This window comes from Ferrimonas sediminicola (genome assembly GCF_005116715.1).
GTDB lineage: Bacteria > Pseudomonadota > Gammaproteobacteria > Enterobacterales > Shewanellaceae > Ferrimonas > Ferrimonas sediminicola.
Map to the genome: position 1 here is coordinate 228295 of NZ_SWCI01000003.1, position 55864 is coordinate 284158.

General features: G+C 61.3%; 53 protein-coding genes, 1 pseudogene and 1 riboswitch (2 of these 55 running past the window's edge). Of the genes and pseudogenes, 25 read left to right on the forward strand and 29 right to left on the reverse strand.

The genetic code is table 11. The annotated features are described in order from the left end of the window. Nucleotides 1–290, forward strand: partial view of a YjjW family glycine radical enzyme activase gene (locus tag FCL40_RS06890; RefSeq protein ID WP_205729104.1) — the 3' portion only. It extends 610 nt beyond the left edge of the window; only the last 290 of its 900 coding nucleotides appear in the window; its start codon lies beyond the left edge, outside the window; its stop codon occupies nt 288–290. 71 nt (nt 291–361) lie between these two features. Continuing rightward, a complete protein-coding gene (locus FCL40_RS06895) occupies nt 362–991 on the forward strand; it encodes a 3'-5' exonuclease (protein ID WP_136852423.1) in 630 nt (209 codons plus the stop codon). 30 nt (nt 992–1021) lie between these two features. Here FCL40_RS06895 and FCL40_RS06900 read toward each other — a convergent pair whose 3' ends face one another. After that, a complete protein-coding gene (locus tag FCL40_RS06900) occupies nt 1022–1756 on the reverse strand; it encodes a GTP pyrophosphokinase (protein ID WP_205729105.1) in 735 nt (244 codons plus the stop codon). A 78-nt stretch (nt 1757–1834) separates the two neighbouring features. Further along, nucleotides 1835–3547 carry a hydrogenase maturation protein gene (locus FCL40_RS06905; RefSeq protein WP_136852425.1) on the reverse strand — a complete coding sequence of 571 codons (1713 nt, stop codon included), beginning with the start codon at nt 3545–3547 and terminating at the stop codon, nt 1835–1837. 329 nt (nt 3548–3876) lie between these two features. Between FCL40_RS06905 and FCL40_RS06910 the strand changes: the two genes are divergently transcribed. After that, the gene (locus FCL40_RS06910; protein ID WP_136852426.1) at nt 3877–4572 is read left to right on the forward strand and encodes a tellurite resistance TerB family protein; all 696 of its coding nucleotides are present in this window, start codon (nt 3877–3879) and stop codon (nt 4570–4572) included. A 39-nt stretch (nt 4573–4611) separates the two neighbouring features. On the opposite strand, the gene FCL40_RS06915 is transcribed toward FCL40_RS06910, so the two are convergent. Continuing rightward, the gene (locus tag FCL40_RS06915) at nt 4612–7761 is read right to left on the reverse strand and encodes an efflux RND transporter permease subunit (protein WP_136852427.1); all 3150 of its coding nucleotides are present in this window, start codon (nt 7759–7761) and stop codon (nt 4612–4614) included. 12 nt (nt 7762–7773) lie between these two features. Continuing rightward, a complete protein-coding gene (locus FCL40_RS06920) occupies nt 7774–8919 on the reverse strand; it encodes an efflux RND transporter periplasmic adaptor subunit (RefSeq protein ID WP_136852428.1) in 1146 nt (381 codons plus the stop codon). 537 nt (nt 8920–9456) lie between these two features. Between FCL40_RS06920 and FCL40_RS06925 the strand changes: the two genes are divergently transcribed. The 3 genes from FCL40_RS06925 to FCL40_RS06935 all read left to right on the forward strand — a co-directional run bounded on the left by FCL40_RS06925 (nt 9457) and on the right by FCL40_RS06935 (nt 10976). After that, entirely contained in the window at nt 9457–9702 is a 246-nt protein-coding gene (locus FCL40_RS06925; RefSeq protein ID WP_136852429.1) for a hypothetical protein, read from the forward strand. Nucleotides 9703–9928: 226 nt separating this feature from the next. Next, on the forward strand, nt 9929–10672 hold the full coding sequence (locus FCL40_RS06930) for an outer membrane protein OmpK (RefSeq protein ID WP_136852430.1): 744 nt from the start codon (nt 9929–9931) through the stop codon (nt 10670–10672). A gap of 88 nt (nt 10673–10760) precedes the next feature. Then, nucleotides 10761–10976 carry a DUF7661 family protein gene (locus FCL40_RS06935; RefSeq protein ID WP_136852431.1) on the forward strand — a complete coding sequence of 72 codons (216 nt, stop codon included), beginning with the start codon at nt 10761–10763 and terminating at the stop codon, nt 10974–10976. 26 nt (nt 10977–11002) lie between these two features. Here the strand turns inward: FCL40_RS06935 and FCL40_RS06940 are convergent, their stop codons facing one another. Together FCL40_RS06940 and FCL40_RS06945 are read right to left on the reverse strand one after the other, a co-directional pair. After that, complete coding sequence (locus tag FCL40_RS06940; RefSeq protein ID WP_136852432.1) at nt 11003–12277, reverse strand: O-acetylhomoserine aminocarboxypropyltransferase/cysteine synthase family protein; 1275 nt, start codon at nt 12275–12277, stop codon at nt 11003–11005. A 298-nt stretch (nt 12278–12575) separates the two neighbouring features. Then, nucleotides 12576–13481, reverse strand: coding sequence for a manganese-dependent inorganic pyrophosphatase (locus tag FCL40_RS06945; protein ID WP_136852433.1), 906 nt, complete (start codon nt 13479–13481; stop codon nt 12576–12578). 304 nt (nt 13482–13785) lie between these two features. Here FCL40_RS06945 and FCL40_RS18565 point away from each other — a divergent pair, with 304 nt between their 5' ends. Continuing rightward, the gene (locus tag FCL40_RS18565) at nt 13786–13938 is read left to right on the forward strand and encodes a hypothetical protein (RefSeq protein ID WP_169307029.1); all 153 of its coding nucleotides are present in this window, start codon (nt 13786–13788) and stop codon (nt 13936–13938) included. On the opposite strand, the gene FCL40_RS06950 is transcribed toward FCL40_RS18565, so the two are convergent. Next, on the reverse strand, nt 13915–14856 hold the full coding sequence (locus tag FCL40_RS06950; RefSeq protein ID WP_136852434.1) for a YeiH family protein: 942 nt from the start codon (nt 14854–14856) through the stop codon (nt 13915–13917). The two genes, FCL40_RS18565 and FCL40_RS06950, sit on opposite strands and share 24 nt — an antisense overlap. Before the next feature lie 268 nt (nt 14857–15124). Continuing rightward, nucleotides 15125–15323: riboswitch (Lysine riboswitch) on the forward strand. 86 nt (nt 15324–15409) lie between these two features. Here FCL40_RS06950 and FCL40_RS06955 point away from each other — a divergent pair. Further along, complete coding sequence (locus FCL40_RS06955) at nt 15410–16996, forward strand: Na+/H+ antiporter NhaC family protein (RefSeq protein ID WP_136852435.1); 1587 nt, start codon at nt 15410–15412, stop codon at nt 16994–16996. 1 nt (nt 16997) lies between these two features. Then, on the forward strand, nt 16998–18245 hold the full coding sequence (gene lysA, locus FCL40_RS06960; protein ID WP_136852436.1) for a diaminopimelate decarboxylase: 1248 nt from the start codon (nt 16998–17000) through the stop codon (nt 18243–18245). A gap of 393 nt (nt 18246–18638) precedes the next feature. Here lysA and FCL40_RS06965 read toward each other — a convergent pair. The 3 genes and pseudogenes from FCL40_RS06965 to FCL40_RS06975 all read right to left on the reverse strand — a co-directional run bounded on the left by FCL40_RS06965 (nt 18639) and on the right by FCL40_RS06975 (nt 21849). Next, nucleotides 18639–19422: pseudogene (locus FCL40_RS06965) on the reverse strand (IS110 family RNA-guided transposase). A gap of 439 nt (nt 19423–19861) precedes the next feature. Continuing rightward, nucleotides 19862–20692, reverse strand: coding sequence for an ammonia-dependent NAD(+) synthetase (nadE, locus tag FCL40_RS06970; RefSeq protein ID WP_136852437.1), 831 nt, complete (start codon nt 20690–20692; stop codon nt 19862–19864). A 251-nt stretch (nt 20693–20943) separates the two neighbouring features. Continuing rightward, nucleotides 20944–21849 (reverse strand): LysR substrate-binding domain-containing protein, encoded by a 906-nt coding sequence (locus FCL40_RS06975; protein ID WP_136852438.1) that lies wholly within the window; start codon nt 21847–21849, stop codon nt 20944–20946. Between the two features lie 220 nt (nt 21850–22069). On the opposite strand from FCL40_RS06975, the gene FCL40_RS06980 reads away from it, so the two are divergent. Next, a complete protein-coding gene (locus tag FCL40_RS06980; RefSeq protein WP_136852439.1) occupies nt 22070–22573 on the forward strand; it encodes a CBS domain-containing protein in 504 nt (167 codons plus the stop codon). Between the two features lie 10 nt (nt 22574–22583). On the opposite strand, the gene FCL40_RS06985 is transcribed toward FCL40_RS06980, so the two are convergent. From FCL40_RS06985 to FCL40_RS07010, 6 genes are all read right to left on the reverse strand, one after another. Beyond that, complete coding sequence (locus FCL40_RS06985) at nt 22584–22913, reverse strand: NGG1p interacting factor NIF3 (protein ID WP_229360284.1); 330 nt, start codon at nt 22911–22913, stop codon at nt 22584–22586. A gap of 286 nt (nt 22914–23199) precedes the next feature. Then, nucleotides 23200–24147, reverse strand: a complete 948-nt coding sequence (gene nrfD, locus FCL40_RS06990) for an NrfD/PsrC family molybdoenzyme membrane anchor subunit (RefSeq protein ID WP_136852440.1) — start codon at nt 24145–24147, stop codon at nt 23200–23202. Beyond that, nucleotides 24144–24716: a 4Fe-4S dicluster domain-containing protein gene (locus FCL40_RS06995; RefSeq protein ID WP_136852441.1), complete on the reverse strand. Its 573-nt coding sequence runs from the start codon at nt 24714–24716 to the stop codon at nt 24144–24146. Before FCL40_RS06995 ends, nrfD begins: the two co-directional genes overlap by 4 nt. Nucleotides 24717–24728: 12 nt before the next feature. Then, the gene (phsA, locus tag FCL40_RS07000) at nt 24729–27008 is read right to left on the reverse strand and encodes a thiosulfate reductase PhsA (RefSeq protein ID WP_136852442.1); all 2280 of its coding nucleotides are present in this window, start codon (nt 27006–27008) and stop codon (nt 24729–24731) included. 298 nt (nt 27009–27306) lie between these two features. Next, nucleotides 27307–27600: a DUF3144 domain-containing protein gene (locus FCL40_RS07005; RefSeq protein ID WP_136852443.1), complete on the reverse strand. Its 294-nt coding sequence runs from the start codon at nt 27598–27600 to the stop codon at nt 27307–27309. Between the two features lie 82 nt (nt 27601–27682). After that, nucleotides 27683–29482, reverse strand: a complete 1800-nt coding sequence (locus FCL40_RS07010; protein WP_136852444.1) for a sensor histidine kinase — start codon at nt 29480–29482, stop codon at nt 27683–27685. Between the two features lie 130 nt (nt 29483–29612). Here FCL40_RS07010 and FCL40_RS07015 point away from each other — a divergent pair, with 130 nt between their 5' ends. Continuing rightward, nucleotides 29613–30224 (forward strand): response regulator transcription factor, encoded by a 612-nt coding sequence (locus tag FCL40_RS07015; protein ID WP_136852445.1) that lies wholly within the window; start codon nt 29613–29615, stop codon nt 30222–30224. Nucleotides 30225–30280: 56 nt separating this feature from the next. Here the strand turns inward: FCL40_RS07015 and FCL40_RS07020 are convergent, their stop codons facing one another. Together FCL40_RS07020 and FCL40_RS07025 are read right to left on the reverse strand one after the other, a co-directional pair. Next, the gene (locus tag FCL40_RS07020) at nt 30281–30892 is read right to left on the reverse strand and encodes a chromophore lyase CpcT/CpeT (RefSeq protein WP_136852446.1); all 612 of its coding nucleotides are present in this window, start codon (nt 30890–30892) and stop codon (nt 30281–30283) included. Between the two features lie 496 nt (nt 30893–31388). After that, complete coding sequence (locus tag FCL40_RS07025) at nt 31389–31805, reverse strand: PACE efflux transporter (RefSeq protein ID WP_136852447.1); 417 nt, start codon at nt 31803–31805, stop codon at nt 31389–31391. 82 nt (nt 31806–31887) lie between these two features. Here FCL40_RS07025 and FCL40_RS07030 point away from each other — a divergent pair, with 82 nt between their 5' ends. Beyond that, on the forward strand, nt 31888–32769 hold the full coding sequence (locus tag FCL40_RS07030; RefSeq protein WP_169307030.1) for a LysR family transcriptional regulator: 882 nt from the start codon (nt 31888–31890) through the stop codon (nt 32767–32769). 46 nt (nt 32770–32815) lie between these two features. Here the strand turns inward: FCL40_RS07030 and FCL40_RS07035 are convergent, their stop codons facing one another. Further along, complete coding sequence (locus FCL40_RS07035; RefSeq protein WP_136852449.1) at nt 32816–34408, reverse strand: ABC-F family ATPase; 1593 nt, start codon at nt 34406–34408, stop codon at nt 32816–32818. Between the two features lie 231 nt (nt 34409–34639). Between FCL40_RS07035 and FCL40_RS07040 the strand changes: the two genes are divergently transcribed. From FCL40_RS07040 to acuI, 5 genes are all read left to right on the forward strand, one after another. Further along, on the forward strand, nt 34640–35440 hold the full coding sequence (locus FCL40_RS07040; protein ID WP_136852450.1) for a hypothetical protein: 801 nt from the start codon (nt 34640–34642) through the stop codon (nt 35438–35440). A gap of 103 nt (nt 35441–35543) precedes the next feature. Beyond that, the gene (locus FCL40_RS07045) at nt 35544–36665 is read left to right on the forward strand and encodes an endonuclease/exonuclease/phosphatase family protein (protein WP_136852563.1); all 1122 of its coding nucleotides are present in this window, start codon (nt 35544–35546) and stop codon (nt 36663–36665) included. 205 nt (nt 36666–36870) lie between these two features. Then, nucleotides 36871–37065: a hypothetical protein gene (locus FCL40_RS07050; protein WP_136852451.1), complete on the forward strand. Its 195-nt coding sequence runs from the start codon at nt 36871–36873 to the stop codon at nt 37063–37065. A gap of 7 nt (nt 37066–37072) precedes the next feature. After that, a complete protein-coding gene (locus FCL40_RS07055) occupies nt 37073–38284 on the forward strand; it encodes an MFS transporter (protein ID WP_136852452.1) in 1212 nt (403 codons plus the stop codon). A gap of 372 nt (nt 38285–38656) precedes the next feature. After that, nucleotides 38657–39637 (forward strand): acrylyl-CoA reductase (NADPH), encoded by a 981-nt coding sequence (gene acuI, locus FCL40_RS07060; protein WP_136852453.1) that lies wholly within the window; start codon nt 38657–38659, stop codon nt 39635–39637. A gap of 81 nt (nt 39638–39718) precedes the next feature. Here the strand turns inward: acuI and FCL40_RS07065 are convergent, their stop codons facing one another. Next, nucleotides 39719–40645 carry a LysR family transcriptional regulator gene (locus FCL40_RS07065; RefSeq protein WP_136852454.1) on the reverse strand — a complete coding sequence of 309 codons (927 nt, stop codon included), beginning with the start codon at nt 40643–40645 and terminating at the stop codon, nt 39719–39721. 272 nt (nt 40646–40917) lie between these two features. On the opposite strand from FCL40_RS07065, the gene FCL40_RS07070 reads away from it, so the two are divergent. The 5 genes from FCL40_RS07070 to FCL40_RS07090 all read left to right on the forward strand — a co-directional run bounded on the left by FCL40_RS07070 (nt 40918) and on the right by FCL40_RS07090 (nt 46463). After that, complete coding sequence (locus FCL40_RS07070; protein ID WP_136852455.1) at nt 40918–42441, forward strand: flavocytochrome c; 1524 nt, start codon at nt 40918–40920, stop codon at nt 42439–42441. Nucleotides 42442–42468: 27 nt separating this feature from the next. Further along, nucleotides 42469–42870: a cytochrome c3 family protein gene (locus FCL40_RS07075; RefSeq protein WP_324614067.1), complete on the forward strand. Its 402-nt coding sequence runs from the start codon at nt 42469–42471 to the stop codon at nt 42868–42870. A 130-nt stretch (nt 42871–43000) separates the two neighbouring features. Next, the gene (locus tag FCL40_RS07080; protein ID WP_136852456.1) at nt 43001–44257 is read left to right on the forward strand and encodes a cupin domain-containing protein; all 1257 of its coding nucleotides are present in this window, start codon (nt 43001–43003) and stop codon (nt 44255–44257) included. A gap of 136 nt (nt 44258–44393) precedes the next feature. After that, entirely contained in the window at nt 44394–45509 is a 1116-nt protein-coding gene (locus FCL40_RS07085; protein ID WP_136852457.1) for a hypothetical protein, read from the forward strand. Between the two features lie 327 nt (nt 45510–45836). After that, nucleotides 45837–46463, forward strand: a complete 627-nt coding sequence (locus FCL40_RS07090) for a hypothetical protein (RefSeq protein WP_136852458.1) — start codon at nt 45837–45839, stop codon at nt 46461–46463. A 72-nt stretch (nt 46464–46535) separates the two neighbouring features. Here the strand turns inward: FCL40_RS07090 and FCL40_RS07095 are convergent, their stop codons facing one another. Then, complete coding sequence (locus FCL40_RS07095) at nt 46536–47396, reverse strand: LysR family transcriptional regulator (protein WP_136852459.1); 861 nt, start codon at nt 47394–47396, stop codon at nt 46536–46538. Nucleotides 47397–47506: 110 nt separating this feature from the next. On the opposite strand from FCL40_RS07095, the gene FCL40_RS07100 reads away from it, so the two are divergent. Next, a complete protein-coding gene (locus tag FCL40_RS07100) occupies nt 47507–48145 on the forward strand; it encodes a TetR/AcrR family transcriptional regulator (RefSeq protein ID WP_136852460.1) in 639 nt (212 codons plus the stop codon). A 46-nt stretch (nt 48146–48191) separates the two neighbouring features. Here the strand turns inward: FCL40_RS07100 and FCL40_RS07105 are convergent, their stop codons facing one another. The 6 genes from FCL40_RS07105 to FCL40_RS07130 all read right to left on the reverse strand — a co-directional run bounded on the left by FCL40_RS07105 (nt 48192) and on the right by FCL40_RS07130 (nt 52733). Beyond that, nucleotides 48192–48791, reverse strand: a complete 600-nt coding sequence (locus tag FCL40_RS07105; RefSeq protein WP_136852461.1) for a DUF3501 family protein — start codon at nt 48789–48791, stop codon at nt 48192–48194. 8 nt (nt 48792–48799) lie between these two features. Continuing rightward, nucleotides 48800–50128 carry a heterodisulfide reductase-related iron-sulfur binding cluster gene (locus tag FCL40_RS07110; protein WP_136852462.1) on the reverse strand — a complete coding sequence of 443 codons (1329 nt, stop codon included), beginning with the start codon at nt 50126–50128 and terminating at the stop codon, nt 48800–48802. A gap of 14 nt (nt 50129–50142) precedes the next feature. Further along, nucleotides 50143–50562, reverse strand: a complete 420-nt coding sequence (locus FCL40_RS07115; RefSeq protein ID WP_028109453.1) for a rubrerythrin family protein — start codon at nt 50560–50562, stop codon at nt 50143–50145. A gap of 227 nt (nt 50563–50789) precedes the next feature. Next, nucleotides 50790–51245 carry a xanthine phosphoribosyltransferase gene (gene gpt, locus FCL40_RS07120; RefSeq protein WP_136852463.1) on the reverse strand — a complete coding sequence of 152 codons (456 nt, stop codon included), beginning with the start codon at nt 51243–51245 and terminating at the stop codon, nt 50790–50792. A gap of 240 nt (nt 51246–51485) precedes the next feature. Beyond that, nucleotides 51486–52082 carry a GTP cyclohydrolase II gene (locus FCL40_RS07125; protein WP_136852464.1) on the reverse strand — a complete coding sequence of 199 codons (597 nt, stop codon included), beginning with the start codon at nt 52080–52082 and terminating at the stop codon, nt 51486–51488. Between the two features lie 264 nt (nt 52083–52346). Then, nucleotides 52347–52733 (reverse strand): DUF2784 domain-containing protein, encoded by a 387-nt coding sequence (locus tag FCL40_RS07130; RefSeq protein WP_136852465.1) that lies wholly within the window; start codon nt 52731–52733, stop codon nt 52347–52349. Between the two features lie 231 nt (nt 52734–52964). On the opposite strand from FCL40_RS07130, the gene FCL40_RS07135 reads away from it, so the two are divergent. Next, nucleotides 52965–53912 carry a carbon-nitrogen hydrolase family protein gene (locus tag FCL40_RS07135; RefSeq protein ID WP_136852466.1) on the forward strand — a complete coding sequence of 316 codons (948 nt, stop codon included), beginning with the start codon at nt 52965–52967 and terminating at the stop codon, nt 53910–53912. 3 nt (nt 53913–53915) lie between these two features. Here FCL40_RS07135 and FCL40_RS07140 read toward each other — a convergent pair whose 3' ends face one another. Both FCL40_RS07140 and FCL40_RS07145 read right to left on the reverse strand, forming a co-directional pair. Continuing rightward, the gene (locus FCL40_RS07140) at nt 53916–54680 is read right to left on the reverse strand and encodes an alpha/beta hydrolase (protein ID WP_136852467.1); all 765 of its coding nucleotides are present in this window, start codon (nt 54678–54680) and stop codon (nt 53916–53918) included. Nucleotides 54681–54753: 73 nt separating this feature from the next. Next, complete coding sequence (locus FCL40_RS07145; protein ID WP_136852468.1) at nt 54754–55302, reverse strand: isochorismatase family protein; 549 nt, start codon at nt 55300–55302, stop codon at nt 54754–54756. Nucleotides 55303–55577: 275 nt separating this feature from the next. On the opposite strand from FCL40_RS07145, the gene FCL40_RS07150 reads away from it, so the two are divergent. Continuing rightward, nucleotides 55578–55864, forward strand: the start of a protein-coding gene (locus FCL40_RS07150) for a class II fumarate hydratase (RefSeq protein WP_136852469.1). 1093 nt of this gene lie beyond the right edge of the window; 287 of the gene's 1380 nt are visible here — the first part of the coding sequence; it begins with the start codon at nt 55578–55580; its stop codon lies beyond the right edge, outside the window.

A 55864-nucleotide genomic window follows, 5' to 3' on the forward strand; every position in this document is an offset into this window, starting at 1 on the left:
ATGCCATGGTGCTGGAGAGCGCCCGCCTTCTGGCCCGGGCGGGCAAGCTCATCGAGCTGCGTTGGCTGGTGGTGGAGGGGGTGAATGACGGCGATGCCGAGGTGGAGGCGCTGGTGCGGCTCTGGCACTCGTTGCCCAGCCCGCCGCCGCTGCGGCTGAACCGCTTCCGGCACCATGGAGTGAGCGCGCGGGGCCGGGCCCTGGGGGAGACCGGCCCGTCGACCATGGAGGCGCTGCACCACCGGCTGGCGCTGGCGGGGGTGTCCCTGCTGCCGCTGGTCACGCTCTAGCCTGGTACGCGAGCTGTTCTCCAGCCCGGTCATAGGGTAAGCTTGGCCTGCCATTCACTCCAGGAGCGCTCATGAGCCCGCTGACCCACTGCCCCGCCGATACCCTGGTGGTCCTCGATTTTGAAACCACCGGGCTGTCGCCCAACCAGGGGGACAGGGCGATCGAGATCGGGGCGGTGAAGTTGCACCGGGGGGAAGTGGTGGACAGGTTCAGCCAGCTGATGAACCCCGGATTCCGCGTCAGTGGCTTTATCGAAAGCTATACCGGTATCACCAATGGGATGCTGGCCGGCGCGCCCGGCTGTGGCGAGGTGATGGCGGCCTTCGCCGACTTCATCGATGGCTGCAATCTGGTCGCCCACAACGCCTCGTTCGATCAACGCTTCCTGGACGCCGAGCTGGCCGCCATCGGCCGGGATTATGCCGGTGACTTTGTCTGCTCCATGCTGCTGGCCCGCCGCCTCTATCCCGACGCCCCCAACCATAAGCTGGGATCCCTGGTGGCCTACCGGGGGATTCGGCACGATGGCGTGTTCCACCGGGCCCTGGCCGACGCCCAGATGACCGCCGACCTGTGGTTGGCGATGCTGGCGGACCTGGCGTCGGGACGCGATATGACCACACCTCACTTCGCCCTTCTGAAGAAGCTTTCCAGGACGCCCAAGGCCCAGTTGACCAGGGTACTGGCCTCCCTCGACTAGTGGCAGGGTCTCCCTGGCCGCCCTCCCGCGCTATTTTGTGTTGCCATCCTTGATCCCCTCGTGGGAGGGGGGCTTGAGCTGCTCCTTGGCCAGGTCCTGGTAGGCATCCCTCAGTGTCAGCAGCGAGGCGTCCTCGTTGCTGAGGCGGCCGGCGATCTCCGCCAGGATCCGTTCGTAGAAGGTGTTGTTCACCCCGGCGGTCTGCGCTTTGTAGTGGAACTCGTGGGTGATCTGGCCCCAGGCGTCCTGCAGCATGGTGCGGATCTGGATTTCGCACACCATCGAGCCATCCTGGATCTCCACCTCCAGGCCGTTACGTTGCACCCGGTCGTACCCCACGTCCGCCAGCAGATGGATGGAGCGATAGCCGGAGGCTTTGGGTTGGCCGATGTAGTCCTCCACCTCCTGGTGGACGGTCAGGTGCTTGGAACCGGCGATAAACTGCTGCATGCCGCGGCAGTCGTCGACGAACCAGCACACCACCCGGGCACCGATCAGGTCCTGGATCACCTCAGTGGGATAGTAGAACTGCGGCCAGCCACGCTTCTCCAGCTTCTTGAGGAAGCTGCCCAGGCTCTTGACCCGGGTGGCGATGGTGATCGCCTCCTGAGGCAGGGCGTTCTCCAGGGTGTAGGCCTGGGCCAGCTGACTGAGACGAATATTGAGCAGATCGCTGATCTGCTCCATGTCCTTGCCGTATCGTTCGTAGAAGCGGATAGCCCGGGCCTTGAGTTCGTCCGGAGTGAGGGGGCGTCCTTGATTCATGGGGGCCTCTTGAATAGGGGGGCAGGAGCCTCGATGCTCCTGCTTCATTCCGACTTTATATCAAGAGCTTAGCCTAGATCAGCCGGTTCGTTCCACCAGGGGGGATCGATACACCAGCCGTTCAGGGGTGGCGCAGGGGCACACCTTGTAGACAAACTCCCGCCGCAGCCTGTGGTAGTCGCTGTCCGCCTCGTAGAAGCAGTGGTGCATCCTGGTGAGTTCCTGGCGGCGATACTCGGCCAGAGGGTGCTGAGCCTCGTCCAGGCTGCGCGTCTGGGCCTTGGCTCTGAGGCGGCTGCCAAACTGTTGGTCATCGGCCAGGGTCTGGCAGTAGTCGATCAGCTCTCCCAGGTAGCGGGGCCGTGCCTCGGAAAGCACCTTGTCCACCAAGCCCAGTGCCAGGGCCTGGGCGGTCCCCACCGGCAGACAGGCCTCGGTCAGGCGGCGGGCCATCGCCTCGCCTACCCGCTTGGGCAGCGAGTAGGTCCAGTACTCGGAGCCGTACAGGCCCATGGTCTGGTAATGGGGGTTGAGGACCACCCCTTCCCGGGCCACCACCTGATCACAGGCCAGGGCCATCATGGCCCCTCCTGCCCCGGCGTTGGCCCCGAGGGCGGCCACAGTCAGCTTGTCGTCGGTGAGCAGAATCGCCTTGACCAGATCGTTGATGGCATTGATGTTGCGCCAGGATTCGTCGGCGGGGTTGTCCGCCGCCTCGATGTGGTTCAGGTGGATGCCATTGCTCCAGAAATCCTCCCCCCCCATCAGCACCAGTACCCGGATGTTACGGCGGCTGGCGGCCTGGTAGGCGTGCAGTAGCCGACGGCATTGGCTGGTGCCCATGGCACCGTTGTGAAAGTCGAAGTGCAGGTAGCCCACCTCTCCCTGCTCCTCGTAGCGGATCTGCTGGTAGCCGGGGGCATCTTTCGCCGGCAGCAGTGGCGGTGCCAGCTCGGGCACGCCGTCAAGATGGGCTTTGAGCACCCAGGCGGCGGGCAGCTTGAACTGGGGGGCGTCGCTTTTGCGCTTCATATGGCTGACCCAGATGGCACCGTCGATGGTGGCGATACACAGGGCCCCCTCTCGGGTCGCCAGGGGGGTCTTGGGCAGGGCTCCGCCGAGCTCGTTTTCCGGGTGGGCACCATAGAGGTAGACCAACTCGCCGTAGAGCTCGGTCAGCACCCCGGGAAAACTGTCGGCGGCGCGGATCTTGCGAAGGATGGTGTCGCTGTCGTCGGCCAGCCAGTCGATGCGGCGCATCGGCTGCTTCATCAGGGGCTTGAGTTCACCCTGAACCTTGGGATCTTGGTAATCCAGGGGCTCGGGACGAAACCCCTTGTGTGCGAGCCGCTCCATCAACTGCTGTACCAGCTTCGACGCGGTGGCGGTCACCTCCCTGCGGTAGAGGCTCGCCTTGGAGGCGGGGCGCATGGGGAAGGGCCCCGTGGCCCAGATGTCGCCGGCATCCATCTCGGCATCCGCCTGCAGGGCGGTCACGCCCCACTCGGCCTGCTGCTCGATGATCGCCCAGTCCAGGGAGGAGGGCCCTCGGTCTCCCTGGATACCGGGGTGGATGATGACACACAACCGCTGCTGCCAGATATCGTCCGGGATGCGATGTTTCAGGAAGGGGCAGAGGATCAGATCGGGGTCAAACTGCGAGACCGCCTGACATACTTCCGACTCATGGCCGCCAAGCACCACGCTTAACTGGTGACCCTGGGCCTTGAGTTCACCGTAGATCCGTTGAGACAGACCGTTAAAGGCCGTGACCAGCAGTAACACACGCATGAAAGACGATACCTCCTAATCCAGTCCTTCCTTTACGGCTTTGGGCCGTACATTGGTTGCCAATGGTGAATGATTTTCACGGCTAAGGAAAAGGGGAAAGGGTGCGCTGCTTCACAAAAGCTGCATTATCACTGCTACTTATTGTTCTCAACTGGGCAAAGGAATGGTTACAGGGTCCCCCCGACGGGACGCCAACGTCCGGTTACAAAGGGAGACTTAACAGGGGAGAAGGGCTCGTCTATGCTGAAAACGTTCAGAAAAACAACGGTGTGGTGGATAGAAGCCCGCCGTGCTCCTGATTATGGGATAACGGGTTCTGGAGGGAATAGATGGATTTCAAAGGGTTACTCAATCAAGTCATGGCCAGTGGCGGTGACATGGCCAGGCAGGCCAAGGGTGGGCTGAACCAGGGCAGTGGTCAGGGTGGCATCTCCGACATGACCAAGGGCGCCATCGGCGGCGCCGTGGGCGGTAGCCTGCTCACCCTGCTGGTGGGCTCCAAGAAGGGACGAAAGATGGGCAAGAAGGCCGCCAAACTGGGCGGTGCGGCCGCCCTGGGCGCCCTGGCCTACAAGGTGTTCAACGACTGGCAGGCCAATCAGGGCGGCGGCCAGCCCCAGGCCGGGGTCCAGCCCGCCGCGGTTGAGGCGGCGTCGCCACCGGGGCTGCCGGTGGCCACGGAGCGGCACTCCATGGTGGTGCTCAAGGCGATGATCGCCGCCGCCAAGTCCGACGGTCATGTGGATGATCAGGAGAAGGGACGCATCTTCGAGGCGGTGCACGCCATGGGCGCCTCCGCCGAGGTCAGCGCCTTTGTGCAACAGGAGCTGGACAAGCCCCTGGACCCGGCCGAGATCGCCGCCGAGGTGTCCGGTCCCGAGGAGGCTGCAGAGGTCTACTTGGCATCGGTGCTGATGGTGGACGAGCAGAACTTCATGGAGCAGGCCTACCTGAAGGAGCTGGCCAACCAGCTGCGGCTCAATCCGGAACTGGTGGCCCAGCTGGAAGCCCAGCTGGCCCAGTGACCACCCTAAAGAGAAAAGCCCCGCAATGCGGGGCTTTTTTTAGGATTCGGCTTCGACCGGCAGCGGGGGAGCGTCAGGCTGTTTGCGCTCCTTCGGGCTGAAGATGCGCTCGACAATGACGAAGAACAGTGGCACGAAGAAGATCCCCAGGAAGGTGGAGCTCATCATCCCACCCAATACCCCGGTACCGATGGCGTTCTGGGCACCGGAGCCCACGCCGGTGCTGATGGCCAGGGGTACCACGCCCAGGCCGAAGGCCAGGGAGGTCATCAGGATCGGACGCAGTCGCACCCGGACCGCGTGCAGGGTCGCCTCGATGAGGCCGGCCCCCTTCTCGTAGTACTCCTTGGCGAACTCCACGATCAGGATGGCGTTCTTGGTGGCCAGGCCCACGGTGGTAAGCAGACCCACCTGGAAAAACACGTCGTTGGACAAGCCTCGGCCATAGGTGGCCAGCAGGGCGCCGATGATCCCCAGGGGAACCACCAGGATCACCGCGAAGGGCACCGACCAGCTCTCGTACAGCGCCGCCAGAACCAGGAACACCACCAGGATCGACAGGGCATACAGGGCCGGTGCCTGGTTGCCGGAGAGACGCTCCTCGTAGGAGAGGCCGTTCCACTCGATGCCGAAGCCCGGGGGCAGCTTGGCCGCCAGCGCCTCCATGGTTGCCATGGCGTCACCGGTACTGACACCCGGGGCGGTGGCACCCTGGATGTTCACCGCCGGCAGGCCACCGAAGCGCTCCAGCCGTGGTGAGCCGTACTCCCAGTGGCCGGTGGCGAAGGCGGAGAAAGGCACCATCTCGCCCTGGCCGTTGCGCACGTACCAGCGATCCAGGTCATCGGGCTGCATCCGGTAGGGGGCGTCGCCCTGGACAAACACCTTCTTAACCCGGCCGCGGTCGATGAAGTCGTTGACATAGGCCCCGCCCCAGGCGGTGGCCAGGGCGCTGTTCACCTCATTGATGTTCAGTCCCAGGGCGCGCAACTTGCCGTGGTCGATATCCAACTGGTACTGGGGGGCGTCCTCCTGACCGTTGGGGCGAACCCCCACCAGGCTGGGATCCTGGTTGGCCATGCCCAACAGCTGGTTGCGGGCCTGGATCAGGGCGTCGTGCCCCTTGCCCCCCTTGTCCTGCAGGTAGAGGTCGAAGCCGTTGGCGGTGCCCAGTTCCAGTACCGCCGGCGGCACGAAGGCGAACACCAGGGCCTCCTTGATCTGGGAGAAGGCCCCCATGGCCCGGCCCGCCACCGACTGCACGTCGGTGCCCGGGGTGGTGCGCGCCTCCCAGGGTTTCATGTTGACGAAGGCCAGGCCCATGTTCTGGCCCATGCCGGCGAAGCTGAAGCCGGAGACGGTGAACACCGACTCTACCGACTCGCTCTCCTGCTCCAGCATGTAATCGTTCACCTGGTCCAGCACCGCCTGGGTGCTCTGCTGGGTGGCGTTGGCGGGCAGGATCGCCTGGACAAACATCACCCCCTGGTCCTCGTCGGGCAGGAAGGCGGTGGGCATTCTCAGGAAGATCCAGCCGGTGGCCACCACCAGCAGCAGGTAGATGCCGAACACCCGGCCGGTGCGCTTGAGGATGGCGCCGACGCCGCCCTCATAGCGGTCGGTCCAGCGGTTGAAGCTGCGGTTGAACCAGCCGAAGAACCCCTTATCGGTGTAGGCGTGCCCCTTGGCCACCGGCTTGAGCATGGTGGCGCACAGGGCCGGGGTCAGGACGATGGCCACCAGCACCGACAGCGCCATGGCCGAGACGATGGTGATGGAGAACTGGCGGTAGATCACCCCGGTGGAGCCGGACATGAAGGCCATGGGCACGAACACCGCCGACAGGGTCAGGCCGATCCCCACCAGGGCACCGGTGATCTGATCCATGGACTTACGGGTGGCCTCCAGGGGGGAGCAGCCCTCCTCGGACATCACCCGTTCCACGTTCTCCACCACCACGATGGCGTCGTCCACCAGCAGGCCGATAGCCAGTACCATGGCGAACATGGTCAGGGTGTTGATGGAGAAGCCGGTGGCCGCCAGGATGCCGAAGGTACCCAGCAGCACCACGGGCACCGCGATCATCGGGATCAGGGTGGCACGGAAGTTCTGCAGGAACAGGTACATGATGCAGAATACCAACACGATCGCTTCCAGCAGGGTGTGCACCACGCCCTCGATGGACTTGCCGACGAAGGGGGTGGTGTCGAAAGGCAGCACCACGTCCAGCCCCTCGGGGAAGTAGGGCTTCATCTCATCCATCTTGGCCATCACCGCCTCGGCGGTTTCCAGGGCGTTGGCGCCGGTGGCCAGCTGGATCGCCAGGCCGGACGCGGGCTGGCCGTTGTAGAAGGAGGTGACCGCATAGCTTTCGGCACCGATCTCCACCCGGCCCACATCGCCGAGAAACACCTTGGCGCCGTCCATGTCCGACTTGAGCACGATGGCGCGGAACTCCTCGGGCGTCTGCAGCCTGGACTGGGCCGAGATGGTGGCGTTCAGCTCCTGGGCCGCGATCGACGGGGTGCCGCCGAGCTGGCCGGCGGAGACCTGGGCGTTCTGTTCGCGGATGGCCGCCACCACATCGCCGGTGGTCAGGTTGAACTGGTTCAGCTTGAGCGGATCGAGCCAGATGCGCATGGCGTACTGGGCGCCAAACAGGGTGATGTCGCCCACCCCGGGTACCCGGCTCATGGGATCCTGGATGTTGGCCGCCACGTAGTCGGCGATGTCCGCCTTGTCCATGGAGCCGTCCTGGGAGACGAAGCCCAGCACCATCAGGAAGCCGCTGGAGGACTTGTTGACGCTGATCCCCTGGGCCTGCACCTCCTGAGGCAACAGGGGCATCGCCAGTTGCAGCTTGTTCTGCACCTGTACCTGGGCGATATCCGCATCGGCCTCGGCATTGAAGGTCAGGGTGATGGTGGCGTTGCCAAAGCTGTCACTCTGAGAACTGATGTAGCGCAGGTGGTCCAGTCCGGTCATCCGCTGCTCGATCACCTGGGTGACCGTGTCCTCCACCGTCTTGGCCGAGGCGCCCGGGTAGTTGGCGCTGATCTCGATGGTGGGCGGCGCGATGCTGGGATACTGGGACACCGGCAGCGTGGTGATGGACAGGGTGCCGGCCAACATCACGATAATGGCGATCACCCAGGCAAAGATCGGGCGATCGATAAAGAAACGAGCCATGTACTCTCCCCGTTATTTGGATGCCATCTGGGTGATCTCCTGGGCCACCACGGTGGCGCCGGGACGGACCTTCTGCAAGCCTTCGGTGATCACCTTGTCTCCGGGCTGAAGACCGGCGGTAATGCGCCACTGATGGTCAATGGCCTCGGCGGTGGTCACCACCCTGGCCTCCACCTGGTTGTCACCGTTGACCACCATGGCCACCCCCTGTCCCTTGGGGTTGCGGGTGACCGCCTTCTGCGGGACCAGCATCGCCTGGGGATCGGTGCCCACCACCATGCGGGAGCGGACAAACATGCCGGGCAGCAGCAGGCCGTCCGGGTTCGGGAACTCGGCGCGCAGGCTCACCGAGCCGGTGCCCTCATCCACGGTCACCTCGGCAAACTTCAGGGTGCCAGGGTGGGCATATTCGGTGCCATCCTCCAGCACCAGGGTGACCTGGGTGGTGTCGGACTGGGTCAGCTTGCCCGAGGCCAGCTGGGACTTGAGTTTGAGCATCTCGGTGCTGGACTGGACGATGTCCACATTGATGGGATCCAGCTGGGAGATCTGCGCCAGGGGCTGTCCCTGGTTGGCGGTCACCAGGGCTCCTGGGGTCACCGCCGAGCGGCTGATGTGGCCGGAGATGGGGGCCGCCACCCTGGTGTAACCCAGGTTGATCTCGGCCTGGTTGATGGCCGCCCTGGCCATCTCGACGCTGGCCTTGGCCTCCATCCAGGCCGCCTGGGCCAGATCCAGATCCTGCTTGGAGATGGAGCTGGTGTGGATCAGCTCCTTGTAGCGGTTGTAGGTGGCTCGGGTGGAGAGCTCGCTGGCCTTGGCCCGCTCCAGATCGGCCTTGGCGCTGATCAGGGCGGCCTCGTAGGGCGCCGCATCGATCTGATACAGGGATTGTCCCGCCTCCACCATGCCGCCCTCGACAAAGCTGCGGGCGGTGATGACGCCGCTGACCTGGGGACGCACCTCGGCGTTGAGGTAGGCGCGGCTGCGCCCGGGCAGCTCAACGGTAATGGGTTGGGCGTGGGGGGTAACTGTGACCACATTGACCTGGGCGGCCCTTGGGCCTGAGGGGCTCTGGGCTGCGGGCTTCTCGTTGCCACAGGCAGACAGAGAGAGGGCCACGGTTACTGCCGTGGCCAGCGTCAGCGAATGCCGCATCTGGACTCCTAGTTTTACAAAAGACGGTGCAAGCCCTGGAGCGGGCCGAATATGCAGTTGGGACAGATTAGGGTGATATTTATCTCATACTTTCCACCTGTATAACAAGAATTCATTTTGCGACAAAGTGTAAGAGATTAATCCAGGGTAAACCTCGGTGTTTCGTCTGGCTGGAGAGCTCGGGGCCTGCCGGCGGTTTCGAATCCATTGCGAATGCTTCTTTTATTAAGTAATTGATGTCAATGAATTTGCTTTTGGGTGTTGTCGGTTTGGACCGGAACGGCGCCGGTCAGGGTCATGGTTGTTCAAATTCATTTTTCTCCCGAGTGAAGTGACGGGGTTATTACCACCATAATGGATTATTAAAATTGGTTCAGTTCCGGTTCAGTTGGGAGGATTGCTCATATTTAGAAATAGGTTGTCAATATGTCACCGGGCTATTTCAATTCTTCGATGGGTGAGGGTCGGGATTATCGTCTCGTTGTGTTTTTTGTTGCCACAGGTTAGCCTGGACTCCCGGGTTTGAGGAGACACACCATGTCAGCCATCCAAAGCGGCAGCCAGTTGATCCGCCAGAGCCAGGCGCATCTGGAGAGGGAGGCGCATACTCTTGCCACCCTGCCCCTGGAGCAGAGGTCGCTCCCGCCGGGGTCGGCCGCCCAGCCCTCGCTGGAACAGAGCCTGCTTTCTGCTGCCCAGGCCCCACTCTACGCTGCCGCCGGGGTCACTGTCCTGCGCCGAAGTGATGCGATGCTGGGGAACCTGTTGGATACCCAGGCCTGAGGCCTCCTGCCGCCGGATGCGATCCACTCCACAAAAACGGCCCTTTCTTGAGCCGGTGTTCATATATTAATCGTTGGTTACCAAAGTTTTTGAATTGTTGGGTGTTGTTCTCTATATTGCCCGGGTTTTTCCTCGGGGAAAGCCGTGCCTCTCCCCAAGGTGAAGCGCTCAACTATAAAGAAAATGGCGGGGCCCAACCTGCCTGTTGTATTAAGGTAACCCTACAATGAGAAAGACCACCCTGGCGCTGGCCCTGCTTGCGTCCATGCCCGCGTTTGCCCAAAGCCCCATCCAGTGGTGGGACGCCAGTGCCACCCTGCTTCATGGTGAAGAGTACGATCTGGCTCCCTCCCACCGTCAGACCACAGTGACCCTGGAAACCGCCGGTGGCTGGACCTACGGTGACTGGTTCGCCTTCTACGACATGATCGACTTTAACGGCACCAGCGAGTCCGCCACCTATGGCGAGATCTCCCCCCGTTTCAGCTTCGGCAAGATCTTTGGCAAGGAGCTGGCGGCCGGTCCGGTCACCGATCTCTCCCTGGCCCTGACCCAGGAGTTTGGTCGTGGCCCCGTCGAGGCCCTGCTCTATGGTGTGGGTGTGGATCTGAAGGTACCTGGTTTCACCTACCTGCAGTTGAACACCTACAAGCGTGACCCCCAGAGCGGCAACAACCTCAGCGAAGGCTGGCAGCTGACGCCGGTGTACCGCTTTGACATCCCCGTGGGCAATGCCGCCCTGGTGGTGGATGGTTTCATCGATTGGGTATTCTCCTCCGACAACGCCGCCTACGAAGAGAATCTGCACATCAACCCGCAGATCAAGTATGACCTGGGCCGTTCCCTGTTTGGTGAGTCCAAGGCCAACAGCCTGTTCATCGGCATCGAGTACGATTATTGGCAGAACAAGTATGGTGTTAAGGACATCGACCAGAGCACCTACTCCTTTATCGTGAAGTACCACCTGTAAGGGGCAGCACGATATGCAGAAGGGGCCATCTGGCCCCTTTTCTTTTATGCACGCCCTATGTCAGTCTGAGGCTGAGCGGAGGAATATCATGATAAAGATCGATCTGTTTGGCAAACCGATGGTGGTGATGCGCCAGGGCGAGGAGTGGCAGCTGTTTCGTGAATCGGAGGGCGGCCTGCGCAGCCGGGTACACGAGGTGGTGTTTCCGCCGGAGATGGCCGAGTCTGAGCTGTGCAGTTACCTGGACGACCTGTTCCATGAGTACGCCAGTGAGCGCCACCCCAGGGTGACGCTCAGAGAGTAATTCGGGGCCCTCGAGCCCCTTCTCTGTTATTCCACCTTCTCCAGCGCCTGGGCGATGTCGGCGATGATGTCGTCGATGTTCTCGATGCCCACCGACAACCGCACCAGATCCTCGCTTACCCCCGCCTTGGCCAGCTCCTCGGCACTGAGCTGCCTGTGGGTGGTGGTGGCCGGGTGGCAGGCCAGGGATTTGGCGTCGCCGATGTTCACCAGCCTCAGCACCATCTTCAGGGCGTCGATAAACTGGGCGCCGGCTTGGCGACCGCCGCGGATGCCGAAGCTGAGGATCCCCGACGCCTGTCCGCCGCAGAACCGCTGACAGTTGTCGAAGTGGGGGCTGGCGGGCAGGGCGGCGTAGTTGACCCATTTCACCTTGAAGTGATCCGACAGGTAGGCCGCCAGCTTCTTGGCGTTGTAGCAGTGGCGCTCCATCCTCAGCCCCAGGGTTTCCAGCCCCTGGAGGATCAGGAAGGCGTTGTGGGGGGAGATGGCGGCGCCGGTGTTGCGCAGGGGCACCACCCGGCAGCGGCCGATAAAGGCGGCCTCGCCCAGCGCCTCGGTATAGACCACTCCATGGTAGGAGGGATCCGGTTCGTTGAGGATGGGAAAGCGCGCCTTGTTGGCCACCCAGTCAAACTTGCCCGAGTCGACCACGATGCCGCCCACCGAGGTGCCGTGGCCGCCGATGTACTTGGTCAGGGAGTGGATGACGATGTGGGCGCCATGCTCGAAGGGGCGGCACAGGAAGGGGGTGGCCACGGTGTTGTCGACGATCAGTGGCACCCCGTGCTTGTCGGCGATGTCCGCCAGGGCCCGCAGGTTCACCACGTTGCCCGCCGGGTTGCCGATGGACTCGCAGAAGATCGCCTTGGTGTTGGCGTCGATGGCGGCGTCGAAGCCGTCGACATCGTCGGCGTCCACCATGCGCACCTCGATCCCCTGCTTGGGCAGGGTGTGGGCGAACAGGTTATAGGTGCCGCCATAGAGCTGGCTGGTGCTGACGATGTTGGCGCCCACCTCGCACAGGGTCTGGATGGCGTAGGTGATGGCGGCCATGCCCGAGGCCAGGGCCAGGGCGCCAACGCCCCCCTCCATGGCGGCGACCCGTTTCTCCAGCACGTCGGTGGTGGGGTTCATGATGCGGGTGTAGATGTTGCCCGCCACCTTGAGGTCGAACAGGTCGGCCCCATGCTGGGTGTCGTCAAAGGTGTAGGAGGTGGTCTGGTAGATGGGGACCGCTGCCGCCTTGGTGGTGGCCTCTGGCTCGTAGCCGTGGTGCAGTGCAAGGGACTCCAGCTTCATGCTTCTACTTCCTATTTTCTCGGGATGAACCGATTACTTTATCACCAATTTGGTGCATATAAATAGTCAAATTAGTTAAATAACTATCTAAATCGCTTATGGGAAACAGAGCCTGGATCGCTGTCACCATCTGATTATTACTATCGTCTACCCAAGATATCACCCCGCTTGTCTCAAGCGGTGAGTGCCGGGCTAGTCTGTTGCTGACATCCGGAAATGACCGCAGGGAGGGAGCACTCACAGCTGTTCCCATAAAAAAACCGGCCAAATGGCCGGTTCTTTTATGGGGTTGGACGGCTTAGCCGGCCAGCACCTGGGTCACCCAGGGCAGCATCTGCTTCTTGCGGCTGAGGAAGCCGGCGAAGGTCAGGCTGTCGCCGTTGGCGGCCTGGAGGGTGTCGGCCAGGGGGCCGGCCACCAGCAGGCGGGTCTCCTCGGTGCGGATGTTGGTCAGCATCAGCGCCGCCAGATCCAGGCCCTTGTCGGCCACCCGCTGGTCCATCAGCGTCTGCATCTCCTCGAGGGCGTGCTCCACCTGGGCGTAGTCGGCCAGCTCCAGCTGACCCAGGGTGGTGGAGTTGCCGGCGATCTCGTAGTTCTTCACGTCCTTGTCCAGCAGCGCCTCGGTGGACAGCCCCTCTACGTTGGTCTTGGCAGCCAGCAGGTCGGACAGGAAGGATTCCACTTCGACACCGGCCAGGGGAGCCAGCAGCTCGACGATCTCGGCATCGCGCTCGGTGGTGGTGGGGGACTTCAGGCCCACGGTGTCACTCAGCAGGGCGCCCAGCATCAGGCGGGCGATGGGCTGGGTGATCGCCACCTGGTGGATGGCGAACAGTTCGAACAGCACCGACGCGGAGGAGCCCAGGGGCATCAGCCAGGCTTCCAGGGGCGCGGCGCTGGTCAGGGTACCCAAACGGTGGTGGTCGACGATGCCCACCAGGTCGGCGTCGTTGATGTCGTCGGGGGCCTGTTCCGCTTCGCTGAAGTCCACCAGGTAGACCTGCTCGCCCTTCAGGGGTTTCTCCAGCAGCGGCGGCAACTCGGCACCGGCGAAGTCGAAGATAAACTGGGTCTCGCGGCTCACTTCGCCCAGGCGAAAGGGAGTCGCGTCCTTGCCACGGGCGGTCAGCCAGTGGGCGGCAATCACGGCAGAGCTGACGCAATCGCTGTCTGGGCTCTTGTGGCCAAATACGTTGATCATGGGGGATCCTTTTCACTACAGCGGCCCCTAGGCGGGCCAGTTCCGGGTAACGAGGCGGCTACTATAAAAACCCCCGCCAGGCGTGTAAAGCCCGGCGGGGGAAAACTCGCCATGACCGTCGGAGACGGGCCGCTCCGGGGCGTCCCATGACCGACGGCCACACCGCTGCGGAGGCCCAACCCTGACTTTGGTTATTGAACGGCGCTTTTATATAGTCATTTGGAATATAACAGTCAAAATGGCGTTTGATGGGGTCGGGCCGCGAGACCATGATAATGCCCTGGACAGTGCAGAGGACAGAGCGATGAAACAGGGGGCATTATGGCTGTTGTTGCCGCTAATGGCGGCGGTGGCACTGACCACCGAGGGTGTGGTCAGGGCGGGCCTGGAACTGCTGGGCTTCCTGGTGGTGCTGGCCCTGGTCCTCAGCCCCTCAGGCGAGCAGATAGAGGAGTGACAGCGAGCTGATGGTCAGCCACAGGCCGACCCCCAGCATCAGCGGGCGGGGGCCCGCCTCCCTGAGTCTGCGGGCGGTGATGCCGCACCCGATCAGAAACAGACACACCACCAGCAGGCGTTTGCTGGCCCAGAACACCCCCTCCCAAATCGGCGCCATCTGCGGCAGCAGATGGGCCACTCCAATGGCCAAACAGTAGTAGAGGATAAACATCGGCACACTGAGCTTGCGGCTGTGGCTGCGGAAGGCGAGGGCACTGATGAAGGCCACCGGGATGATCCACAGGGCTCGGGCCAACTTGAGGGTGGTGGCGGTGATCAGTGCCTGGTCACCGTAGGCGCCGGCGGCCCCCACCACCGAGGAGGTGTCGTGGATGGCGATGGCACTCCAGATGCCGAACTGCTCCTGGCTCAGTCCCAGCAGATGACCGATAGCGGGAAACAGGAACAGGGCCACGGAGTTGAGCACAAACACCGTGGCCAGGGCCAGCGAGACCTGCCTGCTGTCGGCGTCGATGGCGGGGGCAACGGCGGCGATGGCGCTGCCGCCGCAGATGGCGGTCCCCGAGGCGATCAGGTGACCGGTCTTGCTGTCCAGTTTCAGGGCCCGGGCCATCAGGGTGCCCAGCAGCAGGGTGCCGAAGATGGTCACCACGATCACCCCCAGTCCGGCCCGGGTGGCCTCAATGGCCTGGTCCAGCTGGATGCCGAAGCCCAGACCGACGATGGAGAGGGCCAGCAGCTTCTTGGCCAGGGCGCCGGTGTTGACCCCCTGGGGGATCGCTCCGAGGCTGGCGGCCACGATGCCCAGCACCAGCGCCATGGGTGAGCTGATCAGCGGCAGCAGGCAGGCCAGGGCGGTGAGCCAGAACAGGGCGTGCAGCGGCCGGGAGAACAGTTTGGGGCTGGGGTGTGACATCAATGGGCTCTCGCTAGTGAAAGGCGCTCAGTATAAGGGGCTGGCTTGGCGGTGACGAGATCCCGATCACGCTTTTACCCTCTTTTGCCCCTGAGCAGGGCGGGGCCGCGCGCCGTCGCCGGCGGATGTAGCGCCCTCTGGAGAAAAGTTGCGGTTTTGTGGCTTTTGTCGGTTAGGCAGGTCTAAACGCTGATTTGTTAACTTTTTACTGGCGCTTGAAACGGATTCTGGTTAGGCTTGAACACTTAACACATAGTTACCCGCCCTGGGTAACGGTAGAGGCGCATCGCCTATCAGTATCTCGTCTTAGGGTGACTCCCGAAGAGGTCGAGAGAAAGGAGTCGATGCCGAAGTGGCAGGGGCGTCATCCCCGGTCGCTGGGGCTGTATCGAACAGGTGCAGCACTGCCATGGTAAATCCCAAACGGACCTTGGGGATTAAATTTACTGTGGAGCGCTACTGAAGGACGGCGTCGCCTGATCTCTACGGGTGGCGTCCGCGACCTGTCGTCGCTGTCAGCAGCCTCCATCGTACCTATAGACAAAGAGACACGATGGCTTTAATCAGTTACGCCGATTCGGCACTATCCATTCTTCCGCCCGTGGCCGCCATTGGCCTGGCAATCCTGACCCGCAGGGTGCTGCTCTCCCTTGGACTGGGTATCGTCCTGGGCATCGCCATGCTGGCGGATTTCTCCCCTGCCGTGCTGCTGTCCGAGCTGAGCGCACGGGCCACCGGCCTGGTGTGGGAAGGGGAGGGGGTTGCCAGCTGGAACCTCTATACTCTGGGTTTCCTGATGATCATGGGGATGCTGATGGCGCTGATCTCGGTCTCCGGCGGTACCCGCGCCTTCGCCCACTGGGCCCGCAGGCGCATTCGCGATCGCCGGGACGCCCAGTGGATGACCCTGTTCCTGGGGGCGGTGATCTTCATCGATGATTACTTCAATGCCCTGCTGGTGGGCAATGTGGCCCGGCCGGTGACCGACCAGTACCGCATCTCCCGAGAGAAGCTGGCCTACTGCATCGACTCCACCTCGGCGCCGGTGTGCGTGATCTCGCCCATCTCCACCTGGGGGGCGTACATCATGTCGCTGCTGGCCGCCCTGCTGGCCACTCATGGCCTGAATGAGGTCACCGCCCTGTCGCTGTTCGCTCAGATGATCCCCTTTAACCTCTATGCCGTCACCGCCCTGGCGTTGCTGATCTGTGTGGTCTATTTCCGCCTTGATGTCGGTCCCATGGCGGAGGCGGAGCGCCGAGCCCAGGCGGGGCAGCCGTGGGACGAGGCCAAGGGTATGCCCGCCGGTGAGGACCTGGGGCTGGAGCAGGTGCGCGGCGGCACCGTACTCAACCTGGCCGGTCCGCTGCTGCTGCTGGTCAGCCTGGTGGTGGGACTGATGCTGTTCTCCGGCGATAGGGCGCTGCACGCCATGGGCCACGCTTTCGGGCTCATTGCCGCCCTGGAGAACGCCGACGGGGCCTGGTCCATGGTGACCGCCGGCAGCATCACCCTGGTGATCACCGCCCTGGGGATGATCGCCCAGGGAGTGTCGCCCGTCCTGATTGGCCGGGCCGCCGTCAAGGGGGTACACTCCATGTTGCCGGCGGTCTACATCCTGCTGATGGCGTGGACCATCGCCGGGGTGATTGCCGACCTGCAAACCGGCAACTACCTGGCCGGGCTGGCGTCCGACAGCCTGCCCCAAACCCTGCTGCCGGCGTTGGTGTTCCTGATCTCGGCCGCCGCCGCGTTTTCCACCGGCACCAGCTACGGCACCTTCGCCATCATGTTGCCCATTGCCGCCAACATGGCCCTGGCTCTGGAGCCGGCACTGCTGGTGCCCGCCCTGTCCGCGGTGCTGGCCGGCGGGGTATTTGGCGATCACTGCTCTCCCATCTCCGACACCACCATCCTCTCCTCCACCGGCTCCGCCTGCCACCATATGGACCACGTGGCCACCCAACTGCCCTATGCGCTGGTGGCGGCCGCCCTGGCGCTGGCCGGCTATCTGGTGCTGGGCTTTACCGGATCGGTGGCCGCCGGACTGCTGATCAGCTGCCTGGGACTGATGGTGGTGGTTGGCCTGCTGCGCCGCCGTGAGGGTGGAATGAATCACTACAGAACCGAAGGGGCTTGATATGGATTTCTTTAACTACAGTGACGGTCAGTTGATGGCCGAGTCGGTCTCGGTGGCGCAGGCCGCCGAGCGTTTTGGCACCCCCTGCTACCTCTACTCCAGGGCCACCATCGAGCGCCACTGGCACGCCTTCAGCGATGCCATGGGGGGCCGGGAACACCTGATCTGCTATGCAGTCAAGGCCAACTCCAACCTGGCGGTGCTCAACCTGATGGCCCGCCTGGGCTCCGGCTTCGACATCGTCTCCGGCGGCGAGCTGGCGCGGGTGCTGCAAGCGGGCGGGGATCCGGCCAAGGTGGTGTTTTCTGGTGTCGGCAAGACCGAAGCGGAGATGCGCCAGGCGCTGCGGGCGGGGATCCTCTGCTTCAACGTGGAATCGGAGGCGGAGCTGGAGCGGCTCAATCGGGTGGCGGCGGAGTTGGGGGTGTCGGCTCCGGTGTCGCTGCGCATCAATCCGGACATTGACGCCAACAGCCACCCCTATATCTCCACCGGACTGAAGCAGAACAAGTTCGGCATTCCCTGGGACCGGGCGGTGCCAGTCTACCAGCGGGCCGCCCAGCTGGAGCACCTCAGAGTGACCGGCATGGACTGCCACATCGGCTCCCAGTTGACCGAGGCGCGCCCCTTCGTCGAGGCGCTGGAGCGACTGCTCGGGTTGATGGATCAACTGGGCGACGAGGGGATCGAGTTGGAGCACCTGGACCTGGGCGGCGGCCTCGGGGTTCCCTACACCGATGAGCGGCCCCCCAGCCCGGCGGAGTATGTGAAGGCGTTGCTGCCCAGCCTGGGCGACCGCCAACTCAAGCTGATCCTGGAGCCGGGCCGGGCGATCATGGCCAACGCCGGTATCCTGGTCACCAAGGTGGAGTTCCTCAAGCGGGGGGAGGATCGCGATTTCGCCATCGTCGATGCGGCCATGAACGACCTGCTGCGTCCCAGCCTCTACGGTGCCGTCCAGCCGATCGTGCCGGTGCAGCCCAGGCAGGGAGAGGCGCGGCTCTATGACATCGTCGGTCCGGTGTGTGAAACCGGGGATTTCCTCGGTAAGGAGCGCCGCCTGGCCCTGGCCCCGGGGGATCTGCTGGCGGTGCGCGGCGCCGGTGCCTACGGCTTTACCATGGCCTCCAACTACAACAGCCGTCCCCGGGTGGCGGAGCTGATGGCCGACGGGGAGCGGTTACACCTGATTCGAGAGCGGGAGCCCATGGCCCAGTTGTGGCAGGGGGAGCGGCTCCTGCCGGAGTAGCAGCTTCGTGGCGAGTGAGACGATAATAAAGGGCTGTGCCTGAGTTAGCTGTTGAAGTTAGGCGATGCCTTGGTTTACCGGGCTAGCCCGTGTAATGACACACTCAAACATGAACGGGAACCTGGTGCGCATTTCAACAGACATATATGGACGCTCCTGCAGTTGCAAGACTTTGATGAGATCGGTTTGCGGACATATATCCGGCGTCTGTTTTACCTTCTTGAGGTGGCGCCACAATGTGATCCGAACCTGGCCACCTATACACTGGAACGACATTTCCTGTCGATATGATTTCGGGCTCTTGCCAGGCCGGATAACCGTTTGTTCATCAAGGTATGCAAACTCAAGGTGCGAGGAACTCTCTATACCTCCCTGTGATTACGGGGAGGACGCTTACTTGGTCACTGCGAATGCGTGCGCCAAATCAAACTTGTTACCGCTGACCGTCATGCTCCAGGCAATCCGGGCAAGCTTGTTGGCCAGCGCGACTATCGCTTTACGCTTGCCTCTGCGTACAATCAGCTTGCTCAGCCACTTCCCCAGCCGGTCTGCTCGTTTCGATACGTGGGCGAGAACGGCTCTTGCTCCGTGGTTCGGCAACCCCCTCAGCTGCTTGTTCCCGGCTTTGGTGATACTGCCTGGCCGGAGTTTGCCTCCGGTGCATCGTTGCTTGGGGACTAGGTCACACCAGGCTGCCAGTCGACGACCATTGGAAGAGTGCCGACCATCGCCAACCTCACTGACGAAGGCAGCTGCCACGATAGGACCAAAGCCTGGAATGCTCTGCAACCGCTGATAGCGGGGCTGCAGTTGGCACAGCTGATGAATCTCGTGCTCTACGGCTTCTGTCTCATCATCCAGGGCTTTGAGCTCACTGTGCATTAGCAGATGGCAAGCGCATCATTGGCGTCATTCTTTTGGGCAGACACCATTGGCTTAACGTGTTGCGCAGGGATGAGCTTGACCTGGTAACCCGCTTGCTGAGGCCGTCTCCCCAATAGTGAGAGCGGCCACAGGCCTCCAGGGCCACCAAGGTTGCAGCAGGAAAATCTTGGAGTGTGCGAAACAGCTTGTCTCTTTTGACCTTGCGGCTCCAAAGGACAGAGCCGTCTTCCAGCAATACACACACCTGAAAAACACTCTTGGCTAAATCAATTCCAATGGCTTTAATAGACATGATGGACGTTCCTTTCTGGGAATTACGTTTCGCAACCTAATTCTGGCGCATTTGACGCCGTACTGTAGGGGGGCGTCCATCACATCACCGGACCCTGATTTTCGTCAGGGTGACGATTGTGGGTGTGGTGCAGGGACACCTGGTAGCCAGGTTCAACAGTACTCTGCAGGTTGGTACAGCGTGGATTCAACCCACGCAGTCCCCTCCGGCACGGTCATGCCGGCGCATGCCGGTATCCAGAGGCTGTGTTGGCAAGGGTTTTATGGGGCCTCCAGAATGTGTCCAAACTCGATACTGATTTCGACAGGCGCTGGTTCCTGCCCTTCTTCTGGAAGACGATGTACTGAGTACTGCTGAGCGCGACAAGAGCAAGCTTGGTTGGTGAGCACCAGTTATTTTGACACAGCCTAAAAAAGCCCGCTTGCGCGGGCCTTTTTCATCAGTCGTAGATGGTGGGGATCGGTTGGCGCTTATGCTGGGTGGCCACGTAGATGTCGATGATCCTCGCCTCCACCTCGGGCGCCACCTGCTTGCCCTCCAGGAAATCGTCGATCTGATCGTAGGTCAGCCCCAGGGCGATCTCGTCCTCCAGCCCGGGACGGTTGCACTCCAGGTCGGCGGTGGGCGCCTTGACCACCAGCTGTTCCGGCGCCCCCAGATGGCTGGCCAGCTGCCTGACCTGGCGCTTGTTGAGGCCAAACAGGGGCGCCAGGTCACAGGCACCGTCACCGTGCTTGGTGTAGAAACCGGTGACGTTTTCGGCACTGTGGTCGGTACCGGCGACCAGGCCGTTGGTCAGTGCCGCCACCTTGTACTGGGCCACCATCCGCATCCTGGCCTTGACGTTGCCCTTGGCGAAATCCAGCTTGTGGGTGTCCACCTCCTGGATCCCCGCCTGCTCCAGACCAGCCAGCGCTTCCTCATTGATGCTGTCCACGCCGGCCTTGATGTTGATGGTGATCTGCTTGCTCGGCTGGATAAAGCGGCAGGCCATCTGCGCCTCATCCTCATCCTTCTGTACTCCGTAGGGCAGGCGTACCGCGATAAACTGATAATCGGGAATCGTTTTGCCCTGGTTGAGACCGTCCACCGCCAGTTGGCACAGGCGTCCGGTGACGCTGGAGTCCACCCCACCGCTGATCCCGAGAACCAGGCTCCTGCACCCCGACTCCTCGAGCTTGCCCTGGATAAAGGCGACCCGGCGCTGAACCTCAACTTCAGGGTTGATAACCGCCAGTACTCTCATCTCTTTAAGGATCTGTCCTTTCACTGTGTGCTCCGTTGGCAGGCTGGTTTGACCCAGTTAATTTAACATCGCCTCCCCCAGGGGGAAAGCGTTGCCGGCGGCAGCCGCCGCGGTTTGGGCGGGGTCAAGGGGGGAGAGGCAGGCTGCTATGGTAGGGCCGTCGTTTTGTGTGGGCGGGCGCCCTACGGCAGGAAAACGGCGCATGACCACCGTCACAAAAGGGCGCACGGGTGCATCAAGATTATTGATGCGCCTCATCAGCAAAACTGCGGGATTTAGCGGGCGCTGGGCAGGCGAGAGAGCAGCTGCTTGGCTTCGTGGCGGATGCATTCACGCACCGGATTGTCGGCCGAGTCCGCCCGCCAGATAAAGGAGAGGGTGCGTGCCATATTCAGTCCCGGGACCTCCAGGGCGACCAGCTCGCCGCTCTCCAGCTGAGCCGCCACATCCAGATAGGGCAGGCAGCTCAGGTAGTAGCCCTTGGTGACCATGGTGCGCAGCACCGGCACATGCTCATACTCCCGCCATACGTCCAGATCGGACACCAGGCCGTGGATGGCACTGTCGAAGATGCGCCGGGTACCGGCTCCCTGCTCCCGCAGCACCCACTTGGCCTGCTCCAGCTGGGCGGCGCTGATCTGCTTCTGGCGGGCAAAGGGGTGGTGCTTGGCGGCGACGATCACCAGGTGGTCATCGCACCAGACCTCATGACAGATGCGGCTGTCGTCGCAACGCCCCTCGATGATGCCGATGTCGTACTGGTAGTTGAGCACTCCCTCGATCACCTTCTGGGTGTTGTGCACCGTCAGCTCGATGCGGATCTCCGGGAAATCGCCGTCGATGCGGCTGATAAGCTCCGGCACCAGGTGTTCGGCGGCGGTCTGGCTGGCCGCCAGCTGGATCTCCCCGCTGATCAGGTGCTGATCATAGAGCCCCAGCTCGATCTGCCTGGCATCGTGCAGCAGCTGCTTGGCCCTGGGCCGTAGCCAGTTGCCCCAGTGGCTAAGAACCATGCGTTTGCCCTGGCGCTCAAACAGCGGTCGCCCCAGAGACTTTTCCAACTGAGACAGAGACATACTGGTTGCAGATTGAGTCAGGGAGAGGGTCTGCGCGGCTTTGCTGACACTGCCGAAGTCGGCAACAGCATTGAACACCGCCAACTGTTTAAGGGAGAAACGCACCTTGATGGCTCCGGTTCGAAGTTAGTCCAGTTCATCCGGCATTGAACCACAGTTAACTCAGATTATAAATTTCACTGAATAAAACTGGAGGCCACATCAATAAATTGCTCCTCTTGAGAGGAAATATGTGAGAAACAATAGGAATTAGAAAGAGGTTTGTCGTAGAGGAAGCGGCGCCCTGCCTGGGAGTTGCGGCGCCGCCTGCAACAGGAGGTGCCCTATGCCCCAATCTCTGAGTGTCGCCAATGTCATGCATGATCCCGAACTGGTGCTCCATCCCGACACCGACGCTGGCGATGCCCTGGACAAGCTGCTGCAGGCTCGCCTGGGCGCGGCTCCGGTGGTGGATGCCCACGGCCGGCTGGTGGGGGTGCTCAGTGAGCACGATCTGCTGCTGGACCTGTGGTATCACGACTACCAGCCTGAGCAGAGCGCCCAGGTTCGGGAACTGATGCAGCGCAAGGTCACCGTACTGACCCCCAGGGACGATCTTCTGGCCCTGGCCGAACGGATCTGCATCGATCCCAACACCCTCTACCCCATCGATGGCAATGGTTGTGCCGTCACCCTGAGCACCATGCCGTTGAAGGAGCGGGCCCGCGCCGGCCGGGTCTGGCATCCCAGGCACTTTCCCGTGGTGGAGGAGGGGCAGCTGGTGGGGATGGTGAGCCGGCGCGACCTGGTGGGGGCGCTGCGTCACCTGTATCGCCACCGCGCCCACTGAGCGGCCGGGCTCAGGTCTCGATGCCGAGCACCTGGTAGGCTGGGGTTTCGTAGGGGTGGGCCTGTTTCAGCGCCGCGATCACCTCGGTCTGCAGCGCCGCCTGGAACACCAGTTCCACCTTGAACTCCGGCTCCCTGTGCACCTGTTGGCCGCTGTGAACATAGGGATCCGCCCCCTCAATGGGGCGGAACTGACCCATCCCCTCGGCATACCAGCAGCAGCGGTCGTAGTGGCCGATGCGTCCGGCCCCGGCGTGGAACAGCGCATCCAGCACAGGCTCCAGGTGGGCTTTGGGAACATAGAACTCCAGTTTTTTCATGGTGATTTTCTCGTTGGTCATGGCTCTCCCCGGTTCACTTCGAAGGGCGTTGTTACCGACTCCTGAGACCGATGTTGCCGCTCTTTTCAGTTTGACACGTCCTGCGATCTCCGGCCAATCCGGGAGGGGCGGCGGCGCCCGCCCGGAGGGGCAAGGGGGCGTTGACGACGGTTTCCCCCGTTTTTGGTGTCCGGACCACTGATTGTTTGCTGTACACCGTCAGAGGCCATGGACGGCAGGGGCGAGGGGCGCCACAAAAAAGGGGGGAGGCTCAGGCCTCCCCCCTTGGCTTATGCAAGGATGACGCTTAACTGGTGTACATCTGACCGGCGTACACAACGAAGTGACGCAGGGCCATCACGCCGATGATGGTGCAGCTGGCCACGGTCACCAGGAAGGGCTTGCTGTGCTTCCAGGACTTGGGGGCGAAGATGCTGGAGAGCACCGGCACGCCCAGGCCAATACCGACCACGCCCACCCAGAACACCTGGGCCCAGGTGCCGTCACTGATGGCCGCCAGGGCCGCCTGGGCGGCGGGACCGGAGAAGTTCAGACCGACGAACAGCAGCACCAGCAGCATCGCCTCGTTGAAGGCGACCGGGTACTCGATGCGGTGAACCTGTTCGATGCAGTCCGACGGCTTCTTGCTGAAGAACAGGGTCGCCACCAGGATGTTACCGGCGGAGCCCACGCTCAGCGACGAGGCCAGGAACAGACCGGGCAGCACCGCGGTGTTCAGGATCGGGTAGCTGATCAACGCCGACAGCAGGAAGCCTGTGTAGACGCCGACGCCGATGGCCAGGGCGAAGATCAGCTTGTTCAGGCCGCCTTCGATGGCGCGGAACACGGTCATGATCCCCTTCAGCGCCGGTATCGCCGCCACCAGGGATTTCTCAAACACCAGGGCGGAGTAGATGAACACCAGTGGAATGTAGGCCAGCAGCAGCAGCACACCCCAGGCCATCACCGAAGTGAGGTTGTAGTTCAGCAGGATGATGTAGAACTCCCAGGGCTTGGTCAGGTCGAGCACCAGCAGCCCCATACCGGCGACGATGGCCAGCGGACCGATGACCGCAGAGGCCTTGATCACCGGTAACCCTTCCACCGGCAGGCCGCGGCTCTGTTTGTACCAGCGCAGGCCGATGGCCACCAGCATGGAGCCGGCGGAGAGACCCGCCATAAACAGGTAGACGGCGATGATCCAGTTCCACACTACCGGATCGTATTGTTCCATGGATCCCCAGAGTACATTCATGCGTTGATCCCTCCCTTCTTGCCGGGAATGCGGTACACACGGGGTTTGGTGCCCAGGTGGACCTTGTCTTGATAGTTGGGCTGGGTATCCAGCAGGCGGCTCACTTCACTGCTTGGGTCGGCGGCATCGCCGAACACCAGGGCGTCGGTGGGACAGACGCTGACACAGGCGGGCTGCTCGCCCCGGGCCAGGCGGGTGTCCTTACAGAAGTTGCACTTGTCCGGCACCCGGGTCTCGGGGTTGATGAAGCGCACTTTGTAGGGGCAGGCGGCGATGCAGTACTGACAGCCGACGCACTTCTTGTCGTTGATGGTGATGATGCCGTCCTCGCCCACGTAGGCGGCGCCGGTGGGGCAGACCTTGACGCACGGAGCATCTTCACACTGCTGGCAGGAGACGCGGTGGTACTTGTAGGCCAGGTTGGGGAAGTTGCCCACCGGACCCTCGATGCGCACCTGCAGGCGGGTCACCGAGTCGGGAATGCCGTTCTCACTGCGGCAGGCCACGTTGCAGGCCTGGCAGCCGATGCACTTGTTCTCGTCGTGCACCATTACATAACGTTTTTTCATGACCATCTCCGATTAGATCTTTTCCACTTTCACCCCGGTGGTGTGCAGGTTCATCCCTACAACCGGAGCGGTGACATGAGGCAGCAGGTTGCCGCAGTGGACGCCCTTGCCGTAGGCCCGGGCCAGCTCCTTGTTCTTGGAGCCAAAGCCCATGTAGGCAAACACGGTGTCGGGGCGGATCCCTGGGGTCACCAGGGCGGTGCCCTCTTCGCTGCCTACGTCGTTGTGCAGACGGATGGCATCGCCACTCTTGATCCCCAGCAGACCGGCGGTCAGCGGATGGATCCACACGGCGTTGTCGGACATCAGGTTGGCCAGGTAGGGCACGTTGTGGGTGGCGCCGTTGGTGTGAATGGCGGTCTTGCCCTGGATGAAGAACAGCTCATCGGCCTTCTTCAGGTTGACCTCGCGGTACTTGATGACGCCACGTCCCGGGGCCATCTTCTCCACCTTGGCGGAGCTCAGCTCAATCTTGCCGCTGGGGGTCTTGAACTTCATGGCGCTGGCGTAGGTGCCATCTTCGTCCAGGGGACGGGCGGTGTCGTACTGGGCGGCGAAGTTGGCGACCATCTCCGGCTCACGCAGCATCAGTGGCTTGCCGAAGCTGACGTAACCCTCCTGCTTGATGCGGCTGAGCAGCTTGGCGTCTTTTTTCACCTGCAGCAGTTGCAGGGTCTCGATGTTGTCCCAGGGGAAGTACTGGCCCAGGCCCAGGGCGTCGCCCACTTGCTTCCAGATCAGCCAGGAGGGGCGGGTGTCCCCGATGGTCTCAACCACCGGCTGGCGCACATAGTAGGCCGGGTTCTTGCCGGACTTGTCGAAGATCTCCTCGGAGCGCTCCAGGTAGGTGGACTCAGGCAGAACCACGTCGGCGTAGGCGGCGGTCTCACTGACATAGACGTCGCAGCAGACGATGAATTCCATGGCGTTCATCGCCTTCACCACCCGGGCGCGATCGGTCATGGTCTGCATTGGGTTGGTGCGGCTCATCACCCAGCCGCGGGTCTTGTAGGGCACCTCGTCCAGGGCAGAATCCAGAATACTCTGGTAGATGCCACCGTTGGACCACAGCATCTCATACTGCTGGTCGACCATGTCGATGCGCTTGGCGGTGGGCTTGGGCATCTCCACCTTGGGTTTTGCCAGGCCCGGAGTGACATCGGCGCCGGCGAACTTGTTGTAGGTTTTGGCTTTCTTACCGGCGTACAGGCCGCCCTTGCGCTCGATGTTACCGATGAGGACGTTGGCGGCGAAGATGGCGCGGCGCATCTCAAACTCTTCGGTGGTGAAGGTGGCGCGGTGACCGAAGTCCACCACAGCATGAGGGGCGGCGGCGGCCAGCTCATGGGCGATGCGACGGATATCTTCGGCGGGCACATCACTGATGGACTCGGCCCACTCCGGGGTGTAGGCGGCCACCTCTTTGGCGAACTCGTCGAAGCCCACCACGTGACGCTCGATAAAGGCCTTGTCGTAGAGGTTGTCCTTGATCAGCACATGACACAGGGCCAGGGCTACGGTGACGTCGGTGCCCGGCTTGATGGCATGCCACTCATCACCCTTGTCGGCTACCACCGAGAAGCGGGGTTCGAACACCACCAGCTTGGCACCACGGTCCGCTTGGGCCTTCATCATGCCGCGGGTCTCGGACATGTTGATCCCTTCGTAGATGTTGTGACCGAAGTTGATGATGTACTTGGAGTTGCCCAGATCCCGCTTCATCTTGGTGCCGAAGATGGCAAAGGCGGCGATCTTGTAGGCGGTGGGACAGGTAGTGCCGTGGTTGAAGGTGTTGGGGCTGCCGAACGCCTTGGCCAGGTGGAACAGGTGCTTGTGATTGGAGCCGGACTTGGAGGAGAAGGAGACGGCTTCGGGACCGTACTTCTCTTTGATGGCACCCAGCTTGTCGGCGATCAGAGCATAGGCTTCATCCCACTCGATCTCCTGCCATTTGCCTTCGCCGCGCTCGCCGACGCGCTTGATGGGCTTGACCAGGCGCTGCTTGTCATACAGCAGGCTGTGGCCGGAACCGCCACGGGCACAGACTGCGCCACCGAAGGATTTGGCGTTGGCATTACCCAGGATGGAGACGTTTTTGCCATTGACGATGCGGGCGGAGATGGGGCAGCGGGTGGAGCACATCTCGCAGATGCTCTTCACCTCAATTGCCGATCCCTTGAGCTCGGTCTGCTCAAGGGCGCCCAGGGTGCCCGGCAGCAGACTGGCCAGAGCACAACCTGCGGTGCTGGCTCCGGCCCCTTTCATAAAGGTTCGCCGATCGAGTTTCATCATGATTCCCCTTTTGGATTTAGATGGGTCCCCGCCTACCGGGTGCAACGGTCGGCGGGAGGGATACTCAGTTGTCAGGATCAGTGTCTGTCGGCCAGGGGAGGGGGGGTATTGTGGTAAACCACATATCAAGCTGATTGGTTAACGCTTTGTGACCCCTTTCTCAGTTCGTTTTTTGAGCGGCATTGTTTGCGGCTTTGTCTATTGTGGTAAACCACATAATTGTTACATCCAGGATAAGAGAGTGATTCTCAATACAAAAAAAGCGCCCAGTCGGGCGCTTTATACCAAGGGGAGGGGATCATCCCTGGCGCTTCATATAGCCGTCGAAGTTGTCGATGTAGTCCTTCATGTTGGCTTCCAGCATCTTGCGGTACTCGTCGATGTAGTACTCCATCATCTCCTCCTTGCGCGAGGTCATCTCTTCGGCGCTGTTAAAGCCGCTGGCGCCGAACCAGGCGTTGTAGCGGGCCAGGGCCCACATGAAGGAGGCGCTCACTTCGCCGGCCTGTACCTGGGGATCCTTGTTGTGATCGTTGGCCAGGTGGATGTGGGCGTTGGCGCGGTCGAAGAACGCTTTATTGGACTCGGACATGGGACTCTCTTCTCTTTGGTGTTGAAGCCACTACGCTAGCAGCTTTGTCCCCGGTTTGCCGGGGACTGGGTAAAAGTTGTGATCAGGCGTCATTGGCCCGGGTCAGGATGATCTCGGCGGTGCAGCCGTGTCCCCCCTCATTATTATGGATGGAAAACTCCCCCTCCTGGGCCTTCACCAGGTCGCTGCAGATGGCCAGTCCCAGCCCAAGGCCGTCGCTCTTGGTGGTGGTGAAGGTGGCCATCATGGTCTGCGGATCCTCGGCGAAGCCTGGGCCGTTGTCTGTGACCTTGAGATGGACCCGTTGTTCATCAAACCACAGCTCGACCAGGATCTGTCCCTGATGACCGTTGAGCTCAGAGATGGCATCGACGCTGTTTTTCAGCAGGTTGATCAATACCTGCTGCATCCCCACCCGGTCTGCCCGGGCGAAGTAGGGCTCCCCTTTTACCTGGGTGCGTATCTGCACCCGGTGGCGCTCCAGCTCCAGCTTCATCAGGGAGATCCCCTCGTCCACCAGGCTGAGCAGGTTGACCCGTTCCAGCACCGTTTCCCGGCGTTTGAGCAGGCCGCGGATGCGCTGCACCACTGCCGCTGCCCGCTGGGACTGCTGGTTTATCTTGTCCAGCAGCGCCAGCATCTCGGTATCCGGCTGAGTCTGGCTGCGCAGTCGTACCAGCCCGCCCTCGCTGTAGTTGTTGATGGCGGCGATGGGCTGGTTGATTTCGTGAGCCAGCCCGGCCCCGATCTCTCCGATGACGGCGGCGCTGTGCAGCCGCTCCAGTTGCACCGCCTTGCGCTTCAGCTCTCGCTCGGTCTCCACCAGGGTGTCGCTTTTCTGGCGGAACTTGAACTCGATCCAGAAGTGATAGAGGGTGGCGATGACAAACAGCAGGGCCAGCACTACCCCCCATTTGCGGTTGGCCTCCATCCACTCCAGCAGCAGCTCCCACTTGCTGATCTCCCGATTCTGGTAGTGGAGGTTGGAGAACAGCTGAATCACCTTGAGCTGGCTGATGGGGGCAGTCCAGCCCAGGGTGCCCGCCCGGATGGCGGCCGGGTGATCCGGGGTCAGCTCGAACAGGGCGCGGGTGATCTGCTTGGTGAGGGTGTAGCTCACCTCCTCGCTGGCGGCGAACGACCAGTTGGGGTAAAGCTGGGTGCTCACCTGGCAGTCGTAGCCGGGCGGCCTGCTGGGGTTGATCACCCGGAACTCCTCGGCGCGGATCACCCCCTTCTCCACCATCTCCTCCAGGGTACAGAAGGGGGTGATGGCGGCGTCGATGTTGCGGTCCCGGACCTGGAAGATCAGCGGCCCCAGCGGGAAGCCGAGAAACTTCACCTCCTTGAAGAAGTCATCGGGACTCATTCCCAGCTTGTGCATCAGACCGACGGTGGCCTGGTAGCCACCCAGGGCGTGACGGCCGCTGGCGGCCACCACCTTGTCCTTGAGGTCGTAGAGGGTGCGAAAGTCGCTGTCGGCCCGGACGATAATGGTGGAGCCGATGGCGTAGGTGGCGCCGTTGTGTTTGCGCGAGCGCATGGTCGCCAGCCAGGAGAGGGGAAACTGGTTGGAGAGGTAGAGATACTGACCCGGATTGGTGACGATGAACTCGATCTCACCTGCTTCCAGGGCACTGTTGAGCTCCTCGAAGGAGCCGGGGCGGACGCTGAATCGGGCCCCCTTCACCTTGGCGGTCAGGTAGTCCATCATCGGCTGCCAGCGCTCCTCGGCCTGGCGATAGCCCCAGTTGGCCAGCACTCCGACCTTCAGGTGCTCCTCCTGCGCGGCCCGTGAGGGGGCGGGAAACAGCAGCGACAGGGTCGTCAGCCACAACCACAGAGTTGCTCGGCGCACGTGTTGATCCAAACTCAATTTCATGATGGTTGTAACATAAGCCAGTCCGGGCCGGATTCAATGTGAAGCGACTCAAAGTTAGGCACTTTGCTATCGCTTATTGGTCGGATCTGAGATATGACTCTTTGAGAAAAGACTAATTCGAGGAAACAGCATGACCCACAACCAGGGAGAGTTGGTGTATCTGGTGGACGACGACGAGGCGATTCTCGACTCGCTGACCTTCCTGATGGAGGGATACGGTCTTCAGGTGCAGGCCTTCAGCCGGGGCGCAGAGTTCCTGGATACGGTGGACCTGGGGCAGCCGGGATGCGTCATCCTCGACAGTCGCATGCCGGAGCTGACCGGTCAGGATCTGCATCAGAAACTGAACGACGCCAACAGCCCGCTGGCGGTGATCTTCCTTACTGGCCACGGGGATGTGCCGATGGCGGTCGAGGCGTTGAAAAACGGTGCCTTCGACTTCTTCCAGAAGCCGGTGCAGGGCCGGGAGTTGCATGAGGCGGTGCAGCGGGGATTGGCCCACAGCCATCGGTTGCATCACGATCTGACCCAACTGGCCCTGCTCAAGGACCTCACCGAACGGGAGCAGCAGGTGTTTCGCCTGGTGATCAACGGCTACACCAATAAACAGATGGCCGATACCCTGTTTGTCTCGGTGCGCACCATCGAGGTGCACCGCTCCAACGTGATGAAGAAGCTCCATGCCAGCAACATGGCGGGGCTGCTGAAGTACTCCTCGTTGCTGGACTCTTTGGAACCTTAGGCCTGGCCGATGCCCGTAAGCTTGCCAAACATCGCCTTCCGGGCGGTGTTTTCGTGTCAGTATCGGCCTTTTTCGAAGCGGTAGCCGCCCAGGGCGGCGCCCCACAGCTGCCGACCCTGGTCATCATAGCCTTTGGTCCAGCGGATGATGCGGTCGGCGTAGATCTCCAGGTCGGTCTGGGCGTAACTGGCGCCATACATGCGGTTGGCACAACTGCCGGCGTCGGTACGCCCGCTGTACCCCTGTGTTTGGCCGTCATAGGTCAGCAGCAGGTTGCACCCGGGACGGGGCAGCAGATCTGAAGGCGTCAGGCCGTTCAGCGGTATTTTCACTCGCCAGGCGCCGGCGAACCGCCTGGGGTCGGGCAGCTCATAGAGGTGAAGCAGGACGCCGGTGGGGGCCGGTTGCAGGCGTAGCACCCGCTGGCGGAAGGGGCGCTCCGGGCGTTTGACCGAAGCGTGCTCGGTGTAGAGCCAGGGACCATCGCGTCGTTCCGGCCAGATGGGGACGATATGAAGGTTGAGGTTGAAGTAGTTATGAAGCTCCCGGGATTGGGATGCGCTGCTGTAGTTGCCGCTCATCCAACTGGCCAGCCTCTCGGTAGCCTCCTCCCCGTGTACACAGGGGGCCAGGGCGAGCAACAGTAACAGGGGGGCTGAGAGCCTCATCGCTATCCAACAGAATCGCTTCGGAATGAAAGAGGATTGTTACATAAATGGGGCAATCTGCGCAGAGGCTTGCGCCTTCGTCGATGCAAATTTGGGCCGCGGCGCACAATTCGCCGACCATCAGAAAAAGAAAATCCCTCGTGCCGGGAAGCGACAAGGGACTGCCGGTGACATGACGTCGGCCTGTGGATGATAAGTCGGCCTATGACGTTGGATTGTTGGACGGCAAAGGGTGCCGGGGCATCAGGCTCACTGACTTCCTAAGGTCCCGGGGCCGGTCATTCTGATGAGCTCAGGAGGGGAAACTCCCGGGTCATGACAGATACCCGCGCCGTTGAATGCAGACAACGACCAATGGATAGTAGCAGAAGAAAATCGGGATAAATGGTCAATTTCTGTTCTTGTGAGGCGGGTTCCGGCGCCCGCCCTGGTGGGGTGATGCGGGTCACGCAATCGCGGTAAAATGACGAGTTAAGCAGGGTGGCCCGCTGCCCGATCAGCTACCGCAGAGCCCAGGCCTGGCGCGCACCTTGTCGTAGCCCCAGTTGAAGGCGATGGCGTATACCAGGAAGAAAAGAATGGCGCCGATATCCAGCAGCAGCACCTGCCACAGACTCATGGACAGGGTCCACATCAGCACCGGCAGGGTCAGTGGCAACAGCCCCAGTTCAAACCCCAGCCCATGGACTAAGCGCAGCAGCGGGGAGCGCGTCTGGCGATCCGCCCCAAACAGCCGGTCAAAGGCCAGGTTGTAGCCGTAGTTCCACCCCATGGCGATCAGTGACAGCAGGATGGCGATGCCGGCGAGGGTGTGGCTTGCCACCGGTATCAGCAGGGGGCCAAGCAGGGTGATCAGCAACAGGGCCAGCAGCTCAAACAGCAGGGTGTGGAGGATGCGCTCTTTGGTGGACATGGGGAACTCCTTCATTTCATTTTGTCCCCATTCTATTTTTAATTATGATGGTAAAAAGTTAGAAATTATCGGTTTTGTAGATATGTATAGCCTGGAACAGTTACGCATGTTTGTGGCCGCCGCCGAGCAGGGCTCCTTCTCCGCTGCGGCTCGTAAGCTGGGCAAGGCGCAGTCGGTGGTCAGCCAGGGGATCGCCAACCTGGAGATCGATCTGAACCTGATCCTGTTCGACCGCTCCGCCCGCTCGCCGCGGCTCACCTCCCAAGGACAGACCCTGTTCGAGCAGGCGCGGATGCTGATGGTGCATCACCAGCGGTTTCAAAGCAGTGCCCAGAGCCTGAGCCTGGGGGAGGAGCGTCAGCTGGTGTTTGCCCTGGATGAAGTGCTGATGATGTCGGGACTGGAGGCGGTGCTGCGCCAGTTCACCGAGCGGTTCCCCACCACTTCCCTGGAATTTCTCACCGTGGTCAGCCCGGATGTGGGGGAACTGGTCCGCAGCGGCCGGGCGCAACTGGGGCTGATGTTCTCCCAGATCCCCTATCCCACCGAGCTGGATGCCAGTTACATCGGCAGCCTGCCGTTTGTCGCCGTGGTGTCGCCGGAGCATCCCCTGGCTCGGGAGCAGACGCTGACCCTGGAGAGGCTCAGCCTGCATCGGCAGATCATGGTCAGGGGGGCGTCGGGAACCCTGACCGGGGAGTTTCCCGCCGTCAGCCCCAACCGCTGGAGCACCAACAACTTCTACATGGTGGCGGAGCTGGCCAGCCGGGGGTTTGGCTGGGGCTACATTCCCCGTCACCTGACCGAGGATCGGATCTTTGGCCGTCGGCTGGTATCGCTAAAGCCGGAGTGCGATGCCCAGACCTGGCTGTCGCCGGTGGACCTGGTCAGTCGTCCCGGAGCGGAGAATGGTCCGGCCCTGAACTGGCTGAAGGGCGAGCTGAGACAGCTGTTGCCGGGGTAGGAGAGTGAAAGGGCCTGCATCGGCAGGCCCTTTGTGTGGGGGGAGATCAGCCGTCGACGCCCTGGCTGCGCAGGTACTCGTCGTAGGTGCCGTGGAAGTCGGTGATGCCGTCCGCCTTCAGCTCGATGATACGGGTGGCCACCGAGGAGACAAACTGGCGGTCGTGGGAGACGAACAGCAGGGTGCCGGGATAGTTCTCCAGAGCCAGGTTTAGCGCCTCGATGGACTCCATGTCCATGTGGTTGGTGGGCTCATCCATCACCAGGATGTTGGGCTTCTGCATCATCAGCTTGCCGAACAGCATCCGCCCCTGCTCACCCCCGGAGATCACCCGGGTGGACTTCTTGATCTCGTTCTGGGAGAACAGCATCCGTCCCAGGAAGGAGCGGATGGTCTGCTCGTCGGCGCCTTCGGTGGCCCACTGTCCCATCCAGTCGAACAGGTTCAGATCGGTATCGAAATCGGCGGCATGATCCTGGGCGTAGTAACCGATGTTGTGGTTATCTGACCACTTGATGGTGCCGGACTTGGGCGCCATCTGGCCCACCAGGGTGTTGAGCAGGGTGGACTTGCCGATGCCGTTCTGGCCGATGATGGCGATGCGCTCGCCTACCTCAACCCGCAGATCCAGGCCACTGAACAGCATCTCATCGTAACCCTGGGCCAGGCCCTCCACCTCCAGGGCGTTACGGAACAGCTTCTTCTCCTGCTCGAAACGGATGAAGGGGGACTGACGGCTGGAGGCTTTTACCTCCTGCAGCTGGATCTTGTCGATCTGCTTCTGGCGGCTGGTGGCCTGGCGCGCCTTGGAGGCGTTGGCGGAGAAGCGGCTGACAAAGCTCTGCAGTTCGGCGATCTGCGCCTTCTTCTTGGCGTTGTCCGCCAGCATCCGCTCGCGGGCCTGCTCGGCGGCGGTCATGTACTCGTCGTAGTTGCCGTGGTACATCCGCAGCTCACCATAGTCGATGTCCGCCATATGGGTGCACACCGAGTTGAGGAAGTGGCGGTCGTGGGAGATGATGATCATGGTGCAGTTGCGCTCGTTGAGCACCTGCTCCAGCCAGTGGATGGTGTGGATGTCCAGGTTGTTGGTGGGCTCATCCAGCAGCATGATGTCCGGGTCGGCGAACAGCACCTGGGCCAGCAGTACCCGTACCTTGAGACCCGGGGCCACGGCGCTCATCAAACCGAAGTGCTGCTCCTCGGGGATCCCCAGGCCCAGCAGCAGCTCGCCGGCACGGGCCTCGGCGCTGTAGCCGTCCATCTCGGCAAACTGTACCTCCAGATCGGCGACCCGCATCCCCTCCTCTTCGCTCATCTCCGGCAGGCTGTAGATGCGGTCGCGCTCCGCCTTCACCTTCCACAGCTCCTTGTGACCCATGATCACCGTGTCGATCACCGAATACTCCTCGAACGCCCACTGATCCTGGCCCAGCTTGGCCATGCGGGTGTTGGCCTCCAGGCTGACGTTGCCGGAGGTGGGTTCCAGTTCACCGGAGAGAATCTTCATGAAGGTGGACTTGCCGGCGCCGTTGGCGCCAATCAGGCCGAAGCGGTTGCCGCCGCCGAACTTGGCGCTGATCTCTTCGAACAGGGGTTTGTCCCCGAACTGCATGGTGATGTTGGAGGCGATGATCAAGGTGGTGATTCCCTCAGATAAATTTAAAAAAAACGCCGCAGGGTACCCGTCCAGCGGGGATTGTGCAAGTTTTCTCCTCTGTTTGGCTTTCCTCCAGAGTGGCGGGAGGAGAAAGTTCGAGCCGGTGTCAGTCAGCCTGCTAGGCTTAGTAGGTTCTGTTTTTGTCCCCCGGCCCCGGGCTTGACTCAGGCGCCTGGGACAACCCATTCCTGGGACCGAACGGAGGTCGTTATGTGCAAGTCTGTTGTGAGCCTGATTGGGGTGCTGGCCAGCTCCACTCTGCCGGCCCTGGCAGATGAGCCCTGCGGTGATCTGGGTGAATGCCGGGTTCTTATCGAGGTGAATGCCACCGATGGGGACATAGGCTTCCATGTGCTGTTTGACGGTGAGGGTTGGGAGGAGGCGCAACTGAGCGGTCCCGGTGGCCAGCCGCTGTTTGATGCCGAGGCCAGCTCCATGTTGGCGGATCAGACCCTGACTGAGAACTTTTTCGAGAGCGCCGAGCCGGTGTGCGAGGAGGCGCTGAGGGAGGAGCCAGAGGAGGAAGTGGTTACCCTGCCGGAGTTTCTGGCGCGCTTCCCGGCTGGCAATTATGGTTTCAGCCTGGATGGCGGAGAGCAGGTGGGGAGCACCATGTTGACCCACACCCTGCCGGCCGCACCGGCTGACGTGGAGTTTGACGGCAAGTGGATCAGCTGGCGTTATGGTGAGGATCTCGGGGAGTGCACCACCTGGCCGGAGGGGTTTATGGTGGCTCCCGAAGAGGCGATCCTCGCCTACGAGGTGGCCATGGAGCCCGATGATGATGCCCTGTCCAAGTTTGGCTACCGGGTCGTTGTCCCTGCATCGGTGCATCAGGTTCTGGTACCCAGGGCGTACCTGAAGGCCCTGCCGGCAGGCACGCCGCTGAAGGTGGAGGTCGGGGCCATCGAGGGGCGGGACGATGGCTCCTTCGGCAACCAGACCTTCTCAGAGGCGGATGGATTCTGCAACCTGCGCAATCAGATGCAGTGTGAATCGGAGGAGGAGTAGCACGGAGGCTGTCGGTTCGGGGGCGAACCACCGGGATTGGAGGTTTGTCGGCACGACTCTGGTACTATGACGGCCTATGACCGTCAGCAGCCACAGCAGAGCAATGAGCCGCCCCTCCATCAGTCTACGCGTCGCCACCTTCAACGTCAGCATGGAGGCGGACAACTACCGCCGTCGGGATCAGCCGAGGGATCCCTGCGCCCTGGAGAGACGGCTGCGCAGCGGCCGTCACCGGCAGATCCGCAACCTGGCGGAGATCCTGCAGCGGGTGCGGCCGGACGTTGTGCTGCTCAACGAGTTCGATCACATCAAGGACCCCAGGCGGGGGAGTCACGCCTTCCAGCGCCACTACCTGTCGGTGTCTCAGAATGGTCAGCGGCCCATCCATTATCGCCATCACTACTGCGCCCCGGTCAACAGCGGCGAAGCCAGCCCGCTGGATATCGATGGGGATGGGGTGGCATCGGCCACCGCCGGGGATGCCTGGGGCTTTGGCCACTACCCGGGCCAGTACGGCATGCTGGTGTTGTCCCGCTTCCCCATAGCGCGTGAGGCAGTGCGCAGCCTGAGGCTGTTCCCCTGGCACAAGATGCCCGGCGCCCTTGAACCGAGGCTTCCGGATGGCTCGCCGTTTTATGACCAGGCCACCTGGCGACAACTGAGGCTCTCCTCTAAGGCCCACTGGGATCTGCCCATCAAGGTGAGAGACCGAACCCTGCACCTGTTGGCGGCCCACCCTACACCGCCGGTGTTCGACGGTCCGGAGCGGCGTAACGCCGCCCGCAACTTCGATGAGATCCGTCTGTGGGCCGACTATGTGGACCCGGCCCGAAGCGACTACCTGGTGGATGACTGCGGCGGCCGGGGAGGGCTGGCTGAGGGCAGCGCTTTTGTGATCGCCGGGGATTACAACGCCTCCCCCGTTGAGGGGCGATCTTTGCCCGGGGCCATCGAGCAGTTGCTGGAACACCCGCTGATAAACGGTGACGTTGAGCCCGCGAGCGAGGGTGGCAGGGCTCACTCGCCCGACAACCTCCATGGCCCGAGCCATACCGCTGACTGGCGGGCCCGGGTGGACTACCTGCTGCCCTCCAGGGCGGGCATCCAGGTGTCGGCAAGCGGAGTGTTCTGGCCCGAGCCCTGCAGTGACTTGGCCTACCTGGTCGCCCATCGCCGAGCCTCCTCGGATCACCGGCTGGTATGGCTGGACTTACAGCTGATTTGAATTGATTTGATCTCTTCAGTCATGGCTGGCTTTCTTTTTAACAAAATCAGTTAGATGTATAACCACCTTGTTGTCTGTGCATTAACATGAGCGCAACCATGCGCGCAATGCATACCTGGGTTGCATATTTTTCACCCCTCTTCCCTATGGTTCACCTCGGATCTGAGGCGTAGAATCTGGCCGTTTTTCAGGTCGAGGTGGTGTTATGGGTTGCCAATCCCTGCCGATGCAACTGTTGCGAATGGTGGTGGTGCTTGCCATTGTGCTGTTCGCGGTTAACCGGTGTGATCCGCTGTTGGAGGCCTTTGCCAGCCAGTCGATGGGATCCGGATGCCACTCTACCGGTGGCAGTGGTCATCACGCTACCCATCACCACAACCACCGAGTTTCACCGGAGTAGAATTGCCATGAGTATTTTCCGTTTCCCGCTGCTGGTGTGGATGGGCATTGGTGTGTTGATCATCAGCCTGGGTATCCGCCAGTCGTTCGGCATCTTCCTCTCCCCCATGGTGATGGATTTCGGCACCGGCCGGGAGTTCTTCTCCTTTGCCATCGCCCTGCAGAACCTGCTGTTTGGCGCCTTCCAGCCCTTGGTGGGGATGGCGGCAGACCGATTCGGACCGAGCCGCATCATCGCCTCCGGCGCCTTCGTCTATGGCGCCGGGCTGCTGCTGACCGCCCTGACCACCCAGCCAGACTGGCTCTATCTCTCCCTGGGGGGCCTGGTGGGGCTGGGGCTGAGTGCCACCAGCTATGTGATCATCCTCGGGGCCGTTGCCCGGACGGTACCTGCCGAGCATGCCGCCAAGGCGTTTGGCCTGACCACAGCCGCTGGTTCCTTCGGCATGTTTGCGGTGATCCCCGGCGCCCAGGCGATGCTGACCCACTTTGATTGGCGCCTCACCATGGAGCTGTTCGCGCTCTCCTGCACCCTGATGGTCGCCTTTGCCTGCTTCATCCATCCGCGCGGTGCGGCTGGTCGCGGTGCCCCTGAGCCCCAGTCGGTCCAGACCCTGAAACAGGCTCTGACTGAGGCGTTTCATCATCGCGGTTACTGGTTTATCCATGCAGGGTTCTTCGTCTGCGGCTTCCACGTGATGTTCATTGCCACCCACCTGCCCAGTTACCTGGCGGACAAGGGGCTGTCGAACCAGGTGGCTGCCCTGGCCCTGGCTTATGTGGGGATCTTCAACATCTTCGGCTCCTACTTCTGGGGCCTGATGGGGGATCATTTCGATAAGCGCCATGTGATGGCAAGCCTCTACCTGCTGCGCACCGCGGTGATTGCCGCCTTCGTTACCCTGCCGGTGACCGATGCCACCGCGTCACTCTTTGGCGCCGCCATCGGCTTCTGCTGGCTGGGCACCGTACCCCTGACCTCTGGGCTGGTGCGGCAGATCTTCGGTGCCCGCTACCTGTCCACCCTCTATGGCCTGGTGTTCTTTACCCACCAACTGGGCAGTTTCCTGGGGGCCTGGGCCGGAGGCCGCATCTACGACCACTACGGCACCTATGAACCCATCTGGTGGAGTACCGTGGTGCTTGCCTTTGCGGCGGCCCTGCTGCACCTGCCTATCGATGCCCGGCCCCTGGTCCGGTTGCAGTCTCAGCCTGCCTGATTGGTTACAGGGGGACGGCCAGGTGGGACTTGGCCTGGAACAGAGCAGAGAGGGCGTTGTGGTAACCCCGCTGGCTGGCGGTGTCCTGCTTATAGAGGGGGGCACAGGCGCTAGGCGCCAAAGGCAGAGAGTGAGAGTCGCGCAGTGGCCGAACCCTAGAGGGTGACCCAGGCTTGGGTTTGGAATTGAGTTCAATCCGTGAGCGGGATCTCTGCGGCTAAAGTTTGCTTGCCATCGGGATCACGACCTGAAACATTGACGCTATATGCATGGAAGATATGCAGTGAATTCAGTTTTTTTGCGGCTATATCTGACTTAAGCTTAACGACATATCGTCTGTCGCGATCTTATATTTCTCAAAGGAATACCAATATGTTCAATGCGCTTGTCCTGACCCAGGAGGAGAAAACCACCCGAGCACAGATCCAGCAGCTGCAGGAGAGCGACCTGCCCGATGGCGATGTGCTGGTCGAGGTGGAGGCGTCCTCCCTTAACTACAAAGATGGCCTGGCCGTTACCGGTACCGGCAAAATCATCCGTGATTTCCCCATGGTGCCCGGCATCGATTTTGCCGGTCGGGTGATTGAATCCAGTGACGAGCGTTATAAGGCGGGCGACCAGGTGATCCTCACCGGCTGGGGCGTGGGGGAGCGGCACTGGGGCGGCATGGCTGAGCGCGCCAGGGTCAAGGCCGACTGGCTGGTGCCCATGCCCACCAACTGCGACGCCCAGAAGGCGATGATGATCGGTACCGCCGGCCTGACCGCCATGCTCTGTGTCCAGGCCCTGCTGGATGGTGGCGTTAAGCCTGAAGACGGCGAAGTGCTGGTGACCGGGGCCAGTGGTGGCGTAGGCTCCGTAGCCGTTACCCTGCTGGCGCAGCTGGGCTACAAGGTGGTGGCCTCCTCCGGCCGCATCGAGGAGAACGGCAAACTGTTGCGTCAGCTGGGTGCCGCTGATCTCATCGATCGCAGCGAGCTCGAGGTGCAGTCACGCCCGCTGGAGCGCCAGCGCTGGGCCGGTGTGGTTGATACCGTAGGCAGTCAGGTACTGGCCCACGCCCTGTCCCAGGTGAACTATGGTGGCACCGCCGCCATCTGTGGCCTGGCAGGCGGTCACCTGCTGCCCACCACGGTGATGCCCTTTATCCTGCGTAACGTGCGCCTGCAGGGGGTGGATTCCGTCGCCTGCCCCTATGAGCGGCGCATCAAGGCCTGGGAAAAGGCCCTGGAGATCCTGCCTGAGTCCTTCTACCAGCAGGCCTGCCACAGCATCGGCCTGGGTCAGGTCGCCGATTACGCCCACAAGATCGTGCGCGGTCAGGTGACCGGCCGGGTGATCATCACCCTCTGAGTTTGATCTCCGTCCAGAGATTGTGATCCGCCCCCCGGGGCGGATTTTTTGTGTCCGCAGAGAAGACCCTGCGCCTGACCATCAGCTCAACTGGCCATCCAGCAGGGGTGAGGTGGCGTCGATGATCAGCTCACGAAGCCAGCACTGGGCCGGGTCCTCGCCAGTGCGTGAGTGCCAGAACAGGTGGTAGTCGATGGGGGGCAGCGGAAAGGGCAGGGGCTTGACCACCAGGTCGTGCTGCTCTCCCGCCTGCTCCGCCAGTCCGGAGGGCAGGGTCAGCAGCAGGGGTTGGTGCTTGAGCAGCACCAGGGCGTTGCCCAGGCTGGGGGTGCGCAGCAGCATTCTGTGGCCGCCCAACCCCGCCATGGCATCGTCCATCAACGCCTTGACGCCGTCACTCACTGCCACTACCGCGGACGGATACTCTCTGAAATGATCCGGCTCGAGAAGGGCATCGGCCAGAGGGTGCTCCTTGGCCACCACGGCCCGCAGGCCGACCAGCCCCAGGTTGCGGCTCATCAGCGGGGCACTCTTGCCTGGCGCACGGCAGATGGCCAGATCCACCCCTTCACTGCCTAACTGAGTTTTCAGATCCCGATGTTGTACCGGAAGTACTTCCAAGTTTACCCCAGGAGCCCGGGAGTAGAGCCGCTCCAGAATAGTGGGCATCAGTGCCTGCAGGGCAAAGTCGGTCACTGCGATGGTGAAGCTCTGCTGGCATTGGGCCGGATCAAACACCCTGGGGGAGAGCAGGTGGCTCAGTTCGGCGATGGGGGCCTGCAGTTGCCGCTGGCAATCCAGGGCAAACTGGGTGGGCTGCAGCCGGGTTCCGACCCGGGTGAACAGCGGATCGCCCAGCATCTCTCTCAGCCTGGCCAGCACCCGGCTGGTGGCGGATTGGCTCAGGTGCAGCCGTTTGGCGGCCCGGGTGACACTGCCCTCTTCAATCAATACCTGAAGGGCGACCAGCAGGCTGAGGTCGCGCCGATACAACTCTTCCAGTTCCATCGTATTTGGTTATCTTGACACTAATTAACGACACAATATCAGGGGGCAGAAAGTAATGATTCTTTCCTTGAGGAAAAATATGACTTGGCAATGGGTTTGGAATGAATTCCAAAACAGGGTGGGGTGTGTATATTTCTCTTACTAATTTGATTGGTCTCTCTATTTTATAAAAGGTTCAAACTCTTTCACTAAGAAATAACAGATCCTCCCGTTTTGGAATGGGTTCCACTTTTACACTGGCCTGGAGATAATCAAACAAGGGTGAGAACCAGATGAGTAAAGTTAATCTGTTAGGACGCCGCAACTTCATTAAGGGGTTGGGGGCAGCTGGTGCAGTAATGGCAGCGCCTGCCATGGCTACCTCTGTCAGCGCCAAAGGTGTGAAGTGGGACGAGACCGTAGAAATTGCCATTATCGGCTCCGGCTTTGCCGGTCTGGCCGCAGGCATTGAAGCGGCCCGTCAAGGCTGTAAGTCAGTCACTATCTTCGAGAAGATGCCTGTTTTCGGTGGTAACTCCGCCATCAACGGTGGTCTGTTCGCCGCGCCTCAAACTCCCATGCAGAAAGAGCAGGGTGTCGAGGATTCCGTAGAACGCATGGTGAACGACCAGCTGAAAGCCGGTCGTGGTATTGCCGACGAGGCTCTGCTGCGTCACGTGGCGTCTCACGCCATGGAAGCTCTGCAGATGACCATCGACGCCGGTGCCGAGTTCCACCCCTACCTGCAGCAGCTGGGTGGCCACTCCGTACCTCGTACCTACCAGACTACCGTCAGCTGTGGCGCGGGTATCACCCAGCCTCTGTTGCATGAGTGTCGTAAAGTGGGCGTCAACATGGTCAGCCGTACCAAGTTCAACGGCTTCATCCTGGACGACGCTGGCAAGGTTGTGGGTGTACGTCTGAACAAGGGCTACTACTTCGAAGACGAAGATGCCGGTGTGGAGAAAGAGATTAACGTACGCGCGACCCGCGGCGTAATCATGGCGACCGGTGGTTTTGCTCAGAACGTTGATCTGCGTATGGCTCAGGATCCCACCCTGACTGCTGAAGTGGGTTGCACCAACGCCAAGGGCGCGACCGGTGAAGGTATGTTCGAGATGTTCCGTCTGGGTGCCATCCCCGTTCACATGGCCCATATTCAGTCCGGTCCCTGGGCGTCTCCAGATGAGGGCGGTTTCGGCTATGTGTCCAACTACTCCATCTTCAACTTCCCACACTCCATTGCGGTTAACCGCATGACCGGTAAGCGTTTCATGAACGAAATCGCTGACCGTAAGACCCGCGCTGACGCCGAACTGGCCTGTCGTGATGCCGAAGGCAACCCCCTGCCTCCCATCATGATCACCAGCTACGAGCACGCCAAACAGCACCCCAACTGCAAGAAGGTACTGAAGTACGGTGTGGGCTGGAAGTTCGACTCTCTGGAAGATCTGGCCAAGCACTTCGACGTACCGCTGAAGCCTCTGAAAGAGCAAGTTGAAGAGTACAACGGTTACGTGAAGAGCGGCAATGATGAGCAGTTCGGTAAGAACATGGGTAAGGCCAAAGGGAAATACCTGAAAGCGCCCTTCACCGTGGTTCGTCTGTGGCCCAAGGTTCACTACTGCCAGGGCGGTGTTCAGATCAACACCAAGGCCGAGGTTAAGGACTCCTTCACCGGCAAGCGCATCGAAGGCCTGTACGCCGCGGGTGAAGTGGCCGGTGGTATGCACGGTGTGAGCCGTCTGGGTAGCTGCTCTATTCCAGATTGTATGGTAATGGGCATGACCGCTGCTCGCAGCATCATGGGCGCCTGAGTCAATAACGGAATTAGTGAGGATTAGATGATGAAAAAGTTAATGACCCTGGCCGCTGCTGCTGCTCTGCTGGCAAGCATGAACGTCTCTGCCGAAGTCAAAGCCGGTGCTACCCTGGTTGATCAAGGCATGATGGATGGTCGTACTTACCACCAGAACTTCTATAAGAAGGATAACTGTAAGGTTTGTCACGGTACTGATACCCCCTCCGTCCGCCCTGCGGATGACGCCTGCCTGAAGTGCCACAAGGTGGACAAGCTGGCGAAGAAGACCGTTCGCAAGGACGAAGAGGAGCTGTGGCAGAACCCGCACAACAACCTGCACTATGGCAAAGAGGTGCCTTGCACCGTTTGTCACGGCGAGCACGAAGCCAAGCAGCCCCTGTGTAACGACTGCCACACCTTCAAGTTCACCAAGCATAAGCAGTAATAACGCTGTTTAACTAATAAGAATAAAGCCTAAATAAGCGGGCAGAATCAAAACGGACTTACCAGTCATTTTGCAAACCGATTCTGTCCGCTTCATTTCAAGAAATTAAAATCATCTCTGGACAATAATGATGAAGCATTCTGCTTTGATAGCTGGGCTGTTGGTTGCCAATTCAGCCATGGCAGCGAATATTCCCGATTTCCTGGACAAAGACGAGATTATGAACGCCGAGTTCAAATGTCTTGGCGAAACGGCCACTTACTCCAAGAAAGATCAGAAATACGTCGACATGCTGTGGGATGAGACCCTGAAATATCTCGAGGGTTACGCGGTGGCGCTGAGCACCAGTGACGGCAACTGCCGCAACTCCGACCGCACCATGTTCCAGACCAACACCCATGATCTCAAGGGTCCCCAATACATGTGCATCATGGACCGTCGTGACATGAAGCTGATGGTCAAGCACATCTACACGGTGATCAACAATCCTGACAAGGCCAAAGCCTGTTTCGGCGCCCGCGAGGACGTCAACTGGATCTACAGCCCGGGTGGTGAACTGGAGAAAAACTCTCCGGTGGCCAAGTGGCTCAAGCGTACCACCTTCGAAGAGTTCTTCGACAACAAGGTCACCAACAAAGAGGTGAAGGAGTACGGTCGCGAGTTCACCAAGAACTTCGCCAAGATGGTGACCGGTGACGACATCAAACTGCCCGGTGCCTTCCCCTTCGACATCAGCGCCAACGCCCTGCCCAACCTGTGGGCCTCCGTGGGCTGGTTCCCCATGTACGCCGAGGACAGCGAGCGTAACAAGCGTAACTTCACCAAGACTCGTGGCAACTACGCCTACGCCGAAGTATTCGGTCACTGGGGCCTGCTGCGCATCGATGAGATCAACAATGAGAAGGTAGGGGCCGAAGTGGGCATGGTGACCCAGCGCATCGACTCCTTCTACCCCTACCACAACCATGCGATCTCCGAGATCTACTACACCATGCGTGAGCCGGCCTGTGCCGACGAGTTCCAGAACTTTGCCGTGCGTGAGGACAGCCCGTTGGTGAAAACCATCAGCGAAAACGACACCACTCGTGAGGTGGAGTTTGATGCGGGCATGCCCAACGAACCCTGGTTCTGGGCCAACACCTCTCCCGAGCACGATGATCTGGCCTACTTCCACCAGAACACCATCCACGCGTTTAACTACAACGGTGCCAACTGCCACGCCAAGCCGGAAGAGAAGGCGATCGTGACCGTCTGGGCCCGCTCCAACGCCCACGACAAGCGCAACGACTATGGTACCACCCGTCTGTGTGAATCCTCCGAGCGTCCCAACACCCCGGCGATGCGCGGTGAGAAGTTCCGCTGCGACCTGACCAAGACCAAGTACTGATAAAAAATGGACCGGCGTCAGACCGGTCCTTGACTCCAAGGCCGCTTCGGCGGCCAATTTCCGGACCAGGCTAGCGACATGCTCCGCAGAGGGCAGGGCACCTGCGTCCTGCTGATATTCAATAGGACAGGAAACGATGAAATACAATACTGCGTTGACCATGGCCATTGCCGCCATGATGGCGGGCAGCTCCGCCGCGGCACTGGCGGAAGATGGTATCGATGTGGGCGGCACCGTTCGCGCCAACTACCAGTACAAGAGCTACAGCGACGCCTCCAAAGACAAGATGGGCGACTTCAAGTTCGATATGCTGGCCCTGAAATTCAAAGGTGAGATGAACGGCATCGGCCTGGCGGCCGAGTACCGTTTCTTCGACGGCTGGGAGAGTCTGCGCTACGCCTACGCCTACTACGACTTTAACGACCAGTGGCAGGGCCGTTTCGGCCTGACCAACGTGCCTTTCGGTAACCCAGGTTACATCTCCAACAGCTTCTGGTTCGGAGTGCCCTACTATCTGGGCTTCGAAGATGACTACGACATGGGCGCCACCTTCCACTACGACGGTGGCAGCTGGAAGACCGACATCGGAGCCTTCAAGGGCGCCGAGTACAGCGCTTCCCGCAATGAGCGCTACTCCACCGACCTGTACCAGGGCATCGTGAACGGCACCGAGTACAGCAACGAGGAGACCAATCAGCTGAACCTGCGCCAAGTCTACGTTATGGATTACGATGGTGGCAGCGCCACCATCGGAGGCTCCCTGGAGTGGGGCCAGATCTACAATGGCAAGACCGGTGACAACGGTGACCGTTACGCCGTGGCCCTGCACCTGGACGCCAAGTACGGCGACTGGAAACTGCAGCTGCAAGCGATGCAGTACGAGTACGACGCCGATAGCCCGGTGGACGCCAACAAGATTGCCGTATCCGCCTACGCCTGGCAGTACGAAGTGGCTTCGAAAGCCCAGATCTACTCGGTGAACCTGGCCAAGAGTTTCCCCACCTCCTGGGGCAGCATCACCGTCTACAACGATTTCGGCACCCTGACGCCGGACACCGATGATGCCAGCTTTGATGATAGCCTGATGAATGTGACCGGCATGGCCATCTCCGCCGGACCCACCTACACCTACATCGACTTCATTGCCGGTGAAAACATGTACGCCGCCGGTGTCAACGATCACGTCGGCCTGGCTCAGACCGACAGCGGCTGGGACAACCGCATCAACATCAACTTCGGTTACTATTTCTAAGAGAGCCCGGGGCGGTGCCTGCATCGCCCCGGGAACAGGCACGAGGCCAGAGTTTCATCATCGTCTCCCTGCTTAACGACTATGAGGCATCGTGTCTTTTTGCTTAGGCGGCCCCCACATCTGTGGGGGCTTTTTTTTGTTCTGCACCTGCTGAGCCGCAATTGGCTAAAACGTGGTCTGGGCTTTTTTTTGGAAGTGGTTCTTTGGTTAAGGTTGGCCCCATTAATGGTGCGCCCGAAAGGGGTGATGATGCGAAGGCGGAGTGTTGCCGATTGAATGGGGAGAGGAATGTTATCAGGGGTAAGAGAGAGGCGAGCGTTGTGCAATGTGGCACGTGAACTGATTCGGGGGCAGGGGGAGTACACCCTCTGCCGCCAGGAGTTGGGGCGTCGAAGTGGCGTGTCCGAATGCCAGGTACGATCCCTGTTCCCTTGCGACAGCGATCTGCGGCTCTCTATCGCCGAGAGCGAGTTCTACACCAGTTTCAAGCATCTGGAGTACTCGGTCCGGTTCCATCGGCATCCGGCCAAGGCCCTGCTGTATCATGCCTGCTGGAAAGTCTACGAGGCCAAGGTGATGGGACGCATTGGGCCGGAAAAGCTGGTGCCATGCGAGGCAGCGCTCTTCTCCGCCGGCAAGGAGTTTTCCAGGCGTTATCTGCGGGCACTGGCCAACTACGAAGACTACTTGGTTAACCAGCTTAAGCCCTGGGCATCGATGAGTCTGGGGGATGCTATGGGGCTCTATCAATGGGTGGTAGAGGGTCATCTGCTGGTGATGGAGCTTCACGGGGATCACTCCAGCGAGGGATACCGTGCTCTGGTGGATGGCATCGGCAAGCTGCTGGAGATCGAGCCCGATGGCCGCCCCTCTGACGAGGAGCTTCAGCAGTGGCGGATCAGTGATTTCTCGGCCGCCGATCCCTATGAGAGCACCCTGGCGGTCAGCGGCTGATCACAGACACCCTTTCTCCATGAAAAAGGGGCCAGTGTCGCCACTGCCCCTTCGCAATGATCTCATTGGCGCTCAGGGCTGAATCACCATCTTGTTCAGGTTGGCTTTAAGCAGACCGCGCAGCTGCTCCAATGCCTCGGTTTCGGCGGAGGGGTTGACGTAGAAGGATTCGTTGAACATCGGCAACTTGGGCAGCTTGTGCTCTTCGGCATCCAATACCTGCATTTTGTCACTGATGCGGAACTCGGCAACGGGGGCGATGCACAGATCGTCCTCGACCGCCATGCACAGCGCCTGGGGCGAGGGGGTGGAGAGCAGCACATTGATGGGGCGCATGGAGATGTTGTGGTTGGCGAACACCTGGGCGCGGATGGGGCAGTTCTCCGGATACAGCGCCATGGGGATGGTGCCGCGCTGGTGAGCGTTGCCGTTCTTGGCGGCGGCCCAGACAAAGCGGCGTTCAAACAGCAGTTCTCCATGGGCCTGGGGGTGCCAGTGGGTGGCGATGATGGCGTCAAACTCGCCGTTGCCGAGGCGCTTGAACAGGTTGCCGGACACGTCGGTGTCGATCACCAACTGCAGGTTGGTAAACTCGCGAATGAACTCAATCAGGCCAGACTCCAGGTACCACTTGACGTAGTCGGTGGGCACTCCCAGACGGATGACCTGTTTGGTCTCCTCCTTGAGGTCATCCAGCGCCTGCATATTCAGCTGCACCATCTTGTAGGCGTAGTTGAGCAGTTTCTCCCCCGACTCGGTGAGGGTGACGCCGCGGTTATCCCGCTCCAGCAACACCTGGCCGACGCTCTCCTCGAGCTTCTTGATCTGCAGACTCAGCGCCGATTGGGTCCGGCACACCTTTTCGGCCGCCTTGGACATGTTGCCGGACTCGGCAACGGCGATGAAACTCTCCAAAAGTTCGACTTTGAGCATGGGGTATTCACTCTGCTAATGATGCTCCAAGTATTACTCAATATTCCCTTGCGACAAAGGCTGCTACCTTGAGAGTGTGAATTCATGCAACAGAGATTTTGGAGTCAGTGATGAGCAGCTGGGAGCAGAGGGCAAACTACCTGGTAACCGTGGCGCAGCGCTGCCTGAGGGGACACAAGACCTTCGACCTTTGCCGCTCCCACCTGGTCAAGGCCAGCCAGATCTCCAAGGGGACCGTCTACAACCACTTCCCCACCGAGGCGGACCTGGTGGTGGCGGTGGCCACGGCGGAGTTTCGCGATTTCCTGGCTCAGGCCCAGGAGGAGCAGAAGGTCCACGCCTCCCCGCTGCACCTGTTTCTCTATCACCACTGCTGGCGGATGCGTGAAGTGCTGTGTAACCACCGCTTCGTCATCTCCCGAGTGATGCCCAACTCCGAGATTCTCGACCAGGCGGGCGATTACTACCGGGCGGCGTTCAACAAGGCGTTTGCCGATTACAACGACTGGAACCAGAGGGTGATGGACGCCATCGGCCCGGTGGAGGGCTACGACCGGGGCACCCTGGTGCGCAGCTTCGTTCGCGGCAGCCTGATCAACATTGATGATGGCGACATCGAATGCAGTGACCTGGGAATCTACCACCAGTACTGCTACGCCCTGACCCAGTTGATGGGTCACTCCGACAAGCGCATCCCCACCCGGGAAGAGCTGGGTCAGTGGCTTGACCAGATGCGTCAAGCGGCCTAGTAGCCAGACTGCCGTTGGCTGGGGCTGAGTCCAGAGTGCGTAGGACTCAGCTGGCGTAGGGGATCGCCAGGTCCTCGGCCAACGCCTCGCGAATGGGACCCGGCACCGCCAGGGGCCCGGTGTCCATCTTGGGATGATCGATGCCGATCATCATCGGCGCGCCTTGTTTCAGCTCCAGGATCGCTTCCGGCGCCAGCTCGAACCTCAGGAAGTGGACACTGGAGGTTTTGTGCTGGTCGCTGCGCTCCAGATCCTCGTCGGCAATGGCGTAGCAGCACCACTCCTCTCCCACCTGCAGCCACACCCGGTGTTCGATGCCTGCCAGTTGTGCCAGGCGGCGGTGGCGCTCGGCCACATCGGGGTACTCCAGCATCATGGTGGCCTTCAGGTTGGTACCGTCGGGGATCAGCGGGTTGTAGGCGTCCAGCTCCTCCTGGATGGCCGGCCCCTCGAAGATGCGTTCGATACGCAACATCTCCTGCACCTGGTAGCGAATGGTCACCTCATCCTCGAAGAGCAGGCGTACGTGATCCCCCAGGGTCAGCTGCCGGAGCCGCTTATGCTGCATCACCTGGTGACGGAAGGCGTCCCGCTGCTCGGCGTACTCCTCCAGGGACCAGAGTTGGCGTCGGGTCAACTTGCTCATGAGATCTCCTATAGTCCGTAGGCCTGTCGCAACAGGGTGATCGGGTGGGTGGCCTGGGCCTCGCCTTCGGTCAGGCTGGCCAGGTGGGTGGCGGCCATGGGGCAGTCGCTCACCAGGTGGTCCCCCTCGAGCTGGTTGAGTTTGCGCACCACCGGGCGGGCGATCTTCACCGCATTGGCGTGGGTTTCCTCCTTGACCGCATAGGTGCCGTCGTGACCGGAGCAGCGCTCAATGGCGCTGATGTCGCTGCCGGGGATCAGGCTCAGCACCTCCTTGGTCTTCATGCCGATGCGCTGCACCCTCTGGTGACACGCCACCTGGTAGGAGACCTTGCCCAGGGGGTGGGCAAACTCGGTGTTCAGCAGTCCCGCCTTGTGACGCATCGCCAGGTACTCGAAGGGGTCGAAGAAGGCGCGCTGGACCCGGGCCAGGGCGTGGTCCTCGGGAAACATCAGCGGCAGCTCCTGCTTGAACATCAGCACGCAGGAGGGCACCGGGGCGATGATGTCGAACCCCTCATCCACCATCTCAGTCAGCACTGGCAGGCTCTTCTCCATCAACGTCTGCACCGCCTCCAGGTCGCCCAGCTCCAGCTTGGGCATGCCGCAGCAGTGGTTGCCCGGCACCAGTTCGATGTGGATGCCGTTGTGCTGGAACACCTTGTAGAGATCCTCACCCAGGTGGGGGGCGTTGTAGTTGCCGTAACAGGTGGCAAACAGCGCCACCTTGCCGGTGGTTTCCCCGGCGGCAACCGGAGCTATCATCTCCTGAATGGGCCGGGTGCGCTGGCGAATGGTTTTGCTGTGGTATCTGGGCAGCGGCGCCTGGTGGTGAATGCCCAGGGTGGACTCCAACTGGTTTCGGAAGCCAGATGAGTCGTTGAGGGCGTTGACCAAGGCGTTCACTCCGGGCAGAGAGGCGAGGCGTCCGACGACGGTGGTGCTGGTGAGCAGCTTGTCCCGGAAGCGGCCTCCTCGCTCGTGAAACTGCACCGCCTTAGCCCTCAGCATCAGGTGGGGGAAATCGATGTTCCACTCATGGGGCGGCACATAGGGACACTTGGTCAGGTAGCAGAGATCGCACAGGTAGCAGTGGTCCACCACCTGGGCGTAGTCGGCCTTGTCGACCCCGTCCACCTCCATGGTGTCCGACTCGTCCACCAGGTCAAACAGGGTAGGGAAGGCGTGACACAGGCTAACGCAGCGCCGGCATCCGTGACAGACACCGAACACCCGCTCCAGCTCCTTGTTCAGCTCGCCGCGATCATAAAACTCGGGCCGTCGCCACTCCAGAGGGTGGCGCGTGGGGGCCTCGAGACTGCCTTCCCTGTGGGCCATTGATGCCTCCCGTTTCAGTCGTCCAGATTATCCAGGGCTTTCTGGAACCGGTTGGCGTGGCTGCGCTCCGCCTTGGCCAGGGTCTCAAACCAGTCGGCCACCTCATCAAAGCCCTCATCCCTGGCGGTCTTGGCCATGCCGGGATACATGTCGGTGTACTCGTGGGTTTCGCCGGCGATGGCGGCCTTGAGGTTATCCGAGGTGCCGCCGATGGGCAGTCCGGTGGCAGGATCGCCCACCTCCTCCAGATACTCCAGATGGCCATGGGCGTGGCCGGTTTCCCCCTCGGCGGTGGAACGGAACACCGCGGCAACGTCGTTGTAGCCCTCGACGTCGGCCTTGGCGGCGAAGTAGAGGTAGCGGCGGTTGGCCTGGGATTCACCGGCGAATGCGTCTTTAAGATTCTGTTCGGTTTTTGAGCCTTTCAGTGACATCTGCTGATCCTCGCTGTTGGTAGAGGGGGGCAGGGTGCGCGATGGGCGCAGCCATATCAGCAAAAGGTAGTTAAGGGAAAACCGTTACACCAACCTGGAATGATGGATTAAATAGATTGGATATATCGCATATCTGGATGATCTGGCTGACGTGGGGCTTTGGTGGGAAAGAAAGGGCTTGAAGATTAGCTGGTTGGGGCGAGATCCAGGCCCTCGCCCCGAAGGGGTTACTTGGACAGGGGTTCCACAAAGGTCACCGCCATATCCCACGGCTGCTCGATCCAGGTATCCTGGGGGATGTCGACCACATAGTCGTCCACCAGGTGCTTGCCGGCGGGCTTGGCACAGACGGTGACAAACTTGGCCTTGGGGTAGAGCTGGCGAATCACTTCGGCGGTGCCGCCGGTATCCACCAGATCGTCGATAACGATGAAGCCTTTGCCATCACCGGGCGCTTGCTTGAGGATGGTCAGGTCACGCTGATGGCTGTGGTCGTAGCTGGAGATACACACGGTATCGACATGGCGGATGCCCAGTTCACGGGCGAGGATGGCGGAGGGAACAAGTCCACCTCGGCTCACGGCGATGATCCCTTGCCACTGGTCGGCGGGCAGAAGGCGCTCGGCAAGCTGGCGGGTATACATCTGCATGTTGTCCCAGGTAATGACGAACTTGTTACTCATGATCCAATAACCTCGATAAGACAGCGAAAAGCGTCGCTGAAAACACTTATGAAAATTTATTGGGCGGCGATTCTATCCAAAACCCCCAGGCGGGAACAGGGAAATTTAATCTCTTTGGAAAAAAAGATGATTTTGGACAAAAGAGACGTGGCGATCGCCCGCTGCTGTGGGCGGCCGAGCCGCGAATCGCCGAAGGGGGCCAGGGGCAACGCCGGCTGCGCGGGGCAGCCGACAGCGGGGTCAGTCGATGGCCAGCTGATGGTTGCCGTGGTTCTTCTTGGTCTTCAGGTAGGACTCGTTACCCGGTTTCATGTGGACGCTGGTGTGGACCATGGCCTCCACCTCGATGCCGTAGTCGGTCAACTGCTTCACCTTGCGGGGGTTGTTGGTGATCAGGCGGATGCGCTCGATGCCCATCGCCTTGAGCATGCCGGCGGCCTCGGCAAAGTCGCGCTGGTCCTCACCGAAGCCCAGCTTGACGTTGGCTTCGTAGGTGTTGAGTCCGGTATCCTGAAGGGCGTAGGCGTCCAGCTTGTTGTACAGGCCAATGCCGCGACCCTCCTGGCGCAGATAAAGCAGCACGCCACCGGACAGGTGCAGGCGCTCGATGGCTTCGTTTAGCTGTTCGCCACAGTCGCAGCGGGAGGAGTGGAACACGTCACCGGTCAGGCATTCGGAGTGCATCCGCACCAAGGGGGCGCCGCTGGCAGGAGTGGTTCCGGCGAAGCGCATGGCTACATGCTCCTTGCCTGATTCCAGGCCGTGAAAGGAGCTGAGCTCCGCCTCCACCTGTGACCTGCCCACTTTCAGTGGAACCGTTTGCCTAACCTTAATCATCTGTGTCTCTCCAACTTCAAATCCGACATCACGGCCAAATGCCGCCGTGAACCCCTGCCCGGCCCTGCCGAGAGGGGCCGACAGGGTAGCAACGAGCCCGGCAAAAGACAATAATGTCCGGGTTCAGGGCTCAAGAATTGCGAGCTGGTGCGCGAGTTGGAACCGGCACCCAGTGAATTTGACCTGGTTTTGACGCCTGGCTGATTGGAATCACTGGTCATCGGGTGTTGTTGAGATGTTAATTTTGCTTCCGCGCGATAGAAATTATTGGTGAGGTGCAGACACCTTGGCCCGGTAGAGGCGATACAGCACCAGGGCATAGAGCAGTAGGTTGGCCGTCAGGGCGACACTGCCGAACAGCATCTGCAGGTCCAGGTCGGCCCCCTGGGGATAGATGATGGGCAACAGGTAGTGCTCGATAAACCCGTTGTCCAAGCCCTGTTCGCCGGCGGCGTTGCGCAGGTGGTTCTCCAGGGGCGTCAGCGGACAGATCCAGCCCATGTAGCCCACCACGATGGCCCACACCGCCGCGGGCAGGTGCAGCCACAACAGCCAGCGTTGCCACAGCCCAAGCAGGGCGCCAAACAGCGCAAACAGGATAAACAACAGATGGGTCACCAGCACCGCCTCTGCCGCCAGATGGTAGAGCATCACTCAAGTCCTTGCCGTAACACCGCTCCATCCTACTGCCGGTTCAGGGGGGCTGTACACTGTTCCTGAACCGAGTTTTCTTCTATTGATGGCTCGATAGTCTCGAGTTATTGTCTTTCGTTCGGCGACTGTTGCAGGGCGGGTGGTTTGGGTAAGCCGTTCGGCAGCCCTTGTGCTCCCTTTGCTTTGAACTAGGGTTAGGGCATTGTCTGAACACCGTCAGAGGGTGAGATGAGCGTCTGTGTAGCCATATCCCAAAAGCCCCCAGTGTTGCTGGACCTGCCGGCTTCGCTGGCGCGGGCGGTGGAGGTGATCGAGGAGGCGGCGGCGGCCGGAGCCAAGCTGCTGCTGTTTCCCGAGGCCTACCTTCCGGGCTACCCCACCTGGATCTGGCGCTTGCGCCCCGGCGGTGACATGGCCCTGGGTAACCGGATCCACAGCCAGCTGAGACGCAACTCGGTCGACATCGCCGCCGGCGACTTGGACCCGGTGCGCAGGGCCGCCGCCGATCATGGCATGGTGGTAGTGATCGGCATGAATGAGGTGGACGCCGAATTCAGCGGCTCCACCCTGTTCAACACCTTGGTGGTGATCGATGCCGACGGCGCCCTGGTTAATCGTCACCGAAAGCTGATGCCGACCAACCCCGAGCGGATGGTCTGGGGCTGCGGCGACGCCAGTGGCCTTCGGGTGGTGCAGACCGCGGTCGGTCGTATCGGCGGTCTCATCTGTTGGGAGAGCTATATGCCCCTGGCCCGCTTCGCCCTGTATGCGCAGGGGCTGGATATCTACCTGGCCCCCACTTGGGACTGTGGCGACACCTGGTTGGCGTCGATGAACCACATCGCCCGGGAGGGCGGATGCTGGGTGATGAGCACTGCCACTGCCCTTGAGGGCCGGGACGTTCCTGCGGATTTTCCTGAGCGGAACACGCTGTTTCAGGATGATGAGTGGATCAACAGCGGCGACGCGGTGATCGTCAAACCCTTTGGCGGCATCCACGCCGGGCCGCTGCATCGCGACAAGGGGATCCTCTACGCCGACATCGACATCCAGGCGGCGGCCGATTCCCGCAAGGCGCTGGACGTCAGTGGTCACTACCACCGTCCCGATCTGTTCAACCTGAAGGTGGACCGACGCCCGCGGCCGCCGCTGTCCCTGCTGGATGACGGCGAGTAGGCGTCACCCTTCGCCGTTGATCGCCCGTTGCAGGGTGTGGCCGTAGTCGGGAAACATCGACAGGGTGTTGTGCCCGGCACCCTGGATCACCCTGGACCAGCGCAGGCTGGGGGCCAGGGCCTCCACCATCGCCTGGGTCCGCTCCGCAGGGACCACCTCATCCTGGGCGGCGATGACCACATAGCTGGGCGCCTGGATCAACGGCGCCAGGGCGGCCGCCTGGTAGGGGTCTCGCATCAGCAGCGACAGGGGAAACATCCAATAGAGGCTGCGGGCGATGTTCAGCGCGCTGTCGAACGGGGTGATCAGCACCACCCGCTCCACCGGCTTGTGGGCCGCCACCTGCACGGCCACCGCCGCGCCCAGGCTGCGGCCCATGACCGCCACCGCCCGGTGTGACCGGTTCAGTTGGTCGAACAGGAACAGGGCATCCTGGACGATGCCCGCCTCCGACGGGGTGCCGTCGCTGTTGCCATAGCCCCGGTAGGGGATCAGGTAGACGCTGTGATGGGGAAACCATTGGCGGAACTGGACCAGGTTCTGTTCCACCTGTTCGCCGTTGCCGCCAAAGTAGAGCAGGGCCTTGGCCTGACCTGGGTTGGCGACGTAGCCGCGCAGGACCAGGTCGCCGTGCCGGAAGCTGACCTGGTCAGCCCCTGGCAGGGTGAGCGCCGGGGTGGGGAAGTACTGGAACCGGCGCTGCACCATGAACAGGCAGAGGCACAGCAGCAGGTACCCAAGTCCCAGGCTAAGCAGCAACTGTTTCATCCACTGTTCCCTTGCTGAACTGCGAGGTTCCCCGTGTGCGGCGCATCGGCGCCCATCACCCTGTCGCAGCCCATCAGCCCTGATGGGCCTTGATCAGCGGCAGTATCTCCCTGAAATGTTCATTGAGGGAGGTGGCCATCAACTCATAGAGGCACATCTCCACCGTGGTGATGCCGGCCCCCTGGCTGCGACACTTCTCCAGCGCCACCTGGGTGTCGATGGGATGGCGGGCCGAGACCCCATCGGCGATCACCTCCGCCTCGAATCCGGCGCCCAGCAGCCCCATGGTGGTCTGGTAGACGCCGATGTGGGACTCGATGCCGCATACCAGCCACTGTCTGCGGTCGGTGTCCAGCAGGGCTTTCTCGATAGCCTCATGCTGGATGCCGTTGAAGCTGGTTTTGCGCCTGGGCTCCTCGAACAGCTGCTGCTGCAGTTCGTCCACGGTGGGGCCCAGCCCCTTGGGGTACTGCTCAAGGGTGACCACCGGCATCTCCAGTATCTCCGCCGACTTAATCATCAGTCTGACGTTGGCGATCACCCGGTCGCTGTCCAGTATCTGTCTGGCCAGCGAACCCTGCATATCGACCACCAACAGTCCGCACCGCGATTGCTCTAACATACTCCCTCCCGCGATAAGTTCGTGCGTCTAGGATAAGTATGGTTGTTAATGAGCAACTTGGAGAGGTAAAGCCGTTGGCCCCCGGCCTGTGCCGGGGAGGCGGGATGAGGGCCATTCCCGTGAATGCGGCAATCCAGTGTCTCTCAGACAGGATGGAATGCCGGGTTGAAGAAGGGGGGCAGGCATGACAGCGGGAGTTTGCATTCCTCCTCGCGTCTTCCTGCTCAGCTTCTACGGTTATCAGAGCTGCGGTGACAAATCATAAGGAGATCATCATGGCCGCAACCCGTATCGAAAAAGACAGCATGGGTGAACTGAAGGTGCCGAAGTCGGCACTGTACGGGGCCCAGACCCAGAGGGCGGTCAACAACTTTCCCATCAGTGGCCGGGGGATGCCCGAGCCCTTCGTCCTGGCCCTGCTCAAGGCCAAGGCGGCCGCCGCACAGGCCAACGGCGAGCTGGGGCAGCTGCCGGTCCCCATGGTCGAGGCGATCGTCCAGGCCAGTCAGCAACTGCAGCGGGATCCGGCGCTGATGAGCCACTTCCCGGTGGACATCTTCCA

What these genes read in the sequence shown, in the direction of transcription:
- FCL40_RS06895 (WP_136852423.1), top strand. Translation starts at nt 362, where the DNA reads ATGAGCCCGCTGACCCACTGCCCCGCCGATACCCTGGTGGTCCTCGAT.
- FCL40_RS06900 (WP_205729105.1), bottom strand. Translation starts at nt 1,756, where the DNA reads ATGAATCAAGGACGCCCCCTCACTCCGGACGAACTCAAGGCCCGGGCT.
- FCL40_RS06905 (WP_136852425.1), bottom strand. Translation starts at nt 3,547, where the DNA reads ATGCGTGTGTTACTGCTGGTCACGGCCTTTAACGGTCTGTCTCAACGG.
- FCL40_RS06910 (WP_136852426.1), top strand. Translation starts at nt 3,877, where the DNA reads ATGGATTTCAAAGGGTTACTCAATCAAGTCATGGCCAGTGGCGGTGAC.
- FCL40_RS06915 (WP_136852427.1), bottom strand. Translation starts at nt 7,761, where the DNA reads ATGGCTCGTTTCTTTATCGATCGCCCGATCTTTGCCTGGGTGATCGCC.
- FCL40_RS06920 (WP_136852428.1), bottom strand. Translation starts at nt 8,919, where the DNA reads ATGCGGCATTCGCTGACGCTGGCCACGGCAGTAACCGTGGCCCTCTCT.
- FCL40_RS06925 (WP_136852429.1), top strand. Translation starts at nt 9,457, where the DNA reads ATGTCAGCCATCCAAAGCGGCAGCCAGTTGATCCGCCAGAGCCAGGCG.
- FCL40_RS06930 (WP_136852430.1), top strand. Translation starts at nt 9,929, where the DNA reads ATGAGAAAGACCACCCTGGCGCTGGCCCTGCTTGCGTCCATGCCCGCG.
- FCL40_RS06935 (WP_136852431.1), top strand. Translation starts at nt 10,761, where the DNA reads ATGATAAAGATCGATCTGTTTGGCAAACCGATGGTGGTGATGCGCCAG.
- FCL40_RS06940 (WP_136852432.1), bottom strand. Translation starts at nt 12,277, where the DNA reads ATGAAGCTGGAGTCCCTTGCACTGCACCACGGCTACGAGCCAGAGGCC.
- FCL40_RS06945 (WP_136852433.1), bottom strand. Translation starts at nt 13,481, where the DNA reads ATGATCAACGTATTTGGCCACAAGAGCCCAGACAGCGATTGCGTCAGC.
- FCL40_RS18565 (WP_169307029.1), top strand. Translation starts at nt 13,786, where the DNA reads ATGAAACAGGGGGCATTATGGCTGTTGTTGCCGCTAATGGCGGCGGTG.
- FCL40_RS06950 (WP_136852434.1), bottom strand. Translation starts at nt 14,856, where the DNA reads ATGTCACACCCCAGCCCCAAACTGTTCTCCCGGCCGCTGCACGCCCTG.
- FCL40_RS06955 (WP_136852435.1), top strand. Translation starts at nt 15,410, where the DNA reads ATGGCTTTAATCAGTTACGCCGATTCGGCACTATCCATTCTTCCGCCC.
- lysA (WP_136852436.1), top strand. Translation starts at nt 16,998, where the DNA reads ATGGATTTCTTTAACTACAGTGACGGTCAGTTGATGGCCGAGTCGGTC.
- FCL40_RS06980 (WP_136852439.1), top strand. Translation starts at nt 22,070, where the DNA reads ATGCCCCAATCTCTGAGTGTCGCCAATGTCATGCATGATCCCGAACTG.
- FCL40_RS06985 (WP_229360284.1), bottom strand. Translation starts at nt 22,913, where the DNA reads ATGACCAACGAGAAAATCACCATGAAAAAACTGGAGTTCTATGTTCCC.
- nrfD (WP_136852440.1), bottom strand. Translation starts at nt 24,147, where the DNA reads ATGAATGTACTCTGGGGATCCATGGAACAATACGATCCGGTAGTGTGG.
- FCL40_RS06995 (WP_136852441.1), bottom strand. Translation starts at nt 24,716, where the DNA reads ATGAAAAAACGTTATGTAATGGTGCACGACGAGAACAAGTGCATCGGC.
- phsA (WP_136852442.1), bottom strand. Translation starts at nt 27,008, where the DNA reads ATGATGAAACTCGATCGGCGAACCTTTATGAAAGGGGCCGGAGCCAGC.
- FCL40_RS07005 (WP_136852443.1), bottom strand. Translation starts at nt 27,600, where the DNA reads ATGTCCGAGTCCAATAAAGCGTTCTTCGACCGCGCCAACGCCCACATC.
- FCL40_RS07010 (WP_136852444.1), bottom strand. Translation starts at nt 29,482, where the DNA reads ATGAAATTGAGTTTGGATCAACACGTGCGCCGAGCAACTCTGTGGTTG.
- FCL40_RS07015 (WP_136852445.1), top strand. Translation starts at nt 29,613, where the DNA reads ATGACCCACAACCAGGGAGAGTTGGTGTATCTGGTGGACGACGACGAG.
- FCL40_RS07020 (WP_136852446.1), bottom strand. Translation starts at nt 30,892, where the DNA reads ATGAGGCTCTCAGCCCCCCTGTTACTGTTGCTCGCCCTGGCCCCCTGT.
- FCL40_RS07025 (WP_136852447.1), bottom strand. Translation starts at nt 31,805, where the DNA reads ATGTCCACCAAAGAGCGCATCCTCCACACCCTGCTGTTTGAGCTGCTG.
- FCL40_RS07030 (WP_169307030.1), top strand. Translation starts at nt 31,888, where the DNA reads ATGTATAGCCTGGAACAGTTACGCATGTTTGTGGCCGCCGCCGAGCAG.
- FCL40_RS07040 (WP_136852450.1), top strand. Translation starts at nt 34,640, where the DNA reads ATGTGCAAGTCTGTTGTGAGCCTGATTGGGGTGCTGGCCAGCTCCACT.
- FCL40_RS07045 (WP_136852563.1), top strand. Translation starts at nt 35,544, where the DNA reads ATGAGCCGCCCCTCCATCAGTCTACGCGTCGCCACCTTCAACGTCAGC.
- FCL40_RS07050 (WP_136852451.1), top strand. Translation starts at nt 36,871, where the DNA reads ATGGGTTGCCAATCCCTGCCGATGCAACTGTTGCGAATGGTGGTGGTG.
- FCL40_RS07055 (WP_136852452.1), top strand. Translation starts at nt 37,073, where the DNA reads ATGAGTATTTTCCGTTTCCCGCTGCTGGTGTGGATGGGCATTGGTGTG.
- acuI (WP_136852453.1), top strand. Translation starts at nt 38,657, where the DNA reads ATGTTCAATGCGCTTGTCCTGACCCAGGAGGAGAAAACCACCCGAGCA.
- FCL40_RS07065 (WP_136852454.1), bottom strand. Translation starts at nt 40,645, where the DNA reads ATGGAACTGGAAGAGTTGTATCGGCGCGACCTCAGCCTGCTGGTCGCC.
- FCL40_RS07070 (WP_136852455.1), top strand. Translation starts at nt 40,918, where the DNA reads ATGAGTAAAGTTAATCTGTTAGGACGCCGCAACTTCATTAAGGGGTTG.
- FCL40_RS07075 (WP_324614067.1), top strand. Translation starts at nt 42,469, where the DNA reads ATGATGAAAAAGTTAATGACCCTGGCCGCTGCTGCTGCTCTGCTGGCA.
- FCL40_RS07080 (WP_136852456.1), top strand. Translation starts at nt 43,001, where the DNA reads ATGAAGCATTCTGCTTTGATAGCTGGGCTGTTGGTTGCCAATTCAGCC.
- FCL40_RS07085 (WP_136852457.1), top strand. Translation starts at nt 44,394, where the DNA reads ATGAAATACAATACTGCGTTGACCATGGCCATTGCCGCCATGATGGCG.
- FCL40_RS07095 (WP_136852459.1), bottom strand. Translation starts at nt 47,396, where the DNA reads ATGCTCAAAGTCGAACTTTTGGAGAGTTTCATCGCCGTTGCCGAGTCC.
- FCL40_RS07100 (WP_136852460.1), top strand. Translation starts at nt 47,507, where the DNA reads ATGAGCAGCTGGGAGCAGAGGGCAAACTACCTGGTAACCGTGGCGCAG.
- FCL40_RS07105 (WP_136852461.1), bottom strand. Translation starts at nt 48,791, where the DNA reads ATGAGCAAGTTGACCCGACGCCAACTCTGGTCCCTGGAGGAGTACGCC.
- FCL40_RS07110 (WP_136852462.1), bottom strand. Translation starts at nt 50,128, where the DNA reads ATGGCCCACAGGGAAGGCAGTCTCGAGGCCCCCACGCGCCACCCTCTG.
- FCL40_RS07115 (WP_028109453.1), bottom strand. Translation starts at nt 50,562, where the DNA reads ATGTCACTGAAAGGCTCAAAAACCGAACAGAATCTTAAAGACGCATTC.
- gpt (WP_136852463.1), bottom strand. Translation starts at nt 51,245, where the DNA reads ATGAGTAACAAGTTCGTCATTACCTGGGACAACATGCAGATGTATACC.
- FCL40_RS07125 (WP_136852464.1), bottom strand. Translation starts at nt 52,082, where the DNA reads ATGATTAAGGTTAGGCAAACGGTTCCACTGAAAGTGGGCAGGTCACAG.
- FCL40_RS07130 (WP_136852465.1), bottom strand. Translation starts at nt 52,733, where the DNA reads ATGCTCTACCATCTGGCGGCAGAGGCGGTGCTGGTGACCCATCTGTTG.
- FCL40_RS07135 (WP_136852466.1), top strand. Translation starts at nt 52,965, where the DNA reads ATGAGCGTCTGTGTAGCCATATCCCAAAAGCCCCCAGTGTTGCTGGAC.
- FCL40_RS07140 (WP_136852467.1), bottom strand. Translation starts at nt 54,680, where the DNA reads ATGAAACAGTTGCTGCTTAGCCTGGGACTTGGGTACCTGCTGCTGTGC.
- FCL40_RS07145 (WP_136852468.1), bottom strand. Translation starts at nt 55,302, where the DNA reads ATGTTAGAGCAATCGCGGTGCGGACTGTTGGTGGTCGATATGCAGGGT.